The 57,671-nt window shown below is 33.0% G+C and carries 51 protein-coding genes (2 of these 51 running past the window's edge); 18 read left to right on the top strand and 33 right to left on the bottom strand.

Going from position 1 to position 57,671, the window contains the following annotated elements:
* The 4 genes from icmF to BED47_RS11065 form a co-directional block, all read right to left on the bottom strand.
* Positions 1-1,478: the 5' end (the start) of a fused isobutyryl-CoA mutase/GTPase IcmF gene (icmF, locus tag BED47_RS11080; RefSeq protein ID WP_069033718.1), read on the bottom strand. It extends 1,762 nt beyond the left edge of the window; only the first 1,478 of its 3,240 coding nucleotides appear in the window; the start codon lies at positions 1,476-1,478; the stop codon falls past the left edge of the window.
* A gap of 127 nt (positions 1,479-1,605) precedes the next feature.
* Positions 1,606-2,736 carry an acyl-CoA dehydrogenase gene (locus tag BED47_RS11075; RefSeq protein WP_069033717.1) on the bottom strand — a complete coding sequence of 377 codons (1,131 nt, stop codon included), beginning with the start codon at positions 2,734-2,736 and terminating at the stop codon, positions 1,606-1,608.
* A gap of 401 nt (positions 2,737-3,137) precedes the next feature.
* Positions 3,138-4,319 (bottom strand): acetyl-CoA C-acetyltransferase, encoded by a 1,182-nt coding sequence (locus tag BED47_RS11070; protein WP_069033716.1) that lies wholly within the window; start codon positions 4,317-4,319, stop codon positions 3,138-3,140.
* A 160-nt stretch (positions 4,320-4,479) separates the two neighbouring features.
* Positions 4,480-6,588 carry a heterodisulfide reductase-related iron-sulfur binding cluster gene (locus BED47_RS11065; protein WP_069033715.1) on the bottom strand — a complete coding sequence of 703 codons (2,109 nt, stop codon included), beginning with the start codon at positions 6,586-6,588 and terminating at the stop codon, positions 4,480-4,482.
* A 213-nt stretch (positions 6,589-6,801) separates the two neighbouring features.
* Between BED47_RS11065 and cls the strand changes: the two genes are divergently transcribed.
* From cls to BED47_RS11050, 3 genes are all read left to right on the top strand, one after another.
* Entirely contained in the window at positions 6,802-7,995 is a 1,194-nt protein-coding gene (gene cls / locus BED47_RS11060; RefSeq protein ID WP_069033714.1) for a cardiolipin synthase, read from the top strand.
* Between the two features lie 43 nt (positions 7,996-8,038).
* Positions 8,039-8,995: a UV DNA damage repair endonuclease UvsE gene (gene uvsE / locus BED47_RS11055; RefSeq protein ID WP_025569254.1), complete on the top strand. Its 957-nt coding sequence runs from the start codon at positions 8,039-8,041 to the stop codon at positions 8,993-8,995.
* Between the two features lie 212 nt (positions 8,996-9,207).
* Positions 9,208-9,576, top strand: a complete 369-nt coding sequence (locus tag BED47_RS11050; RefSeq protein ID WP_069033713.1) for a YybH family protein — start codon at positions 9,208-9,210, stop codon at positions 9,574-9,576.
* A gap of 519 nt (positions 9,577-10,095) precedes the next feature.
* Here BED47_RS11050 and BED47_RS11045 read toward each other — a convergent pair.
* From BED47_RS11045 to BED47_RS11025, 5 genes are all read right to left on the bottom strand, one after another.
* The gene (locus BED47_RS11045) at positions 10,096-11,154 is read right to left on the bottom strand and encodes an anti-sigma factor domain-containing protein (RefSeq protein WP_069033712.1); all 1,059 of its coding nucleotides are present in this window, start codon (positions 11,152-11,154) and stop codon (positions 10,096-10,098) included.
* Between the two features lie 2 nt (positions 11,155-11,156).
* Positions 11,157-11,885 (bottom strand): RNA polymerase sigma-I factor, encoded by a 729-nt coding sequence (gene sigI, locus BED47_RS11040; protein WP_069033711.1) that lies wholly within the window; start codon positions 11,883-11,885, stop codon positions 11,157-11,159.
* A gap of 183 nt (positions 11,886-12,068) precedes the next feature.
* Positions 12,069-13,409, bottom strand: a complete 1,341-nt coding sequence (locus tag BED47_RS11035) for a DUF5667 domain-containing protein (protein ID WP_069033710.1) — start codon at positions 13,407-13,409, stop codon at positions 12,069-12,071.
* Between the two features lie 263 nt (positions 13,410-13,672).
* A complete protein-coding gene (gene argS / locus BED47_RS11030) occupies positions 13,673-15,343 on the bottom strand; it encodes an arginine--tRNA ligase (protein ID WP_069033709.1) in 1,671 nt (556 codons plus the stop codon).
* Complete coding sequence (locus BED47_RS11025) at positions 15,340-15,777, bottom strand: DUF1934 domain-containing protein (RefSeq protein ID WP_165346951.1); 438 nt, start codon at positions 15,775-15,777, stop codon at positions 15,340-15,342. The genes argS and BED47_RS11025 overlap by 4 nt, the downstream gene beginning before the upstream one ends.
* A gap of 270 nt (positions 15,778-16,047) precedes the next feature.
* Between BED47_RS11025 and BED47_RS11020 the strand changes: the two genes are divergently transcribed.
* Positions 16,048-16,302, top strand: a complete 255-nt coding sequence (locus BED47_RS11020) for a hypothetical protein (RefSeq protein ID WP_069033707.1) — start codon at positions 16,048-16,050, stop codon at positions 16,300-16,302.
* 141 nt (positions 16,303-16,443) lie between these two features.
* Here BED47_RS11020 and BED47_RS11015 read toward each other — a convergent pair whose 3' ends face one another.
* From BED47_RS11015 to speE, 5 genes are all read right to left on the bottom strand, one after another.
* On the bottom strand, positions 16,444-17,670 hold the full coding sequence (locus BED47_RS11015) for an MFS transporter (protein ID WP_069033706.1): 1,227 nt from the start codon (positions 17,668-17,670) through the stop codon (positions 16,444-16,446).
* A 23-nt stretch (positions 17,671-17,693) separates the two neighbouring features.
* Complete coding sequence (locus tag BED47_RS11010; protein ID WP_175403484.1) at positions 17,694-18,116, bottom strand: MerR family transcriptional regulator; 423 nt, start codon at positions 18,114-18,116, stop codon at positions 17,694-17,696.
* A 777-nt stretch (positions 18,117-18,893) separates the two neighbouring features.
* Positions 18,894-20,015 (bottom strand): PepSY-associated TM helix domain-containing protein, encoded by a 1,122-nt coding sequence (locus tag BED47_RS11005; RefSeq protein ID WP_069033704.1) that lies wholly within the window; start codon positions 20,013-20,015, stop codon positions 18,894-18,896.
* Positions 20,016-20,205: 190 nt separating this feature from the next.
* A complete protein-coding gene (speB, locus tag BED47_RS11000) occupies positions 20,206-21,078 on the bottom strand; it encodes an agmatinase (protein ID WP_069033703.1) in 873 nt (290 codons plus the stop codon).
* A gap of 12 nt (positions 21,079-21,090) precedes the next feature.
* Positions 21,091-21,918, bottom strand: coding sequence for a spermidine synthase (speE, locus tag BED47_RS10995; RefSeq protein ID WP_025671010.1), 828 nt, complete (start codon positions 21,916-21,918; stop codon positions 21,091-21,093).
* Positions 21,919-22,231: 313 nt separating this feature from the next.
* Here speE and BED47_RS10990 point away from each other — a divergent pair, with 313 nt between their 5' ends.
* Positions 22,232-24,250 (top strand): transglycosylase domain-containing protein, encoded by a 2,019-nt coding sequence (locus BED47_RS10990; protein WP_069033702.1) that lies wholly within the window; start codon positions 22,232-22,234, stop codon positions 24,248-24,250.
* A gap of 155 nt (positions 24,251-24,405) precedes the next feature.
* Here BED47_RS10990 and BED47_RS10985 read toward each other — a convergent pair whose 3' ends face one another.
* Both BED47_RS10985 and BED47_RS10980 read right to left on the bottom strand, forming a co-directional pair.
* Positions 24,406-24,918, bottom strand: a complete 513-nt coding sequence (locus tag BED47_RS10985) for a YwhD family protein (RefSeq protein ID WP_069033701.1) — start codon at positions 24,916-24,918, stop codon at positions 24,406-24,408.
* 10 nt (positions 24,919-24,928) lie between these two features.
* The gene (locus BED47_RS10980) at positions 24,929-25,597 is read right to left on the bottom strand and encodes a site-2 protease family protein (protein ID WP_069033700.1); all 669 of its coding nucleotides are present in this window, start codon (positions 25,595-25,597) and stop codon (positions 24,929-24,931) included.
* Between the two features lie 163 nt (positions 25,598-25,760).
* On the opposite strand from BED47_RS10980, the gene BED47_RS10975 reads away from it, so the two are divergent.
* Positions 25,761-25,946, top strand: a complete 186-nt coding sequence (locus BED47_RS10975) for a 2-hydroxymuconate tautomerase (RefSeq protein ID WP_025671006.1) — start codon at positions 25,761-25,763, stop codon at positions 25,944-25,946.
* A gap of 50 nt (positions 25,947-25,996) precedes the next feature.
* On the opposite strand, the gene BED47_RS10970 is transcribed toward BED47_RS10975, so the two are convergent.
* Together BED47_RS10970 and BED47_RS10965 are read right to left on the bottom strand one after the other, a co-directional pair.
* Entirely contained in the window at positions 25,997-27,310 is a 1,314-nt protein-coding gene (locus tag BED47_RS10970) for an HD domain-containing protein (RefSeq protein WP_069033699.1), read from the bottom strand.
* 121 nt (positions 27,311-27,431) lie between these two features.
* On the bottom strand, positions 27,432-27,659 hold the full coding sequence (locus tag BED47_RS10965) for a DUF1450 domain-containing protein (protein ID WP_025671004.1): 228 nt from the start codon (positions 27,657-27,659) through the stop codon (positions 27,432-27,434).
* A 219-nt stretch (positions 27,660-27,878) separates the two neighbouring features.
* Here BED47_RS10965 and BED47_RS10960 point away from each other — a divergent pair, with 219 nt between their 5' ends.
* Together BED47_RS10960 and BED47_RS10955 are read left to right on the top strand one after the other, a co-directional pair.
* Positions 27,879-28,724: an RsfA family transcriptional regulator gene (locus BED47_RS10960; RefSeq protein ID WP_069033832.1), complete on the top strand. Its 846-nt coding sequence runs from the start codon at positions 27,879-27,881 to the stop codon at positions 28,722-28,724.
* 359 nt (positions 28,725-29,083) lie between these two features.
* Positions 29,084-29,929 (top strand): lipoate--protein ligase family protein, encoded by an 846-nt coding sequence (locus BED47_RS10955; RefSeq protein WP_069033698.1) that lies wholly within the window; start codon positions 29,084-29,086, stop codon positions 29,927-29,929.
* Positions 29,930-30,339: 410 nt separating this feature from the next.
* Here the strand turns inward: BED47_RS10955 and pta are convergent, their stop codons facing one another.
* Positions 30,340-31,311 carry a phosphate acetyltransferase gene (gene pta, locus BED47_RS10950; protein ID WP_025569115.1) on the bottom strand — a complete coding sequence of 324 codons (972 nt, stop codon included), beginning with the start codon at positions 31,309-31,311 and terminating at the stop codon, positions 30,340-30,342.
* 235 nt (positions 31,312-31,546) lie between these two features.
* On the opposite strand from pta, the gene hemQ reads away from it, so the two are divergent.
* From hemQ to gerQ, 3 genes are all read left to right on the top strand, one after another.
* Positions 31,547-32,293 carry a hydrogen peroxide-dependent heme synthase gene (gene hemQ / locus BED47_RS10945; RefSeq protein ID WP_025569114.1) on the top strand — a complete coding sequence of 249 codons (747 nt, stop codon included), beginning with the start codon at positions 31,547-31,549 and terminating at the stop codon, positions 32,291-32,293.
* A gap of 221 nt (positions 32,294-32,514) precedes the next feature.
* Positions 32,515-32,943, top strand: a complete 429-nt coding sequence (locus BED47_RS10940) for a cell wall hydrolase (protein WP_025569113.1) — start codon at positions 32,515-32,517, stop codon at positions 32,941-32,943.
* A gap of 28 nt (positions 32,944-32,971) precedes the next feature.
* Entirely contained in the window at positions 32,972-33,358 is a 387-nt protein-coding gene (gerQ, locus tag BED47_RS24575) for a spore coat protein GerQ (protein WP_025569112.1), read from the top strand.
* Between the two features lie 51 nt (positions 33,359-33,409).
* On the opposite strand, the gene BED47_RS10930 is transcribed toward gerQ, so the two are convergent.
* Both BED47_RS10930 and BED47_RS10925 read right to left on the bottom strand, forming a co-directional pair.
* Positions 33,410-33,775: a DUF423 domain-containing protein gene (locus tag BED47_RS10930; protein WP_025569111.1), complete on the bottom strand. Its 366-nt coding sequence runs from the start codon at positions 33,773-33,775 to the stop codon at positions 33,410-33,412.
* 18 nt (positions 33,776-33,793) lie between these two features.
* The gene (locus BED47_RS10925) at positions 33,794-34,084 is read right to left on the bottom strand and encodes a YwdI family protein (protein ID WP_254664593.1); all 291 of its coding nucleotides are present in this window, start codon (positions 34,082-34,084) and stop codon (positions 33,794-33,796) included.
* Positions 34,085-34,220: 136 nt separating this feature from the next.
* Between BED47_RS10925 and BED47_RS10920 the strand changes: the two genes are divergently transcribed.
* The gene (locus tag BED47_RS10920) at positions 34,221-35,033 is read left to right on the top strand and encodes a Cof-type HAD-IIB family hydrolase (protein ID WP_025569109.1); all 813 of its coding nucleotides are present in this window, start codon (positions 34,221-34,223) and stop codon (positions 35,031-35,033) included.
* Between the two features lie 54 nt (positions 35,034-35,087).
* Here the strand turns inward: BED47_RS10920 and BED47_RS10915 are convergent, their stop codons facing one another.
* From BED47_RS10915 to BED47_RS10890, 6 genes are all read right to left on the bottom strand, one after another.
* Positions 35,088-35,756 (bottom strand): uracil-DNA glycosylase, encoded by a 669-nt coding sequence (locus BED47_RS10915; protein WP_025569108.1) that lies wholly within the window; start codon positions 35,754-35,756, stop codon positions 35,088-35,090.
* Positions 35,757-35,833: 77 nt separating this feature from the next.
* Positions 35,834-36,817: a YeiH family protein gene (locus BED47_RS10910; RefSeq protein WP_069033697.1), complete on the bottom strand. Its 984-nt coding sequence runs from the start codon at positions 36,815-36,817 to the stop codon at positions 35,834-35,836.
* Between the two features lie 112 nt (positions 36,818-36,929).
* On the bottom strand, positions 36,930-37,856 hold the full coding sequence (locus BED47_RS10905; protein WP_025568353.1) for a glycosyltransferase family 2 protein: 927 nt from the start codon (positions 37,854-37,856) through the stop codon (positions 36,930-36,932).
* Positions 37,857-37,964: 108 nt separating this feature from the next.
* Positions 37,965-40,112, bottom strand: coding sequence for a YhgE/Pip domain-containing protein (locus BED47_RS10900; protein WP_069033696.1), 2,148 nt, complete (start codon positions 40,110-40,112; stop codon positions 37,965-37,967).
* Between the two features lie 246 nt (positions 40,113-40,358).
* Positions 40,359-41,456, bottom strand: coding sequence for an ABC transporter permease (locus tag BED47_RS10895; protein WP_069033695.1), 1,098 nt, complete (start codon positions 41,454-41,456; stop codon positions 40,359-40,361).
* A complete protein-coding gene (locus tag BED47_RS10890; RefSeq protein ID WP_069033694.1) occupies positions 41,453-42,373 on the bottom strand; it encodes an ABC transporter ATP-binding protein in 921 nt (306 codons plus the stop codon). Before BED47_RS10890 ends, BED47_RS10895 begins: the two co-directional genes overlap by 4 nt.
* A gap of 359 nt (positions 42,374-42,732) precedes the next feature.
* Here BED47_RS10890 and BED47_RS10885 point away from each other — a divergent pair, with 359 nt between their 5' ends.
* Positions 42,733-43,782, top strand: coding sequence for an acyltransferase family protein (locus BED47_RS10885; protein ID WP_025568349.1), 1,050 nt, complete (start codon positions 42,733-42,735; stop codon positions 43,780-43,782).
* Between the two features lie 27 nt (positions 43,783-43,809).
* Here the strand turns inward: BED47_RS10885 and BED47_RS10880 are convergent, their stop codons facing one another.
* Complete coding sequence (locus BED47_RS10880; RefSeq protein ID WP_439097780.1) at positions 43,810-44,349, bottom strand: PTS sugar transporter subunit IIA; 540 nt, start codon at positions 44,347-44,349, stop codon at positions 43,810-43,812.
* Between the two features lie 269 nt (positions 44,350-44,618).
* On the opposite strand from BED47_RS10880, the gene BED47_RS10875 reads away from it, so the two are divergent.
* Positions 44,619-45,116 (top strand): precorrin-2 dehydrogenase/sirohydrochlorin ferrochelatase family protein, encoded by a 498-nt coding sequence (locus BED47_RS10875; protein WP_069033693.1) that lies wholly within the window; start codon positions 44,619-44,621, stop codon positions 45,114-45,116.
* A gap of 37 nt (positions 45,117-45,153) precedes the next feature.
* Here BED47_RS10875 and BED47_RS10870 read toward each other — a convergent pair whose 3' ends face one another.
* Positions 45,154-47,334, bottom strand: a complete 2,181-nt coding sequence (locus BED47_RS10870; RefSeq protein ID WP_069033692.1) for a DNA topoisomerase III — start codon at positions 47,332-47,334, stop codon at positions 45,154-45,156.
* Between the two features lie 346 nt (positions 47,335-47,680).
* Here BED47_RS10870 and BED47_RS24380 point away from each other — a divergent pair, with 346 nt between their 5' ends.
* The 3 genes from BED47_RS24380 (at position 47,681) to pepT (ending at position 51,379) form a co-directional block, all read left to right on the top strand.
* The gene (locus tag BED47_RS24380; RefSeq protein ID WP_302622003.1) at positions 47,681-49,252 is read left to right on the top strand and encodes a L,D-transpeptidase; all 1,572 of its coding nucleotides are present in this window, start codon (positions 47,681-47,683) and stop codon (positions 49,250-49,252) included.
* A 132-nt stretch (positions 49,253-49,384) separates the two neighbouring features.
* On the top strand, positions 49,385-50,020 hold the full coding sequence (locus tag BED47_RS10860; RefSeq protein ID WP_084006863.1) for a lysoplasmalogenase: 636 nt from the start codon (positions 49,385-49,387) through the stop codon (positions 50,018-50,020).
* Between the two features lie 117 nt (positions 50,021-50,137).
* Entirely contained in the window at positions 50,138-51,379 is a 1,242-nt protein-coding gene (pepT, locus tag BED47_RS10855; protein ID WP_069033690.1) for a peptidase T, read from the top strand.
* Positions 51,380-51,415: 36 nt separating this feature from the next.
* On the opposite strand, the gene BED47_RS10850 is transcribed toward pepT, so the two are convergent.
* Positions 51,416-52,612, bottom strand: coding sequence for a class I SAM-dependent rRNA methyltransferase (locus BED47_RS10850; RefSeq protein ID WP_069033689.1), 1,197 nt, complete (start codon positions 52,610-52,612; stop codon positions 51,416-51,418).
* A 408-nt stretch (positions 52,613-53,020) separates the two neighbouring features.
* Here BED47_RS10850 and BED47_RS10845 point away from each other — a divergent pair, with 408 nt between their 5' ends.
* Positions 53,021-53,890, top strand: a complete 870-nt coding sequence (locus BED47_RS10845; RefSeq protein ID WP_025568341.1) for an acyltransferase — start codon at positions 53,021-53,023, stop codon at positions 53,888-53,890.
* A gap of 221 nt (positions 53,891-54,111) precedes the next feature.
* Here the strand turns inward: BED47_RS10845 and treR are convergent, their stop codons facing one another.
* The 3 genes from treR to treP form a co-directional block, all read right to left on the bottom strand.
* A complete protein-coding gene (gene treR / locus BED47_RS10840) occupies positions 54,112-54,837 on the bottom strand; it encodes a trehalose operon repressor (RefSeq protein ID WP_025568340.1) in 726 nt (241 codons plus the stop codon).
* A gap of 23 nt (positions 54,838-54,860) precedes the next feature.
* Complete coding sequence (gene treC / locus BED47_RS10835; RefSeq protein ID WP_069033688.1) at positions 54,861-56,537, bottom strand: alpha,alpha-phosphotrehalase; 1,677 nt, start codon at positions 56,535-56,537, stop codon at positions 54,861-54,863.
* A 69-nt stretch (positions 56,538-56,606) separates the two neighbouring features.
* On the bottom strand, positions 56,607-57,671 hold the 3' portion of the coding sequence (gene treP, locus BED47_RS10830) for a PTS system trehalose-specific EIIBC component (protein WP_025568338.1). The gene runs 354 nt beyond the window's last position; the window shows 1,065 of its 1,419 coding nt (coding positions 355-1,419); its start codon lies beyond the right edge, outside the window — the gene reads right to left on this strand; the stop codon is at positions 56,607-56,609.

Below are 57,671 nucleotides of genomic sequence, written 5' to 3'. Positions count from 1 at the left end.
GATGGAGCAAGAGATTCTTCAAATTTATTTTTCAAATCTACTAATGTATGTTTTGCATCTTCAATATTTTGTGACTCTATTTCAGACAGTGTTCCTTCAATTTGATAAAGCTTTGAAGCTTTTGCTGCCTCAACTTCAGTGTTTTCGTGATAGTTTCTTACAGTTTCTGCAATTTCTCTTAAATAAAAACGACGATTACTTGGAATAATGACATGTTGTTTCTCAACATTACCCGGCTTAATATATGTCGTATTCCACTCATTTGTAGTGTGTTTTTCAATTGATTTTGTTAAAGCTAAAAATAAATTATTAGTTCCTGCATCGTTGAACTGGCTAGCTATTGTTCCATATACAGGCATTGTAGCGATATCATCATGGAAAAGATGACGACTACGTTGATATTGTTTTTGAACAAGACGTAATGCATCTTCTGAGCCTTGACGTTCAAATTTATTAATTGCAATCAAGTCTGCAAAGTCAATCATATCAATTTTTTCTAATTGCGAAGGTGCTCCAAATTCACTTGTCATAACGTACAGATGAATATCACTGTACTGCGTAATTGCAGCATCACCTTGACCTATACCACTTGTCTCAACAAAAATAACGTCAAAGTCAGCTGATTTTAAGATTGAAATCGTATCCTCTAATGCATTTGAGATTTCAGATTGACTATCTCGAGTAGCTAAACTTCTCATATACACATTTGGATGATGGATTGAATTCATACGAATACGATCACCTAATAGTGCCCCACCTGTTTTACGTTTTGTTGGGTCAATTGAAACAATACCGATTGTTTTTTCTGGAAACTCTTGAATAAAACGGCGTACTAGCTCATCTGTTAATGAACTCTTACCCGCTCCACCAGTACCAGTCATACCAATTACTACACTTTTATCAGTTTCTGATTTTTCTAATGTTGCGGCCATCTCTAAGCTTGAATCTAGAGAACCTTTATTTTCAGCTAAAGTAATAAATCTAGCAATTTCTTTATGATTTGTAGCAGATAGTTTTTGAACGTTTTCTAAGTCCTTCAAAGGTGGAAGAAAATCTGTGCTTTGTAACATATGATTAATCATCCCTTGAAGACCCATTATACGGCCATCTTCAGGTGAATAGATTTTAGTGATTCCGTATGCTTCTAACTCCTCTTGCTCCTTAGGTAGAATTACGCCACCACCTCCACCAAATAACTTGATGTGAGAAGCGCCTCTTTCTTGAAGCAAATCGTACATATATTTAAAGTACTCCATATGTCCACCTTGGTAGGAAGAAATTGAAATACCTTGTACATCCTCTTGAATTGCTGCGTTAATAATTTCTTCAACAGAGCGGTTATGGCCTAAATGAATTACTTCAACTCCATTTTCTTGCAATAATCTTCTAATCATATTGATTGACACGTCATGGCCATCAAATAAGCTTGATGCAGTAACGAAACGAATCTTGTGCTTAGCTTGATACTTTTCTACCATACTAATCATCCCCCAGAAATATAATTGCCTTTTTTTGTAAAAGAAAACTTGGTAAAGGGCTATCCATATTCCTTGTACCAAGCGATCCTAATCTTTCGTAATGCGAAAAGAAGAATAATATTATTTTTTATAGCATTCTTGAGATTACTAGTCTTTGAATTTCTTGTGTTCCTTCATAGATTTGAGTTATTTTAGCATCTCTCATAAAGCGTTCCACTGGATAATCCTTTGTATATCCATAGCCACCGAAAACTTGTACTGCCTCTGTTGTAACCTTCATCGCAGTATCTCCTGCTAGTAATTTAGACATAGCAGATTCCTTACCATATGGAAGTCCATTAGATTCTAACCAAGCAGCTTGATAAGTTAATAGACGAGAAGCTTCGATACTTGTAGCCATATCAGCAAGTTTAAATGAGACACCTTGCTGAGCAATAATTGGTTTGCCAAATTGAACACGCTCTTTAGCGTAATCAACTGAAGCATCTAAAGCACCTTGTGCAATACCTACTGCTTGAGCAGCGATTCCATTTCTACCACCATCAAGCGTTTGCATCGCAACTTTAAATCCTTTACCTTCTTCACCTAATAAGTTTTCAGCTGGGATGCGGCATTCTTCAAAGATAATTTCAGTTGTCGGCGATGAACGAATACCTAATTTACTTTCTTTCTTACCAACTGAAAAACCTGGTGTATCACTTTCAACGATAAATGCAGAAACTCCGTGTTTATTTGTAGGATCTGTCACAGCAAATACTACGTAAATTTCCGCTTCTCCACCGTTTGTAATAAATATTTTTGAACCATTTAATATATATTCGTTTCCTTCTTTTCTAGCAGTCGTTCTCATACCACCAGCATCTGACCCAGATCCTGGTTCAGTTAATCCATAAGCACCGATTTTTGTTCCTTGTGCTAACGGTTTTAAGAATTTTTGTTTTTGTTCTTCAGTACCAAACTTATATATCGGCCAACTAGCTAATGAAGTGTGGGCTGATAACGTTACACCTGTTGAAGCACAAACCCGAGAAAGCTCTTCAACAGCGATAACGTAAGCTAAATAATCACTGCCGATTCCACCATATTCCTCTGGGAATGGAATTCCTGTTAATCCCAACTCAGCCATTTGATCAAAAATTGAACGATCAAATTTTTCATGCTCATCACGCTCAGCAGCTGACGGAGCAACCTCATTTCTAGCAAAATCTCTTACCATTTTACGAATCATTTCATGTTCTTCACTTAAACGAAATTGCATAGATCATTTCCCCCGATTTTTGCTAGGACAAGTATCACAATCAAATGAAAGGTTGTAATTAAAGATAATTATTTTATATCCTATTCCCCTTAACTTAATTGCTCCCTTATCACTGCCATGTTGTTTTTGTCGATTTTTGTAAGCGTTAACAAAATATTTTCTACTTTGACTAAAAAGATAGTCTACTTCGTATAATATTAGACAAAAATCTGAAAATTCCTGTTATTTTTTGTAGAAAAATTTTTAAGTCTGGAAGGAAGGAAAAACAGGGTCAAGTTAATACGCAAAAATAGAAAAGCAAAAAAATAACAGCTTAAGGGAGGCAGTACTTAGATAGAAGGAAACATTCCCCTCCACACCTTTCCTGCTCTTCCATACACTGCTATTCTTGCTTTCCCCTCTTATCGTACCTCTACTAAGACTGCGTCTCCTTGACCACCACCGCTACAAATTGCAGCAATTCCAAGGCCTCCGCCTCGTGCTTTTAATGCATTAATTAAGGTTACAATGATTCTTGCACCACTTGCTCCAATTGGATGTCCTAGAGCAATCGCTCCACCATTTACATTTATTTTTTCTAAAGGTATATCCGCAATTTTCGCACTTGCTAAAACTACTGCTGCGAATGCTTCGTTAATTTCAAATAAATCAATATCTGATATCTTTTTATTTGTTTTTTGTAATAATTTTTGAATGACATATCCCGGAGTTCTAGGAAAGTCTTTTGCTTCTACAGCCATTGATTCTGTTGCAACGATTGTAGCTAAAGGTACATAGCCATTTAGTTTTGCTTCTTCCTCACTCATTAATAAAAGTGCCGCACCTGCGTCATTTAATCCAGGTGCATTTCCAGCTGTGATTGTTCCGTCGCGATCAAATGCTGGAGATAGCTTAGCTAGTTTTTCAATAGTAGTATCTTCCCTTGGACACTCGTCTACTTCTATTTTTGTTACGACTCCTTTTTTGCCAACTGACTCAATCGTTACAATCTCTTCTTCAAATTTACCTGTTTTAATCGATTCAACCGCAAGTTGTTGACTACGAAGTGCCCACTCATCTTGTTGCTCACGAGATATGTCTTCAAGTTTAGCAACTTCACTTCCGTATGTGCCCATATGAACTCCAGTAAATGAACAAGTTAAGCCATCTACTAGAAGGCCATCCTTTAATTCTGTGTTCCCCATTTTATTTCCCCATCTTATAGAGGTTTGATAATAAGGTGTATTGCTCATTGATTCCATTCCACCTGCAACAATACGTTTACTTTCACCAGAACGAATCAATAAATCAGAAAGCATAACGCTACGCATACCAGATGCACATACTTTATTTATTGTCTCTGATCTTGTTTCCCAAGGTAATCCTGCATTACGAAGTGCTTGTCTTGAAGGTAATTGTCCTTGTCCACCTTGTAAAACTGTTCCCATTATTACATCATCAATCATTTCTAATGGATGGTTAACACGGTTCAATGTCTCTTTAATTGCGATACCACCTAACTGAGCAGCACTAAAGCCCTTTAAGGCGCCTCCAAAACGTCCGATTGGTGTACGAACTGCACTTACTATAACTGTTTTACTCATCCCATTTTCCCCCTTAAAATTTTATCTATTTCTCCTCTATAATAAAATTCTATAATCAATCAATTCACCAAATAAAAAAACGCTGACAGGCAGTCTGAAAGGTGTACAAGTTGCACACCTTTCATTGGTATTTTATGAAGATTGAAAAGTTATAGAACTTTTATGAAGCTTGGTTTTGTTTGTCACCAAAAATCGATAACTCTAAAAGCTCTGCTATATCTAGTGTTTTAACATTTTCTTCGACTTCTTTTGCTTTTGTTCCATCTGATAGCATTGTTAAGCAATAAGGGCAACCTGTTCCAATTACATTTGGACTAACTGCAAGTGCTTGTTCAGTACGTGTTACATTAATACGATTACCAACATGCTCTTCCATCCACATTAATCCTCCACCCGCTCCACAGCACATACCTGTTTCGCGCTTACGCTCCATTTCAACTAGTTTGACACCAGGAATTGCACGAAGAATATCCCTAGGAGCTTCATAAACTTCATTGTATCGACCTAAATAACATGAATCGTGGTAAGTAATCACTTCATTAACTTGATGAACCGGTTTTAACTTACCCTCTTTAACCAATTGAGATAATAATTCTGTATGATGATAAACTTCTATTGATAAACCAAAATCAGGATATTCATTTTTAAATGTGTTATAAGCATGCGGGTCAATTGTTACTAATTTGCTTACTCCCGATTTTTCAATTTCTGCGATATTATTACTTGCTAACTCTTGGAATAAGAATTCTTGACCTAATCGTCTAGGTGTATCACCAGAATTTTTCTCCTTATTACCTAAAATTGCAAACTTAATTCCAGCTTCATTCATTAGTTTCGCAAATGCTAATGCGATTTTCTGGCTACGGTTATCATATGAACCCATTGCACCAACCCAGAATAAGTACTCAATTTCTTCTCCAGCTTTCTGAGCTTCTTTTACTGTTGGGATATGGATACTTTCATCAAGTTCTCTCCAGTTTTCACGGTCTTTACGATTTAATCCCCATGGGTTTCCTTGACGTTCGATATTTGTCATTGCACGTTGAGCATCTGGTTGCATCTTACCTTCCGTTAAAACTAAATAACGACGTAAATCAATTACCTTTTCAACATGCTCATTCATTACAGGACATTGATCTTCACAATTACGACAAGTTGTACATGCCCAAATCTCTTCCTCAGTAATTACATCACCAATTAAACTTGGACTATATTCCAATGTTGCTGCTGATTCTTGTTTTCCTTGTGAAGCAAATGCTAATTGATTTCCTTTTGTTTTAGAAAATGCAACTGTTGGAACCCAAGGTGCACGAGATGTTACAACAGCCCCTGTTTCAGTTAAATGATCACGGAGTTTTAAAATTAAATCCATCGGTGACAGCATTTTTCCAGTTGCAGTAGCTGGACATACATTAGTACAACGACCACATTCTACACAAGCATATAAATCAATTAATTGTGATTGACGGAAGTCGCTGATTTTTCCAACACCAAATGTTTCTTGTGTTTCATCTTCAAAATCTATTTTTTCTAATTTTCCTGCTTTCGTTAAACGATTAAAATACACGTTTGCTGGACCAGCAAGTAAATGTGCGTGTTTTGATTGAGGTACATATACTAAGAACGTTAAAAGTGAAATTAAGTGAGTCCACCACGCAACATAAAATAATGAAATTGATAAAGGCTTACTAATACCGTTAAAAACTGTTGCAATTAATGATGCGATTGGTTCATGAAAGCTTGTTGCTTCACCATGCCAAATGATTCCCACACCATTACCAAAAAGCGTTGATAACATTAATAAACCAATAAAAATAAGAACTAAACCGCTTTTCCAACCTCTTTTTAGTCGAACTAACTTCTCAATATATCGTCTATGGAAGGCCCAAACAACTGCCACCAATATAAGTAACGCAATGATTTCTTCAAAAAATGTAAATGCACCATATAAAGGTCCAAGAGGTAAATGTGCGCTAGGAACAAGACCTCTTATAATAAAGTCTAAAGCTCCTGCTTGAACTAAAATGAATCCATAAAAGAATAACAAATGAATAAATCCACTTTTCTTATCCTTTAATAGCTTTTTTTGTCCAAAAACATTGACCCAAATTTTTTGAAAACGTTCTTTCAAATTTCTTTCAAATTCTTCTTTTTTACCTAATTTAATGTAGGCAAGTCTTGTTTGAATCAGGTAAACGAATAAATAAATTGCATAAACTGTAATTGCCACAAACCCTAGTGCGTTCAAATACAAAAGTGCATGATTCATGATGTATTCCTCCCCCAATTTTCCCGGTTATAAAGAAAACGCTTACTGTTTAAAAATTTATAACCATAATAATATTCAGAAAATATATAATTTAATTATATTATGAATGACTATTCAGTCAAATACTTTTTCATATTAAATTGGCTCTTTTTCATATTCTTCAATGGATATGGTCATACTATCAACACGTAAAAGGTAAAGGAGTTTAATTATATGATTCTTTTCATTTGCTTAATTGCTCTACTCTTTCTTATACTCCTTGCTAGCTTAGATCTTTATTTTGGCTATAAAGCATTTCATAAATATGATAAAACTTGTCCATTTAAAAAAAGATATAGTGAGACAATGTTAATAACAGATGGTAATGATTTGTACAAGCATCTTCTAGACGATATAACAGAAGCAAGTAGTAGTATTTCGATGCTTTTTTATATTGTTCGAAATGATGATACATCCGAAAAATTTTTATCATTACTTGAAAGAAAAGCTCAGGAAGGATTACAAGTACGCCTCCTTGTTGATTGGATCGGAAGCTTTAGGCTTAAGCGTAAAAGAATAAAAAAACTAATAGAAAATGGCGTAGAAGTACTTTTTAATCGGCGAACGGGATTTCCATTTACCCTTTATCGTTTTCAACATCGTAACCATCGAAAGATTACTGTAATAGATCAAAAAGTCGGTTATTTTGGTGGTTTTAATATTGGCAAAGAATATATTGGTTTTGATGAAGATTTAGGTTATTGGAGAGATTATCATATTCGAATGACAGGTGAAGGTGTAAAAGATTTACACATTCAATTTTTAATAGACTGGGTTAGAAGTGGCGGAGAATCCTTTACGTTAATTAATGACGATGAATTAGCAAAAGGGAAAATCGAGCATCACTTCTATTCTTCGGACTTTGTACGCATTGAGAATCTATATAAAGATTTAATAGATCAGGCAAAAAAACATATTTATATTGGTACACCTTACTTTATTCCGACAAAAAAACTGATGAACGCACTTCTTGCCGCTCTTAAACGAGGTGTCCACATATGCGTAATGGTGCCGGAAAAAGAAGACCACAGACTAGTTAAAGAGGCGAGTTTTCCACATCTCCTTTTAATTTTAGAAGGTGGTGGGGAAGTTTTTCATTATCAGAAAGGGTTCTTTCATGCCAAAGTACTACTCATCGATGATTGTTGTTGTGATGTAGGATCCGTTAACTTTGATCGTAGAAGTCTTTGCATAAATGATGAATGGAGCTGTATTTTTTCAAGTGAGTCTTTCATATTGAAGATTAAGGAAATATTTACAAAGGACTTAGAACGCTCAAAATCATATCCTATTGAACATTATAAAAATACAACATTCTTATGGAAATGTCGCAAGCTTTTATCTAAGCTTCTTTCTCCATTAATGTAAACATTTGTACATATACAAAAACCAAGGTAGAGGTGAACAAAATATGATCATTCGATTTGGATATGTATCACATGCATTATCTTTATATAATTGTTCACCTGCAAAAACTCTTACATTTACACGTTATAAAGCCCTTGACCTAGAAGAACGTTTAGAGAAATTAATTTCTGTTACATCGCAAAATATTGAAAATACGTATAGAGCACTTCATTATAATGTGGGACAACAAATTCCCTTATATAGAATGTCCTCTTCAATGGTCCCTTTAGCGACTCATCCAGATGTAGAATTCGATTATATAAATATTTTTCACAAACAGTTTAAAGAAATAGGTGATTTTATCAAGAAGCATGAATTAAGAGTTAGTTTTCACCCTAACCAATTCACGCTTTTTACAAGTGAAAAACCTCATATAACTGATAATGCTGTGATTGATATGGAGTATCATTATAAAGTTCTTGAAGCAATGGGTATTTCTGACCAAAGCGTCATTAATATACATATTGGAGGAGCGTATGGAAATAAAGAGCTTGCGATCCAACGTTTTTATGAAAATATAAAAAAGCTCCCTACTCACATAAAAAAACAAATGACGCTAGAAAATGACGATAAAACGTATAATACAGCTGAAACACTAATGGTTTGTAAAAACGAAGGTATTCCGCTCGTATTTGACTATCATCATCATATGGCAAACTTATGTGAAGAACCATTAGAGAAATTATTACCCATTATATTTTCTACTTGGGAGCATACATTTTTGAAGCCTAAAATTCATATTTCATCTCCGAAATCCGATAAAGAGTTCAGAGCACATTCAGATTTAATTGACATTGACTTTATTAAGCCCTTTTTTGACATCGTCAGATCAATTGGAAGTGATATCGATATAATGATTGAATCGAAAAAAAAGGATTTAGCTCTATTGCAATTAATGGAAGATATAGCGAAATGGAGAGGTTATAAGCGAATAAGTGGCGGTATGATTGAAGTTACTTAAGTTCAGTACCAAAGACATAACAGCAGGAAATAGATGAAGAAAGCAATTAATAGGTTCATTTATGCTTACCGCAGCCCTTAAGGAAGTTTAACTTACCTTGAGGGTTTCTTTTGCTTTAAACTAACTGATTACTTATGCAAAGAATACTATGATGTATTATAGATATTCACCTACAAGACTTACTTCAACTCTACTATAAAGGTGGTTTGTATATGAGCTATCAAAATGCGTTACAACAATACATAACTGCAACAAATACACATGATTTTAATCAAGTAAAAAAATATATACACAAGGACGCCATTTATTGGTTTTCAGACAAAACCTGTACTTCTTTACTAGAAATTCAGCAGTATTTTGAAAATGCTTGGAATGTAATTCAAAATGAAGTTTACAAAGCTACAAATGTAAAATGGTTAACTACCGATCACAATTCTGCAACATGTACTTATCAATTTCAATATGAAGGATATTTGAAAGGAAACTTTGTATCCGGTCATGGTAGAGCTACCAATGTATTTATAAAAAATGACCATGGTGTTTGGCTGGTTATTCATGAGCATTTGAGCGGTATTTCCTAAGCCTTTATTCTTTCATGGGATTAGTTAAAAAACAACCTTGTCAGTTAAATTACCAAATTTTCGTAAAAGGAGTAGAGTGATGTTGATTTCCACTACAGGATGCTCGCTTTCCATGGGGCGAGATTCTTTAGCCTCCTCGGCAAGCCTGCGGGGTCTCAGCCTTCCCGCTTATCCCATAGGAGCCGAGCACTATCCGCTCCAATCAACTTAATCATCCAAAAAAGTCTGAAATAAACCCTAATCAAATAGCCTTTACTTAGAGTAACCTAACTGTTATGTAGAAAAACTAATCAACTGAATTTGTTTTTCTAAACATTAGGTCATAATATTTTCAACTTCTGAAAAAAATCATTACTAGTGATTATTGGAGTCAATGAAATTACTCAAACATATTAACATTTAAAACTATTAATTGATCATCCAAAAAATGATAATTTCATCATTAAATAAATGTTCATTTAATGTCTGTTTTCCCTATTGACCATTTTATTTTTCAACACTCTGAAAACACTCAGATTATTAATCTGAGTGTTTTTCATTACCATTTTGCCAGCCATTATTTTTCTCGTTTTTATAACGGTTATTACAGCCATGGCAGCCTTCTTTATTTTCATTTCTTCCTTGATCATTATTACTTCTTCTTAATTCGTGGTCATCTTTATAGTCATTTTTTTTTTTGTCTTGCTGGTTTTCATAGTTATTATGTTGTTTCTTTTGATTTTGCTTCGATGATTCATGGTGTTCGCCTTGATTTTTATGATTCCATTGACGCTGCTTATTTCCCCAGTGCTCATCTTGATGTCTAACATTCTTAACTTCTTCTTTTGAATGACTATTATTAGTATTTTTTTCTTTTTCGATTATAGGTGACTTTAAACTAGAATTATTCTTGTAATTGGTTTCACCTTTTGTCACTTTTGTTGAATTAGAATTTATACTTTTTTCTTGTTTATTTTGATTTAGACTTTGATTTTGAGTTTTAACCTTTGGTTGATTTAATTCCTTAGAGTTTTGGATATTAAAATGATTATTACTATCCTGAATATCCTTCAATTCATGATTTAGCTCACTTTGTTTATTTCCAAATTCTTTTCTCATCTCACCAGTTAATTTAATTGTTTCATCTGGTTCAATTACTTTAGATTTCTCCATTTCATCAACTAAATCATCCATAACTAAATGTAGTGGCTCATTTTTCCAGTTATCCATTTTATCGATCAATTGTTTACCTTGGTTATTGTGACCTTTTAATGCAATAACCTTTAACTGTTTGTCCAATATTAAAGATACCTTTGCTTCTGAATCAATTGTAACCTTTCCTGCTGCCAATGCTTCATTGTTGTTCAAATTTACAAATATAAAAGAAAAAAGAATTAATCCACTCGCAATTACGACAGGTATCAATTTAGGGATGCTCAATTTCATTTTTTTATTTAAAATGATTGCATTGTTGGGGAACTGAATTTCTTCACCGATCGAATAAGATGACAATAATTTTTTACATTTTAAGTATTCTCCGTTAGCTGTTAGTACAACCACGGAAGAATGATTCACTTTTAATACAATACCATTGTTCATCTTCAGTTCCCCCTTTTTAAATAGTTTTTTAAATAAATATACTCATTGACGCTAATGATACTCATGGCAATTATATATTTTCTATGTTTTTCTAGCGATTTTCGACTTATATTAACTTTAGTTTCAAGTTTTTTCATCGGTAATTTTTTCTTTTTATATAGAAAAGTTAACATTTCTTCATCAGATGTAACAAGGTCTACAACTGAAAAAATATGCTCCCTTGTATCTTCATGTTTAGGCGAAACCTCTACTAAAGTTTCTAATGAAATTCCAAATTGTTTTAGCATCTCACTGAAATGAATAATTTCTTCTTTACGGTTTACTTCATCAAAGTTTTTTATATAAGAGCTATACACATGGTCATCATATTGTTTATGTATATCATCTGAACCGTTTTGTTCTGAGGTCAACGATTGGTATTTAGATTCCTTCCTAAAGAAATCGATTAATTCTCGTTTTATGATCAATTTAGCAAAAGATAGAAATGAAGCACCTTTTTTATATGAATATAGTTTAATGGCTTCATGAAATGCATTTAAACCGATACTAAATTCATCTTCTTGATTAGTAATATATCTTCCACAAATAGTGGAAACAGTTTTGTTAATAAAAGGAGTATATTGAACTATAAAATCATCTAGTTCTTTTGATGAAGACTGTTGTATTGTTAATACAATATCTTCAATTTTTTCTTTTCTTTTATAAAGCGTCTGAAAAATTGTAAGTAACAAGACCCGATCTCCTTTCAAAAGAGGATTGCTTAGCCATTAAAACTTAATGGCGCCTCCACTCATTATATAATCAAATGAATGTATGAGGCACCATTTTAATTTAATCAGTTAAACTTAAGCATATCGCATCTTATGAAATGTTTCATATGATTTTATTGAAAGGTCAATGGAAATAATTACTTATTAATGTTTACCATGTCCATTTCCATGGTTTTCACCTTGGTTATTTGAATTATCATTTTTTTTCCACTCTTGCTTTTCATTTCCCTTATGGTTTCCACGATTTTCATGTTCACCTTGATTTCTATGGCTTGTACCATTTTCGTGTTTTACTTCATGTCTTACTTCATGTTTTACTACATGTTTTTCTTCATGTTTTTCTTCTTTTTCAACTTTTACCTTTTTTACTTTAACTGGTTTTACTTCTTTTGACTTATGTTGATGTTCTTCCTTATGCTCTACTGTTACAGGTTTTGTAGCAACTTTTGCTGCATCATCTTTATCATCATTTTCACCTTGAACATCTTCATTAACATTTTTCACGTCTGTGTCATTTACGTCTTCAATTTTAGTCACTGTTGTAATAACTTCTGGTGTAGTTGACTGATCTGTAGTTGAATCAGGGTATTGAACTGTAATAACTGGTTTTAGAGCAGTTGAATCCTGTTCTGTATGCTTTAAGACTTTCTCTAATCTTTCAGAAATTTTGTTAAAGCTCTTTTCTATATTTTTAGCAATCGCAGCTTTTGCTTTTGGATTTTTAACTTGATCTAAAACATTTGCTAAAACAAGTAAATTGTTATTTAAATGGTGTTGAATTTTTGCAATTTCTTTTTGCTCTTTTGTTAATTTTTGTTTTTCATGTTTTTCAACATGTTCTTTTTCTGTTTCAGCTTTTTCTTGATCTTCTTTATCTGAATCTTGTTTGTCTGTCTCAGCTTTTTCTTGATCTTCTTTTTCTACTTCTTGTTTGTCAGTATCTTGTTTGTCTGTCTCAACTTTTTCTGTGTCTTCTTTTTCTACTTCTTGTTTGTCAGTATCTTGTTTGTCAGTCTCAACTTTTTCTGTATCTTCTTTTTCTACTTCAGTTGAATCTACTGCCGGGTTCGTAGTAACAGTACCTTCTGTTGTTGTTTCTGAAGTCGTTGGCTCAGAAACAGCTGGAAGTTTACCATCAAGTTGACCTTGAGCAGTATCCATTTGACTTAAAGCTTCTTTTAATGTTTCTTTTGCTAAATCTTCTTTGCCTTCTTTAATTAGTTCTCTTGCTTCATGAATGCGCTCTTGAGCAAATTGTGCTAAAAGTTCTGCTTCTTTCACTTTGTCTGTTGTTAGTAACAGTTGAATTTTTTCTACTGTTGTTTTTACAAAATAGAAGAAATCGCCCTTAACTAATGCAGGTGCTTCTTCCTTTTGGTCAGTAGGTGAAACTGTATCATTTTCTGCAGCAAGTACAGAACTAGAGAATCCTAACTGAGATAATAATAATGCTGTTGCTGTTGTATGTACTAATAATTTTTTCATGAATTTTTTCCCCTTTGTAAAAGTTTCTTTATTTATTCTCACTATAACTATTCGCAGAGAATTTCATTTTTTAGGGGGTCATTTTAAAAAAATTTTAAAAAATTTATAAAAAAATGGTGAAACTTGTTTTCTTTCCCTATTTACCGACAAAGTTGTGCAAAATAACTTACTAAAAAAATACAAAATAATACTTTAGAAATTTGATTAAGTTTTAAAAAAAGTACCATACCCTAAATTAGGGCATGGTACTTTTAATTTACTATTTACATTTTTTCTGGAGCAGAAACTCCAACTAAAGCTAATGCATTTTGTAGAGTAACTTGCACCGCCTTCATTAAAGCTAGTCTAGCTTTTGTCTTTTCAACATTTTCAGCATCTAAAACTTTTTCTGCATTATAGAAGCTGTGGAATGTACCCGCTAATTCAAATACATAGTTTGTAATATGATGAGGAGTACGTTTTGAAGCAGCTAATGAAACCGCTGCTGGGAATTCTCCTAATTTCTTTAATAACTCATATTCTTTTTCAGACGAAACAAGGCTGTAATCTGCTTCTCCATTGTAAACAATACCCATTTCTTCTCCTTGACGAAGAATACTACAAACACGAGCGTGAGCGTATTGTGAATAATACACAGGGTTTTCATTTGATTTAGAAACAGCTAAGTCCATATCAAAGTCTAAATGTGAGTCACAACCGCGCATTGCAAAGAAGTAACGAGTTGCATCAGTACCTACTTCTTCCATTAAATCACGTAATGTTACAGCTTTACCTGTACGTTTACTCATTTTAACTTTTTCACCATCTTGATATAACTGAACCATTTGGATAATTTCTACTTCAAGCGTATCAGCATTATATCCTAAAGCTTGAATTGCTGCTTTCATTCGAGGAATGTATCCGTGATGGTCAGCCCCAAGAATATCAATTAATTTATCAGCACCACGACTAAGCTTGTCTCGGTGGTAAGCGATATCCGGAGTTAAATAAGTATAAGAACCATCGCTTTTAATTAGTACACGGTTTTTGTCGTCACCATATGTTGTAGAACGGAACCAAGTCGCTCCTTCTTCTTCATATGTTTCACCACGTTGTTTTAAATCATCAAGAGCCTCTAAAACTTTGCCATTTTGATATAATGAAGTTTCTGAATACCATACATCAAAATCTACTCTGAAATTACGTAGATCTCGTTGTAGTTTTTCCATTTCTAATTTTAAACCGTACTCGCGGAAGAACTTGTAACGAGCCTCTTCTGGTTCATTCACATAACGGTCACCGAATTCAGCAGCTAAAGTTTTACCGATCTCAATAATGTCTGAGCCATGATAGCCATCTGCTGGCATTTCTTTATCCATTCCAAGTGCTTGCATATAACGAGCTTCAACCGAAAATGTTAAATTATTAATTTGGTTTCCAGCATCATTAATATAATATTCACGAGTTACTTCATAACCTGCTTTATCTAAAATATTGCATAATGAATCTCCAAATGCAGCCCCACGAGCATGACCTAAATGTAAATCTCCAGTCGGATTTGCTGAAACAAACTCAACTAAAATCTTTTCACCGTTACCAAAGTTTGTTTGGCCATATTCATTTCCCGATTTAATAATCGTTGGAATTAAATCAGTAAGATAACTATTATCCATATAAAAATTAATGAACCCTGGTCCAGCAATTTCTACTTTTTTAATGCTTGCTTTACTTTGGTCAAAAGAATTAATTAACTCCTCTGCAATCATTCTAGGAGCCTTTTTAGCAACACGTGCTAATTGCATTGCCATATTTGTTGAAAAATCTCCGTGGGCTTTATCTTTTGGTGATTCTAATACGACTTGTGGTAATTGTTCCTCCGTTGCTAATCCTGCTTTTAATACCGCAGCTTCGATTTCATTTTTCAAACGACTTTTCACTTGTTCTAATGTATTCATATCGTTGCCTCCTTAATTGATACTGTAATGTTATATGACCCAGCATTTTCATCTCCTACAAACAACTTATATCCTAATTGAAGTACCCCTTTTAAAGGTCCTTCAGATACTAGAAATTGCAGTTTTTTTGTATATGCCTTAGTTTGAAATACTCCTAATTCATTTGAGAAAGTACCTTCAGTGGTTTCATTTACTCTGTATTGATGACGCATCATAACTCCACCATTTCGAATAATTGTTACTTCCCCTTTACCTATTTTCATAGTAGCCTTTACTTTTCGGTCCTCGTGATTTTCATCAAATAATAAATATGAAACATCATCTTTTTTATAATATAGGCCATTAGCTTGAAAACTGATTTTATCACGCCCGTGCGGATCTTTTATCAAAGTCTCAAAGTCAATTGAGACAGGTATGCCTTGTTGTCCTTTCACTTTTACACGTCCTTTTCTCCCCATGAACGTAACGAATCACATCCAAAAATCATCTTTTCCCATTTTAGCATAATCTAATAAAAAAAATAAAATAGGTAACAAAAAAAATGTGAAAAATATTCATTAAAATGAACGAAATAATAAGATTATCTCAAAAGGCGATATACTTTAACAAAACATTCTATACACGAAAATGAAGAGGATTTTTGTTTTCAATTGAAAACCATTTGTGAGACAATTAAGAACATACAATCAATAGAAGGAGACTTTATGAAAACAATCGCTCAAAAATCATCAAGTAAATTATTTTTCATCGGACTAGGCATTGGAATCATTTCGTTATCGAGCATTTTTCTCGTTTATTTGTACGCCTTTTTTGTGCCAATCGTAGTGGGACTCATATTATGGTTCATTTTCAAACGAAAAGCGATCATGTTCGGTAGTTTTACATCAGTAATAATTGGATTACTTGCACTCATCGGTTTCATCGTTTATTTAGCAATGTTCGGTCATTTCGGACCATGACAAACAGCTTGTATAGGCTGTTTTTTTGTATTCTCCATAAAACTGATCAATTACATACCACAATTTAAAAAAGCAAAAAACCCGCCAAGAATACATATTCCTAGCGGGCTTTCGCCATATTTCGAGACAACCTCAAAATAATTAATGTGCAGATTCTGCTTTATCAATATGAATTAAATGCTTTCTATTAATAAATAAGAAAAGAACCGATAGTAATACAAAACATCCACCTACATAGAAAGGTACATGTGGATTATACCATTCAGCAAGTTTACCTGCTAAATATGGTGCAATTGCTCCACCAAGGAAACGTAAAAAGCTATATGCAGCTGATGCTGTTGAACGTTCAACTGGAGCTGCTTGCATTACTGCTGTTGTAATTAATGTATTGTTATTTCCTAAAAATGCACCAGCAATTATTACACAAACAATAATTACACTATTCGTATCTGTTCCAATTCCCATAACGATAAGTGTTATAGCAAAAAGTGTTAACATAGCATACATCGATTTAAGTGTACCGAATTTTTTTTGTAATTTTGGCGCCATAAATACAGATGTAATTGCTAATAAAAGTCCCCATCCTAAGAATACAAATCCTAAACCATGTTCCTTTAATCCCATAAAGAATGGTGAGAATGCTAATAATGTAAAGAATCCAAAGTTATATAAAAATGCTGTAATACCTAATGTTAATAATGATCTATGTTTAAGCGCACGGAATGGATCAAGGAACGATGTTTTTTTCGTATTTTGTGTAATAGGTGTTTTTGGCATCATAAAGGATAGAGATAAAAATGCAATTACCATTAAGCAAGCCACACCAAAAAATGGACCTCTCCAAGAAATCGAACCTAATTCTCCACCTAAAAGTGGACCAACTGATATACCTAGACCAATCGCAGTTTCGTATAAAATAATTGATTGCGCAACACCTGATCTAGATAATGAAACAATTGCAGATAATGCAGTCGCAACGAATAACGCGTTACCTAGACCCCAACCTCCACGTAACCATACTAATTCCCATATACTGCTTGAATTTCCTCCAAGACCAGAGAAGACTGCAATAATTAGAATACCTAAAAGTAGTGTCCACTTAATTCCAATACGTGAGGAGATAAAACCTGTTATTAACATCGCGAATGCCATTACTAAATTATAACTTGTAAAAAGAAGCGTTACGTCACTTTTAGAAGCATGCATCTTTTCAGCAATTGCTGGTAAGATTGGATCAACTAATCCAATTCCCATGAATGCGATAATACAAGCAAAACCAACAGCCCATATAGCTTTTGGCTGATTCAAAAGACCTGACTTTTGATTTACATTTGTCTTTTGTTTTTTACTATCTGCCAAGTTTGACATATTTCATCCATCTCCCATATTATTTATTGTTCTAATGCTTTTTTCACCCTTTGATACATCTCATTCATTTCATCTCGAATATCGTTCATTTTTTTAAGCTTTTCATCGATCATTTGTAATTGTTGAGCAAGTATTGCTTCCGCTCCTAAAAGTTTTTCTTTTCTTTCATCTTCATTCATCTTTTCCTTATTTTCTCTATATTGCAATCGGAATTCTTCAAACGCCTCACTAATTGCCATATATTCCTGAACCTCCTGCAATGAAAAACCAAGAACATCACGGACATTCATGATTTTCTTTAGACGTTCAATATGCAAATCTGAATAAAGTCGAAATCCTCCTTCACTTCTCTCAGGTGGGGAGATTAAACCAATTTCTTCATAATAACGAATCGATCGCTTTGTTAATCCACATTCTTTTGCCACTTCATCTATCTTATAGAGCAACTCATTACCTCCTTTCGATTTGGATTTAACTTTTATATATCACTAATCTATCTTACTCCTAATGTATCGTTAACGTCAACGTTAACTTTGTACATTTTTCTATTTTTATCTTTCTACAAAATAGTTGTTTTACTACACATAATCATATTTGTTACTGTTGAAAAATGCGTTTGTTAATTAGTTGAGTTTGATTTCTACAAAAGCCTGTTATGAGTAAGTACTTCTTTGATTTTTGCTATTTTACTTACTCATGAGCCTGTTATGAGTAAGTACTTCTCTGATTTTTGCTGTTTTACTTACTCATGAGCCTGTTATGAGTAAGTATTTCTCTGATTTTTGCTGTTTTACTTACTCATGGGCCTGTTATGAGTAAGTATTTCTCTGATTTTTACTGTTTTACTTACTCATGAGCCTGTTATGAGTAAGTACTTCTCTAATTTTTGCTGTTTTACTTACTCATGAGCCTGTTATGAGTAAGTATTTCTCTGATTTTTATTGTTTTACTTACTCATGAGCCTGTTATGAGTAAGTACTTCTCTGATTTTGCTGTTTTACTTATCCATGAGCCTGTTATGAGTAAGTACTTTTCTGATTTTTGCGGTTTTACTTACTCATGAGCCTGTGATAATTTTTTATATCAAAACGCTGAAACAATAATATTTGTGCCCGAACAAAAAACCCGAAAGAGATAAATACGTCTTTTGCGCATTTTCTTTCGAGTTCTAACAAATAATTCAACTGAGATCGTTAAATCATACTTCCTTATAAAATTATATCTTAAGCCGTTTGCTGTAATTTACTCATTTTTTTAACTTTATTCTTTCGCTTTAATGCCCACATTGTAATCCCAGTTATTCCTAAACCGAGTGGAGCTATTCCAACTAAGGCATAAATTATTTTTACGAACACACCACCAAAAGTTCCTCTATGCAAACTTTCTCTCCAAATAAAGAATTTATCATAGACTGTTTCAGTATTTTTTGAAAAAGTTCCTAAATGCTTTCCAGAAAATTGATCGAAAAATTCGCTTGTATTTCCTTTACCTTCAGGGTCATAACTGCCATCACTTAATTGGGCTTCTATAACACCTTCTTTATCTGCTGGAAGTCTTAACTTGTATAACTCACCTTCCGGGTGTAATTTATTAATTTGGGCAACTATCGTATCTAACCCTATTTGTTGTTTACCATTATCAACTGATTTAAGTTCCTCTGGATAATTCGAGGTAAATTTCAATTTCAAAGATTCTTCAATCTTTTCTTGGAATGGAAATAGCATTCCTGTTATTGCTACTACAAGTAAAAATGGTAAAGTAATAACCCCTATAAAATTATGTAATGATAGATTTTTTGCCATTTGACTTTTATTCCATTTAATTTTTAAGCTTTTAAACATCCGTTTAATACCTGGATACCATAAATATATACCTGTAATAAGAATGATAATAAATGCAATTGCAACGATACCAATAATTGTTTCACCAATTTCATCTAATAATAAATGTGTGTGTAATTCTTTAACAAAAGAAACGATTGATTTCTCCCTATCAAAATTGCCTAATAATTTGCCATTGCTAGGATCAACATATGCTTCAATTTCATTATGTCCTTTTGACATACTTGCGTGATATACATCTGTTAACTTTGAAGGTACATCCATCCTTGAAATTTGAAAACCTTTATAATGTTCAAGGAAAATCTTTTCTGCTTCTTTCACTCCAATATTTCTTTCACTACTTGCAGGCTTAAAATACTGCGGATTTAATATATGTTCAATCTGGTTCCCAAACACTAATACACTACCCGTTGCACAAACAGCAATAATAAAAAGTCCAAAAACTAAGCTGCATACTAAATGTAGAGTTAAAATAAATTTTCTTACCCCTTTTTTCTTTTTCATCTTCTCTTCTCCTATATTTTGATAATAATAATCGTTCTCAATTATAAAGGTAATGATTATCATTATCAATAAGGATTTTACATTTTTTAGTAAATTTTATTTAAGTGGCCTCAATTGTTTCAATTTCAAATTCAATATAAAAAGGCGATTCTCGTCCTGATGAACGAAAAATCGCCTTTTACAAATCTAATTATTTTACCCAACCTAATAAGATTTCACGAATAAATTTACTTGCCGCAACTTGAGTTTGCTCTGCATGATCGTAAACTGGAGCTACTTCTACTAAGTCTGCCCCAACAACGTTAATATCACTGTTTGCGATTGCTAAGATGCTATCAAGCATTTCTTTTGATGTAATACCACCTGCTTCAAGAGTTCCTGTTCCAGGAGCATGTGCAGGATCTAATACATCGATATCAATCGTTACATAAACTGGACGTCCAGCAAGTGTTGGAAGTACTTTCTTTAATGGCTCAAGCACTTCGAATTTGAATAAATTCATTCCAACTTCTTTAGCCCATTCAAATTCTTCCTTCATACCAGAACGGATTCCAAATGAATAAACATTTTTTGGTCCAATTAAATCACAAACTTTTTTAATTGGCGTTGAGTGAGATAATGGCTCACCTTCATATGAATCACGTAAATCAGTGTGAGCATCAAAGTGAATAATAGCTAAATCTGGGTATTTCTTGTACATAGCTTTCATTACTGGCCATGATACAAGATGCTCTCCACCCATTCCTAGAGGAAACTTGCCTTCAGCTAATAAGCCGTCAATATAATCTTCAATCATATCAAGGCTTCTTTGAGCATTACCAAATGGTAATGGAATATCTCCTGCGTCAAAATACTTAACTTCTTCTAGTTCTTTATCTTGATATGGACTATATTCCTCTAATCCAATTGATACTTCACGAATACGCGCAGGACCAAAACGAGAGCCTGGTCTGAAACTTACAGTCCAATCCATAGGCATACCATAAATAACTGCTTTGCTTTCTTCAAAACTTGGATGACTCTTTATAAATACATTTCCAGAATAAGCTTCATCAAAACGCATAATAAAGCCCCCTTATTTAGTAAGATCAGCTACAAATTTTGGTAATACGAACGCTGCTTTGTGTAGCTCTTTAGTATAATATTTTGTCTCAATATCGAAGAAACGATTCTCTTCTACTTCAAGTGGATCATGTTTTTTCGAACCGATTGTAAATGTCCACATTCCACTTGGATATGTTGGAATGTTTGCAATGTATAAACGAGTGATTGGGAAGATTTCTCTTACATCACGTTGAACTTGTGTAATTAACTCAGGAGTAAACCATGGGTTGTCCGTTTGAGCTACAAAAATACCATCTTCTTTTAATGCTTTAGAGATGCCAGCATAGAAGCCTTTTGTAAATAAATTAACTGCAGGACCAACTGGTTCAGTTGAGTCTACCATAATTACATCGTATACATTTTCACTATTTGCAATATGCATAAATCCATCGTCTACTTTTACTTCTACACGTGGGTCTTCTAATTTTCCTGCAATTTCAGGTAAGTATATTTTAGAGTACTCAATTACTTTTCCATCGATTTCAACTAGAGTTGCTTTCTTTACGCTTGGGTGTTTTAATACTTCGCGAATAACACCGCCGTCACCGCCACCTACAACTAATACATTTTCAGGATTTGGGTGTGTGAATAAAGGTACATGTGCAACCATTTCGTGGTAAACGAACTCATCTTTTTGAGTTGTCATAACCATACCATCTAAAATAAGCATGTTTCCGAACTCTTCTGTCTCTACCATGTCAAGCTTTTGAAACTCAGTTTGCTCTGTATGTAAAGTTTTATTAATTTTAGCAGTAATTCCAAAGTTTTTTGTTTGTTTTTCAGTAAACCATAATTCCATTTAATGCATCTACCCTTCTTTATCAAGATTTAGTTTGAAACATAAGTATCGTTTTGTCGGGGCTGACTAAGGAGCCTCCACTCTTTCGATTATGTTTCGTATTATCCCCACTCTTCCTAATTCCTATCGGATTTGTGTTGTTACGACAATTTTTTGCCGTACAAAAGAAAAGTATAGAGTAATTTTTGTGAAATGCAAGATTTTTAAAGCTAAATTATTTGATATTTTTTACTACAGTAATTTGAATAAAATTTCTCTTAATCTACCATACTAGTATTAAATTAGAGAAATGAATCGAGAGGAGGATACATTTTTGTATAATATCAACTACTCTTACCATTGGCGTACACTTCAAAAGGTCGGTATTTTGCTTACGATTATTTCAATTTCAGGTACACTATTTTTATCTTGTGTCTATTTATTTGCTATGACGTCTACAAAACCTTCATTATTTATTGAGTCAAATTCCAGTTATTATGATCACAATCAAAAACTGATTAGTAAAACTAAGCTACTTCAAAATCGTAAAACACTTAAAATTGCAGATGTGCCTCCGATTGCGATCAATAGTATTTTAGTTTCTGAGGATCGTAATTTTTTTCATCATCATGGCTTCGACTTAAAAAGGATGGGTTCTGCTATTTTAATTAATATAACGAAGGGACAATACGCTCAAGGCGGAAGTACAATAACTCAGCAACTTGCAAAAAATTTATATCTTTCACAACAAAAAACGCTTAATCGTAAATTAAAAGAGGCTTATTTAACGATGAGACTTGAATCAGCTTACAGTAAAAATAAAATATTAGAAGCATATTTAAACACCATCTATTTTGGACATGGTATTTATGGTCTAGAAACTGCGGCAAATACCTTCTTAGGTAAAGAGACGAACGAGCTGACAATTGGTGAATCTACATTTTTATTAAGTATTCCGGCCAATCCTTCAAAATATGATCCTTATGTTCATTTTTCATCTATAAAGAAAAGGCAACAACGAATTTTATCAGCACTTGAACAGAATAAATTAATCAATTCAAAAAGTGTTAAAAATGCAATTGATGAAACGATTAAGTTAAAACCGATTAAACATAATTCAAATTCTTCATTTACGTCCTATTTTCAACAAAGCGTTCAAAAAGAAATTACAGCCTCTATTGGACAATCAATCAATAACAATGGTAGCCAAATTTATACAACATTTAATCCTGCTATTCAAAAGCACATTGATCAAGCATTTGATCAGTATATTAGACCAAAACCTGATTTACAGGCTAGTGTAGTTGTATTAAATAGTCAAACTGGTGAAGTATTAGGGATGACTGGAGGCCGTGAGAAAGGACAGTTTTTATTTAATCGAGCAATAGCATCGAAAAGGCAGGTAGGAAGTACAATAAAACCAATTCTTTATTATAGTGCACTTGAAAATGGATATACCCCATCAACAAGACTTCAAAGTAAGCCTACTATATTTCACTTTGAAAATGGAGATTCATATAGTCCCAAAAATAGTGGCAATCTATACGCACATGGTTCAATTACACTAGCTAAAGCTATTGCTGTTTCAGACAATATATATGCTGTAAAAACCCAGCAGGCAGTTGGTGCTGATGAATTTATTAAAGCACAGAAGTTATTCCATTTAAACACACCAAATAATAAACTACCTTCAATGGCACTCGGCACTCAAGATGCTTCATTGCTCGATATGACAAGAGCTTATGCTTTAATTGCAAATAATGGTAAAGAAGTTATTCCTCATTTCGTAAAAGAGATTAAAACTCAAACCGGAAAGACGCTCTATAAAGAAAAGTTTGATGAAAAACAAAGATTAGATAAAGATCAAACCATTATTCTTAAACAACTAATGAATGGCATGTTCAATACAAGTTTTTCAAGCTACTTGCCAGTAACAGGTACTAGTATTATTCCTGAACTATCAAAAGATTATTATGGTAAAACTGGCACTACAAAAACGGACAGCTGGATGATTGGATTCCATTCAAATCTTATTGTTGGAGTATGGGTAGGTTATGATCATTCAAAAAATTTAACCGTAGAGGAAAGTTCACTGTCGAAGAAGGTATGGGCATCAGTTATGACAAATTTATTGGATAAAAATATAGACACTAAACTACCTAATGACCTAGTTAAAGTTGCTGTAGATGAAAAGACTGGTCTTTTGTTTAAGGAAGGCTGCGGCGATAAGGTTTCACTTTATTTTCGTAAAGGGACACAACCAACAAAGCCTTGTATGAATAAAAAAATAAACCAAAAACATAAAAAGGAAAATAAAGACAGTAAGCCTTGGTATTCACAATATTTACTTTAAAAACAAAAGACCTCACCAAATTGGTAAGGTCTTTTGTTTGTCCTAGTCCTAGCTTTGTCCAAGCTATTATTAGTTTACTTTATTTAGTCTTAAATGTAAAAAGATTATTCGACGATTTCTTCAAATTTTTTATATAATTTACCAGAAAAAGTATACTATCCTAAAAGTTCAGTTTTTAATTGTTCAGATGAATTATTCCACATCTCTTCATTGTGCGATTTTAAGAAATTGGCTAATAATTTACGAGACTTTTCATCCATCTGTTCAACAATTATTTTACGTTTCATCGCTCTATCCATTTTATTTACATGGTCAGGAAGAAGCTTATATCCCCTTCTAGCTTCGCGATCAACAGTCATGTAGCAACCTGTTACCCCAGCATAATAAGGACCGTTTTCAGTTCGCTCAGTTGCGACCCATACTAACCAATAAGGTTTTCCATTAGGAACTTCATCCTCATTCGTTAAAAACTTGATCCCCTTTTCAACTGAACTTCTTGCGTGCATTGCACCGATATCTACAAAAACATCATTCTCTTGTATATCAATAAAGACTGGAGAAATATTTTCTAAACTAATTGCTCCAACACCAAATCCGCCATGCCCACTTGTTGAATCATTTTTTAATATATTAAAACCTAGTGATTTCTTTTTTGGTTGATCAGACATTGTGCCCCTCCTAAAAAATTAATGGTGTAACGATTGAATTAATCCAGTGGAAAACTGAAGGTATAGCAACCTGGAAAATTGGTTGAATTGTATAGTTATCTAATGGAGTTAATACTAAAACTAAAAATACAAATGCTCCATATTGCTCATATTGTGACATTTTTGCACGAAGATCATTAGGAGCTAAATCCTCTAAAATTCGATATCCATCTAGTGGTGGAAGAGGAATTAAGTTAAATACAAATAATACTATATTCATTTGAATGAAAATATTAAAAAAAGAATCTAAAGTAAGTGATAGTGCTTGTGGGAAAGAATGAAAAAATCCGTACTTATATAATAGTGAATAAGCGATTAAACCTAGCGTCGCCAGAATTAGATTACTAATCGGCCCCGCTGCAGTGGTTAAGATTCCTGCTAATCTCGGATGTTTAAAGTTATGGCGATTTACAGGAACTGGTCTTGCCCAACCAAAGCCTAAAATAATTATCGCAATTGTACCGAAAATATCTAAATGTCTAAATGGAGAAAGCGTTAATCTGCCTTGTCTTTTTGCCGTGTCATCTCCAAATTTATAAGCTACATAAGCGTGCGCGAATTCGTGAACTGATAACGAAATTGCAACAACTAATAATATTAATGGTATATCTTTTAATGGATATTGAAAAAATGATCCCATTCTTTGCTCCTTTCGAGAAAAATTGCTTTTTATATAATTTAACGGTTAATTTATTAATAGTTTAATTTATTCTTTATGATTTCTTCAATGTTAATCGATTTAATCGTTATTATTCTGACTTCCTGAGTTATAATAAAAATGATAAAACGAAGGAGGTCATAATATGCCATACGTTACAGTAAAAATGCTCGAAGGTCGCACTGAAGAACAAAAGAAAGCATTAGTTGAAAAAGTTACTGATGCTGTAAGTGAAACAACAGGTGCTCCAACTGAAAAGATTGTTGTTTTCATTGAAGAAATGACAAAAAACCATTATGCAGTTGCAGGTAAACGCCTTAGTGACGAATAGAATTCCTTACATACATCAACAGTAAACGGAATAACTTCCGTTTACTGTTTTTATCTTCTTTTAGCCCCTGCTATTTCTTCAATCATTTCGATTACTTTCTTTTTCTTTTCATCAGGATTATTATAAATTAAATCATGAGGAAAATATAACTTAGAATCGAATAACTTTTTACCAGTTATTCCATCTACTAGCTCTGATTTACGCGAAATTTCTTTCAAATCACCGTTCGTTTGCAATAGTAAAATCGGCTTCTTTCCACCTTCTTCACCATATCTAAAATAATCATAAGCTTCGTCAGAAATTGTATCGATGACTAAATAGTATTCCGGGTCTATCTCTATTTCTAAAAATAACTCTTTTAATTCAGCAAACTTTTCAGTATGTTTTTGTGTATCAAAGTCTACATATTGAAATAATTTCCTATTTAAGAACCGTTGACATAGATCACTCAAGATTTGGTCAGATTCCTCCTTCCATACTTGGAAATAATACAAAAGAACTGATTCATCTAATTTGATATATTCATCTAAATCAACTTTTCCCTCAAATAAATGACCAAAATGCACTGGTACATAATTAAAATGGTAACCTGTTTCATGCAAATATTTAGCCCTTTGTAATATTTTTTGTAAAATGGCTTCCGCGCTCCTAGACACTGGATGAAAATAAACTTGCCAGTACATCTGGAATCGACTAATTAAGTAGTGCTCAACAGCATGCATACCTGATTGTTTAATAACGACACCATCAGGTCGAGGACGCATAATTCTCAAAATTCGTTCCATATCAAAATTGCCGTAACTTACGCCAGTGTAGTAAGCATCTCTAAGGAGATAATCCATTCGATCTGCATCGATTTGGCTTGAAATCATACTTGTAACTAACTTATTCACCGATGTTTTCTCAATCACTTCTGATACTTTCTTAGGAAAGTCATCCCCAACTTTTCTTAGGATTTCATTAATTTCTGTTGAACCCTCTATAATTTCTCTCGTTAATTCTTCATGATCTAAATTAAATATCTTCTCAAATGTATGCGAAAAAGGACCATGACCAACATCATGTAATAATCCAGCACAAAGAGCTAATAAGCGATCATCATCATTCCATTCAGGACGACCAGAAAAAACATCATCTACCATACGTCTTATAATTTCATAAACGCCAAGCGAGTGAGTAAATCGACTATGCTCAGCTCCATGAAACGTCAGATATGTAGTACCCAGCTGTTTAATTCTGCGTAGTCTCTGAAATTCTTTCGTACCTATTAAATCCCAAATAACTTGATCTCTTACGTGAATATAACGATGTACAGGATCTTTAAATACTTTTTCCTCATAAAGCTTTTGGAAACGATATGACATATCTTGGCCCCCTTTCAATATGTATACTAATTCTTTATATGCTAATGGGTTTACTTTCTGAACAGGACTCTTCTATCTTTACTATTATATCAAAAAAACGCTCCTAAAGATGAAGGAGCGTTTAATTCTTACCTAGTTTTGACTTTATCTTTACAAGTAGATCATCTTCGTTTGGTGCAGATAAGGGACGATTGTTTACGAAACAAAATGATTTTTTACGTCCTGGCCCACAGTAAGATTGACAACCAATTTTAATCTCTGCTTCATCATCTATTCTTTTTAAGCGAGGGACTAATGTTTTAATATTTGTCGCCTGGCAGTCATCACATATTCTAAATTCATTTGACATTTTTTTACAATCCTTTCTGTTCTAAATTGAACATACTCAGCAGTAATTTTACTCGTTCCAAAAAGGACATGCAAGTTTTCCAATTAAATCACTCCAAATAGTATTCTACTATTTTCTACTTTTTGTATAGTTTTCTATTTTTTTGTCCAAACTTCTATTAATCAGCTAGTTATTAAATCGATTAATTGAATAAAAGAAAGTTGAGGGGAAATTCCTATGATGAAATTAAGACAGGATGCTTGGACTGAAGAAAATGATTTACTTTTAGCGGAAACCGTTTTACGTCATGTACGAGAAGGTAGTACCCAATTAAATGCCTTTGAAGAAGTAGGCGATGTTTTAGAACGCACTTCGGCCGCATGTGGTTTTCGTTGGAATGCCGTTGTTCGCTATAATTATGAAAAAGCACTTCAATTAGCAAAGAAATTCCGTAAAGAAAAGCTTCGACACGCTAAAGGTGAAGATGCTAAGAAAAAATTATTATATACACCTTCTGAATCTAGTTATATACAAACAGATGTATCTAGTAATTTTGATCGTTATTTAAATGATGAACAAGATTTAGAGTATGGTGTTGAACTCGATCAAGAATTTGCATCCTTTGTGGAAACTGATAATGAAAATGATGCAAGCGTAGAAGTAACGCATAACGAGGAACCAACGACTGAGATATTTTCAAGTATACCTTCCGTTCAAAATCAGTATCAATCACAGACTCCACCACCAGCACCACCAATGAATACAAGAAAAAGTTCAATTACAATGTTTGATGTCATCCAGTTCTTACAAGGTCTCTCAAGCAGTCAGATTGGTAGCGATCGTTTAGTCCGTGAAAATGATCAACTAAAAAGAGAGCTTATGCAATTACAGGAACGAAATTCACAATTACAGAGACAAGTAGAAAAGCTTGAAAAAGATGCTACTACTGTTCAAGAAGACTATGAAACAATGATGAAAATAATGAACCGTGCTAGAAAATTAGTATTATTTGAAGAGGAAGAGAAACCAGCGGCAACATCCTTTAGAATGGATAAAAACGGAAATTTAGAAAAAATTGCAGAATAACATTGTCATTTATAAGATAGAGGAACTAAATCTTAATATTGATTTGGTTCCTCTATTTTAATGCATACTAAATTTGATAATCCCGCTACAATCTATTAATTTCCTAAAAATGATTTTTTAAAGAATGCTAGCTGTTTTTCAAGTGTAACTGGTTCACTGAACGAAGCGCCATTGCCAAGCATTTCATATACACGATTATTTTTTACAGCTGGGATAGATTTATATGTACTTGTTTTCTGGAATAATATATCTGCGTATTTACTTTAAATAATGAAATCTCCTGAATATGAAGTTTTTTTATTTAGTTTAAAATCATGCTAAAATAGGAAAACAAACGCAAAACGCAAGGGGCTTATTTAATGAATCAACATTTGAATCGGTTACAAACAGATGAAATACGTTTTATAGACGGCTCTACTTTAGGGCCATCCTTTGAGGCGATCCAATCTTTTGCACTAGATGACACATTATGTACAAAAATTGGGAAAATGGAGTCTCCTACAACAATTCGAACTTGGGTACACCACAACACAATAGTTCTAGGAATACAAGATACTAGACTACCGAATCTAACAAATGGGGTTAAATTTCTTAATGACCATGGATACAAAGCAATCGTACGAAATTCAGGTGGGCTAGCTGTTGTTTTAGATGAAGGTGTTCTAAATATATCGATCCTCTTTCCAGAGGCTGAACATAAACTGCAAATTAATGATGGTTATGAAACGATGTATGCACTAATTCAAGATATGTTTAAGGATTTAACAGATAAAATAGTGGCAAAAGAAATAGTAGGATCATATTGTCCAGGAGATTTTGATTTAAGTATTGATGACAAGAAATTTGCGGGTATCTCTCAACGTAGGATACGTAAAGGGGTTGCTGTTCAAATTTATTTATGCATTAACGAAAGTGGTTCAAAACGTGCTTCTATTATTAAAGATTTTTATGAAATTGCGATTGATCACAAAGAAACTTCATTTAAATATCCTACAATTATATCTGATACAATGGCATCTCTTTCCGAACTACTATCATTAAATCTAACAGTGACGGATGTAATGACAAGACTACTTCAATCATTAATTAAATTAACTCCAAAATTAACACCTAACTCCTTACTTGATGATGAAATAGAATTATATAATTATCATTTGCAACGAATGATTGATCGTAATTCGGATATAAGTTCTATGCAAGACTGATAAGAACAAAAGAACTCTTTAAAATGAAAAACCAAAAGGGAATTGAATCTTCCTTTTGGTTCATGCTGCTGAAAAAGGACTTTGTCAATTAATTTTATCACTGATAAATAAGTTGTGTGGTATGATTTCCACTACAGTTTGCTCGCTTTCCATGGGGCGAGATTCTTTAGCCTCCTCGGCCAGCCTGTGGGGTCTTTAGCCTTCCCGCTAATCCCATAGGAGTCGTGCACCCTTTCGTTCCAATCAACTTCTTAATAAAAAAGGATTATCCATCACTGAATATTCCTTTTGGTTTTTTGTTAAAATCAGGTTGCATCAATAAGTAAACCAATTTCTCAAGGTGTTCCATAAAAAAGAGTGCTCATAAGTTCATTGACTTAAGAGCACTCTTTTTACTTAATCTGCCCTAATTATAGTGCTTGAGCAGCTGTGATGATTGATAATTTATAAACGTCTTCACTGTTACAACCACGAGATAAGTCATTAACAGGCATATTTAAGCCTTGTAGGATTGGTCCGATTGCTTCAAAGTTACCTAAACGTTGAGCAATTTTGTAACCAATGTTACCTGCTTCTAAGCTTGGGAATACGAATGTATTCGCATCACCTTGAATAACTGAATCAGGAGCTTTGCTTTTTGCAACAGATGGTACAAATGCTGCATCAAATTGGAACTCGCCATCTAAAGTTAATTCAGGCGCAAGCTCTTTTGCAATTTTAACTGCTTCTGCAACCTTTTCAGTTTCAGGCGATTTTGCAGATCCTTTAGTTGAAAAGCTTAACATTGCGATTTTAGGTTCAATGTCAAATAGTTTAGCTGTTTTTGCACTTTCAATAGCAATTTCAGCTAAATCTTGGCTATTTGGAGCAATATTAATCGCGCAATCTGCGAATACGTATTTCTCATCCTCACGAACCATGATAAATACTCCAGATGTTTTTGTAACGCCTGGTTTTGTTTTAATGATTTGAAGCGCTGGTCGTACTGTATCTGCAGTTGAATGTGTAGCACCACTAACTAATCCTTGAGCTTTGTTTGCATATACTAACATTGTTCCAAAGTAGTTTGGATCTAATAATGCTTTACGAGCTTGCTCTTCAGTTGCTTTTCCTTTACGGCGTTCAACAAATGATGCAACTAGTTGCTCCATTTCTCCATAAGTAGATGGGTCTAAAATTTCTACTCCTTGAAGTTCTAAACCTAAGCTATTTGCTTTTTCTTTTACGTTTTCTACGTTACCTATTAAAATCGGTTTTAATACATCTTCTTTCGCAAGTCTGTCAGCAGCTGTTAAAATTCTCTCATCTGTACCTTCTGGTAAAACGATTGAAATACCTTTACCTGATACTTTTTGTTTAATGCTTTCAAATAAGTTGCTCATAATTGCCTCCAAAATCTTTAAAATTATTTTATTTGTACATAATTAGAATAAAACCTTTTTAGAGTAATGAAAAATATAATATATTTAATAAAGCGCTATCATTTAAAGTAAATTAATTCCTAATTTTCTAACTAAATTTGGATATTGTATAATTTTGTATGTTTTTACAAAATACTTTTATTTGTAGTATGCTATATAAATGAAAATCAATACGATAACGTTTGGGGGATTTAAAATGAGTGAAGCTGCAAAAACTTTAGATGGCTGGTATTGTTTACATGATTTTAGAAGTATGGATTGGCATGCTTTTAAACAATTAAGTAGTGATGAGCGTCAACTGGCGATTACAGAGTTCCAACAAGTTTTCTCAAAATGGAATCAAGTTGCTGATTCTGGTGAAGGTAGCCATGCTATTTACAATATTTTAGGTCAAAAAGCAGACATTATGTTTATGGTTTTAAGACCTACAATGGATGAGTTATTACATATTGAAACAGAAATTAATAAAACTACATTATCTCAGTATATGATTCCAACTTATTCATACGTTTCTGTAGTTGAATTAAGTAATTACTTAAGCGAAGAAGATGGCGATCCATATCAAAATCCGCATGTTCGCGCTAGACTTTACCCTGCTTTACCAAAATCTCAATACGTATGCTTCTATCCAATGGATAAAAAGCGTGAAGGCGAAGATAATTGGTATATGCTTCCTTCAGCTGCTCGTAAAGAAATGATGTACAGCCACGGAAAAATTGGTCGTGGTTACGCTGGTAAAGTTAAACAAATTATTACTGGTTCTGTAGGATTTGATGATTATGAATGGGGCGTTACTTTATTCGCAGAAGACGTACTTCAATTCAAAAAATTAATTTATGAAATGCGTTTTGATGAAGTAAGTGCTCGTTACGGAGTATTTGGTTCATTCTTTGTTGGAACAATCCTAAAAGAAGATGCATTCTCAAAATATCTTTACGTTTAATTGAATACTTAAGGGTATCCACTTAATACAAAAAATCATAGTATATAAATTAAAAGACTTCTCTTTTTTGAGAAGTTTTTTTATTTTCCTGTTGGAAAAGATGTCATATGTTTCTTTCAATTTTAATATAGTTACAGTAGTGAACGAACTAATTAGTCCTCGCTTTCCGATCACCAATGGGATTCATGCAGAATATTTAATTCGGATGAGGAGGCTTTTTTATGGCTGTAATTCGTTATACTGACGCTGAGGTTGCTTTGCTTGCTAGATTAATGCGTGCTGAAGCTGAAGGCGAAGGTGTAGAAGGTATGTTAATGGTTGGAAATGTATGTGTTAATAGGGTTTTATGTGATTGCTTAGATTTTAGAGACATTCGAAGTATAAAAGATATGGTTTATCAGAATCCAGGTGGATTCGAAGCTGTTCAAAAATCTTACTTTTATCAACGTGCCAGAGACCAAGATATTGAGTTATCTAGAAAAGTAATAGCTGGACAGCGTTTTTGGCCAGCAACTTATGGCCTATGGTTCTTCAGACCTGCAGGTTCATGCCCAGGAACTTGGTTTAACCAAAAACTAGCAGGGAGATTTAAGTCGCATTGCTTTTATCAACCAACTGCTCAAGATTGTCCGAAAGTTTACAGTGTTTAATTTGATTTAACTAAGGGAGGTTTTTTCTTTGAGTAATCCTTACGAATATTATCCAAATCTTTATCGTGCGGCGCAACCTGCCCAAGGTCAAGGACAACAAACAGGACAGGGGCAAGGATTTGCAGCTCCATCAGGGGGGATGATTACCCAACAAGGTCAAGTTACCGCCTCAGCTAGTATGTTTGAACAATCCTATGTAGAAAATATACTTAGAGCCAATCGTGGGAAAATTGCTACGGTTTATATGACGTTCACTGGTCACCAACAACAAGTATTTGTAGGGTATATTATGGGAGCTGGACGTGATCATATTGTACTCAGAGATGTAAATACAACTAAAACTTTCATATTGTTAACAATTTACTTAGATTACGTCACATTTGACGAAGAAATAGCTTTACCTTATCAACTTTAAAAAAAAGTGTTCAATATAGTGCAATAATTGCACTTTTATTGAACACTTTTTTTATTTCATTACTGATATTCCTACTAATATCCAAGCTACTAAAAATGCTAAACCACCTAATGGAGTAATTGCACCTAGTATTTTAATTCCAGATACACTTAATATGTACAAGCTACCTGAGAATAAGATGATCCCTATTACAGATAACCATCCCGCCCACATTAATTGTGTCGTTGAACCAAATTTATCAATTAAAAATGCAATAATAAATAGTCCACCAGTTTGGAACATTTGATATTGAACAGCCTTTTGCCAAATTTGAAGTGATCTTTCAGAGATTTTCCCCTCAAGTCCATGTGCTCCAAATGCACCTAATGCGATTACTAAAAATGCAAAAATACTACCTAGTAAGAAAAATAGCTTCACATCTTCTCCCCCTTTATCTTAAAAATCTAATAATGATCCACTTTGTTCCGAATCGTCCAATTTAGGCATAACAGAAGGTCTAGACATAATAGGCTGACTTGGTATTGATTGAACAATACTACTAGTTACTATATTCTTTGGAACCTCTACACCGCTCTCGTCTTCAAGAAGTAACTCACATAAAGAACGAATACTGGCAATTCTTTCCCGAAACTGTCCAGGTTTTTGTGTACTTACTTTTGCCTTATGTAACTCATTTTCAATTTGCTGGATTACTTTTTCTACACTGATATTCAGATAAATCACCACCAAACTTTATTAACACCATCCAATAAACCCTATTATACTATGGCTTTTTTCTGAAAGCGAATACCAACCAAATTAAGCACTATTTTATTCGAACGGTGGTATACTAAAAAAGTTAATTTTTAGGAGGTATTGTAATTTGAACTATAAAATGATCGTTTTGGATATCGATGACACGCTTTTAACGGACCAACATGTTATTTCTCAAAAAACGAAGGAAGCTTTACTCAAAGCTCAAGATATGGGTGTAAAAGTAGTGTTAGCTTCTGGCAGACCAACCTTTGCTATGCATAAGTTAGCTGAGGAACTATTACTTCATGATTATGGTAGCTATGTCCTATCATTTAATGGAGGAATCATTACTGATTATCAAACAAAAAATAATGTTTATGAATGTACACTAACAAAAGAGCAAGCACATGAACTTTATGAGCTTAGTAAGAAACATAACGTCTTCGTTCATACATATGTTGAAAATGATATTATTACAGAAAAAGGGAATCAATATACTGATATTGAAGGCCAGCTCACAGGCATGCCTATTAAAGAAGTAAGCAGCTTTACCGAGCATGTGCAAAATGATGTTGTAAAACTCTTAATGTTGGAGGATCCAGAAAAATTAGCTCAAGTTGAAAAAATACTTCAAAAAGAGCTTGAAGGTAAAATTAGTGTCATGCGCTCAAAGCCATTCTTTTTAGAATTAACGAACAGTGAAGTAGATAAAGGTAAAAGTCTAAATCACTTAATTCAAATTTTAGGAATTCGACAGGACGAAGTAATCGCAGTAGGAGATGGATATAATGACCTACCGATGATTAAGTTTGCGGGACTAGGCGTTGCGATGGGAAATGCTCCTGAAGAAATAAAGCAACAAGCAGATTATGTCACTGCTACAAATAACGAAGATGGCGTCGCTAAAGTTGTTGAAAAGTTTATATTAAGTAATAAGTAATAAATACAAGAAAGGGTTGATCACAACAACCCTTCTTTAAATCTCATTTATAGACTACTCTACTGTCCAGTCAATCGGTTCTAGTTGAAGTTCTACTAGTTTTTGGTTAATTTGTGAAAATGGTTTACTTCCAAAGAATCCTCTACTAGCTGACAATGGACTTGGATGATGTGATTTTAATATTACATGGTGGTTACTCGTAATCAATTCTTCTTTAGCTTGAGCATGTTTACCCCATAGAACAAAAATAATTGGACGATCTTGCTTATTTAACTCGGATAAGATTGTATTAGTAAATAGTTCCCATCCTTTATTTTTATGCGAATTTGGTTCCCCTTCACGAACAGTTAAAACAGTATTTAATAATAAAATCCCCTGCTTCGCCCACTTAATTAAGTAACCGCTCGTTGGTATTTCTATCCCTAAATCGCTATTTAATTCCTTATAAATATTTCTTAAAGAAGGCGGTATTTTCACTCCCGGTAATACAGAAAAACTTAACCCATGCGCTTGACCTGGCTGATGATAAGGATCTTGTCCAATAATCACTACTTTACAATCTTCGTATGAACACTCGTTTAAAGCCTGAAATAAATGCTCTTTGGCAGGGTATATTGTTTGTTCCTTGTATTCTTTTTCAAGAAATTGCAATAAATCTTTAAAATACGATTTTTCAAATTCTAGTTTTAATTTTTCTCTCCAATTTGATGATAGTTGAAGCAATGAAATACCACCTTTCCTGACGAAATTTCCCGAGAAATAGATATGATTTGTTGTTTCTTGTCGTTGTTTCACGATTATTAATAGATTACTTGAATAAGCAAAATTGCGATGATGATTTGAAAACCTACAATGCTTAATGCATAAAGTGAAAGTGACTTCCCTTGTTTAATGATCATTTTTAAATTTACATTTAAACCTATTGCAGCGAGTGCAATAATTTCAAATAAGTGACTAGTCTTATTTGAAAAATTCGCAGCCCAACTCGGTAGTAATCCTAAACTATAAAAAACACAAAGGATCACAAATCCAATTACATACCAAGGAAATTGAATTTTTACTTTTTCAATAGATTCCTCTGCTATGTGCCTTCTTTTTATAGTAGATAGGCTAAAAACTACAAAAACTAAAAAAACTACTCGAATCAGTTTAAATAAAGTGGCATAATTCTTTACTTCATCATTCACTAAACTACCACTCGCAACTACTTGTCCCACTGATTGTAATGTACTTCCGATTAGTGCGGAGGTAGGCAATGTTTCTGAGTGATATAATACAGATGCTATTAAAGGCAGAATAAACATTAAGACTGTTCCCATCATATTTACAAGTGTGACAGCCAGTCCCTTTTCTTCTTGCGTGGCTTGTATAGCTGGGGCTGTTGCGCCAATTGCTGATGAACCGCAAACTGCATTTCCACTTGCCATTAGATAGCTAAAATTTAAACCAAAACCTAATTTTTCACCAAACCAAATCGTAAAAATGATGACTAAACACATTTGTGTCACGATTAACAAAATTCCTTTTAATCCTAGTAAGCTAATCATTTGAATGCTGATCGTTGCCCCTAATAAAAATATTGAGACCTCTAATAATTTACTTTCAGCAAACTTTCTACCACCTTCAAAATAAGACTTTAAGTGTACTGTATTACCGACAATCAATCCAATTATTATTGAAAATGTAGCTGCTCCAACAGGCAATAGATAAGAAAGTGTTTCACTAGTAAGTGCAATAATAAGGCAAAGAACTACCCCCGGAATAGCTTTATAAATACTCCCCATTTTATTCTCCAAGCTTTCATTAAAATATTATTCTATCTTTAAATATTATGTAACGAAAAAAGAAATTCGACAAGATTCTTGCCGAATTTCCAAATTTATCATATCGTAATATTTATTTTTCATCATAGCTTGAAGCCTCAACGATATATTGGGGTCTTCTCTTTGTTTCGTAATAAATCTTACCTAAATATTCGCCTAATACTCCAATCATCAAGATTTGAACTCCGCCAAATAACATAATGAAGTTTGAGATCGTATATAAACCAGGAATTCTAATCCCAACAAAAAGAACTTTAAAGCTCATCATAATAAAGATTACAATACTTATTCCAATTAATAATAACCCGACTTTCGTTAACAACCTCAATGGCCTTGTATTAAAGCACAATATATATTCAATGGCTCTTTTTATTGAATCTAGTCTTTTGACCTCTGTCTCTTTGTTAATGATTCTTGATGTTATTTCATACTCAATCGTTTTTATTTTATAACCAACCCAGTTAAAAATACCTTTTGAATAGCGGTTTGATTCTGGCATGCTTAAAATAGCATTTACTACTTTTCTGCTTAACAAACGAAAATCTGATTCGTTTTGCAAAATATCAGGGTCCACAAATTTTTTAACAACCTTCTCAAAAATGCCTTTTTTTGCTTTTTTTAGAACTGAATTCTCTATTTTTTTCGATGCAACTACATGGTTATGTCCTTTTTTGTATTCATCCATCATCTCTAAAATAACATTGGGTGGATGTACAAAGTTTCCATCCATTAGGATGACTACCTCGCCTTTTGCATGTTCAAGCCCAGCACTAATTGCTCCCTCTCTTCCAAAGCGGCGAGTAAACGAGATATATTTCAAATGACTGCTATGATTTGCAACAACTTGAAGTGCTAGTAGTGTATCATCATCACTTCCGTCGTTTATATAAATAATTTCATAATCTTCTTTAAGTAACTTTACTGTATTTGATAAATTAACGTGAAATCTCTCAAAATTTTCTCCATTGTTATAGCAATACACAACAACTGATAATTTCATACAAAACACCTACTTCTCCTAAAAGCTATAAAGATATAACTTTTATCTATGTTATAGCACTTGGTAAAACAGTTCAATGATTTTTATATGAATTTATTTTTCAAACGATTAATGAATAAGTCTGCTCTTCTTGGAAAGATCAGCAACTTTACTTGCTCTTTTATTAATAGTTGCTTTAAGACCTACCCCCAATATAATTGCAATGACGACAAAAAGAACTAGTATTGGAAGGTCCTTATAAATGGTATCCCAAACGATTCCACCAGTCGCCTCCCTTAACAAGCTTAATGCATAGGTAAAAGGTAGAAACGGATTTATTTTTTGGAAAAATGGCGGAGTTACTTGAATCGGATAAACTCCTCCCGCTCCAGATATTTGGAGAACCAGAAAGATAATACCGATGCCTTTCCCAATATTTCCGAAAACCGAAACAAGCGTATAGACAATAATCGTAAATACAATGCTAATCAATAGTGCAAATAAGATAAAATAACCTTTATTTGCTGCATAAGTCCCTAATATCAGGAAGTTACCCGTTGTCACTACTAATGTCTGTAATACCCCTATAGTTATAAAGGTCAATAGTCTTCCGAAATAAACTTCTCTACTTTTATATGGCTTTTCTTCATGAACTTCAGTTGTTAATAACGATACCATTAATAAAGCTCCTACCCATAACGACAATGTTGTATAAAAAGGGGTCAAACCTGTACCATAATTCGGTATTGGAAACATTCGCTCCTTTTTTATTACGATTGGGTTCGAATAAAAATCGCTAACCTTTTCTATATCTGTTCGTAGAAAATTAATTAAATCCTCGATGTTTCCTTTTGCATTAGCCTTTCTAATTTCATTAGCAATTTTTTTTATTTTCGCTTCAATTATTGGTAATTCATTTACTAATTGTTGTATATCACCTTTTTTGGTTGCTAATAAATTTGATGTGTCCTGGAGAACACCTTTTATTATAGGTATACTTGTTTTTGCATCAGCTAAAACAGTCTGAGTATTTTTTAATGATTCATTCACTAATCTTGAAGCTTCACTTATTTTTGGAGCTAAATCTTGATCAAAATTTCCAGTTAAACTGTTTATTTTGTTATTTATACTTGTCGCGCTCTCATTCATTTTTTGAAGTAAATCATTCGGTAGACCGTTTCCGCTTTGTATTGCACTTTTTAATTGAGAATTTTCATTTTGAATCATCATTAAGTCTGCTTCTAGATCTTTTAATGAACTAATATCTTTACTAAAATCTGCTGTAGTACCTAAGCTATTAAACGATTGAAGCACTTGATTTAAAGAAGTAACCATATTTTTTGAATTCGGTAGTACTTTTCCGATTTCATTTGATAGCCTCATGGACTCGTCTTTACTAATCGTTTGATTCTGTAATTGTGATAATGTACTTTGTATAACAACAGACTGGTTTTGAAGTAGGTTAAGTGTCTCTTTAATAAATGGAGTTGAATCTTGAATTGCTTTGTTAATTTGATTAAAAAACCCACTTAAACTTGCCATTAATTTCTCACTATTTGCTACGATGTTATTAATCAATTCCATGTCTTTTTTTGTAGTTTGAATAACGCTTTGTACTTTTTTATAGTCATTTAAGGCTGTATTCACAGTTTTCTTTATTTCCGGTAAATCTTTTTCAAGCTTAAAAACCATTTGCTCAAATTTTTTTATTTCAGGTAAATTTGCTTGTAAGTCAATTCCTATTTTATTAAACTCCTGCAATACTTCCTTACTTACGGTCTTTTCAAATTTCTTTGTAATCTCATCCGCAATACTGGTTGCACCTTTTTCAGTATATTTCGGAGCAACTATATTCAGCTTTTCATTAACTTGATAAACTAGTTCAGGTTTTTGTGGATGATCTGTTAAAACCGTGCTAATTTTATTTGAAAAATCATTTGGAATTAAAATACTAGCGTAATATTTTCCTTGTTTAACCCCTTCATTTGCGACTTGCTTACTTGTAAACCTCCAGCCTAAAGAAGGATTTTGTTTTAAAGAATGTATTACTTCGTTGCCGATATTAATTTTATTATTTAAGACCGTAGCACCACGATCTTCATTTACTATTGCGATCTTTAAGCCCTTTGTATTGCCGTACGGATCCCAAGAAGACTTTATATTAAACCATGCATACATTGAGGGCATGATAATTAAACCAATGATAATCATCAATGCTGCCCAATTTGTTATAACCCGCTTTACATCACGAAAATAGATTTCGAATATTGAACTCACCTATAACTCACCTAATCTTAATTTTTAAATAGTATGCAATAAATACTGCATAACTATTCTTAAAGACAAGAATGGGAGTAGTCGGGAAAAAAAAGGTAAAATAAAAAGACTTTCACTAAAATTAGCGAAAGTCTTCATGCTGTTGAAAAAAGAAGTTGTCAATTACATAAGTAATGTGATGTTGTTTTCCACTACAGGGTGCTCGCTTTCAAAGGGGCGATATTCTTGAGCCTCCTTGTTCTGCCCTTACTCCCATCTAAATGTACGAGCAGCGATTAAGAAGCTTACGACCATCCAGACGCATAACCAGCCGAAATCTGGGAGTAAATCTCCAAATGATGCTCCGACATTCATGATGTCACGCATTGCAGTTGATAAGTGCGTAATAGGAATTGTCTTTATAATCGGTTGTAAATATTCGGGCATGTTATTTACAGGGAAAAATACTCCACCTAAAAACATAAGTGGGAACGAAATAAAGCCTGCAATTGGTCCAGCACTTTCTGGACTTTTTGCTAAACTTGCTATAATAAATCCGATGCTCATAAATGTTAATGTACCTAATACAACTAACAATACTACTAATAAGAATGATCCTCGAATACTAACGTCGAATCCAAAGTAGCCAATTAGAATTGTTAAGATGGCTTGTAAACTATTTAATATTAGCCTTGCTGTGATTTGAGCAGCAATAAACGTTGAGGCTCTTAATGTGGTGCCTTGCATTCGTCTTAGCACGCCTCGTTCCCTCCAAGAGGCAATTTGTCCTGCGACACCATTCATATTATTATTCATGATTTGCATTGCAATAATTCCGGGCACTAAAAAGTCTAAATATGAAAGGGTAATTCCAGCTACTCCTTTAAAGTCTGTTACAATTTTAGGTGTATAACCTGCCATTTGTTTACTAGCAGCATCAACATATGCAGTAATCGTTGCTATTCCACCTTGAAGCTGGCCTGCATTACTTTCATTATATAGTACTTTTATTTTAGCAGGAGCAGATTGTTGTTTAGTTGTAACTTGATTTTGAAAACCTTTGTTAATGACGATTACAAAGTCAGTTTTACCATCAGATAATAATTTCCTAGACTTTAATTCATTTGTTTTTTTATGAATTTTAAGTGACTTTTGTTTCTCTAAAACAGTTGTAATTTGTTTACTTACTTGTGTGTTGTCATAATCAATTAGGTTCACTGAATAACTAGTTGTATTCCCATCGTTAAACATTAATCCAAAAATAATCATAAAGAAAAATGGGAATAAAAGTGTCCAAATTAGTGCTTGACGATTACGTACATAAATCCGAAGTTGGGCTAAAGTTAATTGATAATAAGCCTTCATTCTTCACGTAACCCCCTTCCAGTCATATGTAAAAATACGTCCTCAAGAGTCGCAGTTCTTGTCGATAAATCCGAAATTATCATATCCTGTTCTTTTGTATACTCAAGCAAGGCCATTAATGAAGCTTGTAGATTACGAGTATACAATGTTACGAAATCATGATTGATCACGACATTCATTACATTGTCTAAATGTGCGAACTTTTCTTCTTGCTCTGGTAGCTTTGTCTTAAATTCAATCGCACTCTCTGCAGAAATTGAACTAACTAAATTGTTTGGTGTATCTAACGCAATTAATTTACCTTTATCCATAATTCCAATGCGATCTGCTAGTACATGAGCCTCATCCATATAGTGGGTTGATAAAACTACTGTTTTACCTCGTTCTTTTAGTTTTAAAATGATATCCCACAACGTTCTACGAGCCTGTGGATCAAGTCCTGTAGTTGGCTCATCTAAAAATATAATTTGAGGATCATGAATTAATGCTAATGCAATCGCTAATCGCTGTTTTTGTCCTCCTGATAATCCTTTTACTAGACTATTTTGTTTTTCAGATAAAAGCATTTCATCGATCAACGGTTGAATCGGGATATGACTTGGATAAAAGCTTGCATACATTTCAATGATTTCTTTTACTTTTAACAGTTCAAATAATGAAGTTGATTGGAGTTGAATTCCAATCTCTTGTTTGATTTTATATGAGTCTTTGCCGATTACATGCCCTGCAATAGTAGCCGTACCTTCATCTGGTTTTCTTAATCCTACAAGCATCTCCATTGTCGTCGATTTACCAGCTCCATTTGGACCGAGTAATCCAAATACTTCACCTTTTTCAACCTCAAAACTAATTCCATTTACAGCGTAAAAATCTCCATATTTCTTTTTAAGATTTTCAACTTTAATAATTGAGCCCATTATTATTCCTTCACCTCGACTAATGAAATGATTATTTAAAAAGTGCACGATCTTTTATAATTCAGCCTGCTAAGTATATAATGCAAAACAGAATATATTTGTCGAAAGAACTGATTATTAATAATTTTTAATAAAAATTTACATTTTTTACCAGTGTGTATCATCCCGTGCTACACTTAATATCCAAATTTGTTTGTATCATTTATGAAATATTCATTTACATTTTATAACTTGATTGTAACGTCCATGTTGTCACTTTGTAATACTCATCGGTTACAATATGTTGGACATTATTTAAAAAAATTGGCTATGATTTGAAGTTTTTTACTTTAAGCGAGCCATAAAAACAAGGTGATAAAATGAAAATAGAACGTGAAAAATGGTTGGATGTTGCCAAAATGATCGGTATCTTTTTGGTTGTTTATGGTCATTCTACAGAAGGTCCGAATTCTATTACATTTATTTACTGGTTCCATATGCCGCTCTTTTTTATTATTAGTGGGTATTTATTTAAACCGGTCAATTCAATTAATGAACTCAAATTTTTTATAAAAAAACTAACATTTAGATTGCTTGTACCTTACTGTACGTATTTGGTTTTATTTAGTTTATATAACATGACAATTGAAGTAATAGACGGAACTATTAACCAATCGAATTTATCAAAAGAAGTCCTTTCATTGTTAATCGGTGGAAGATTTATTACTGGAGTCCATGGCGTATTTTGGTATGTGACATGTTTATTTATTACACAAATATTATTTGCGTTAATCTGTTTATACTTTAAAAAGAATAGTACACGTCTATTCATTGTAATTGCCTGCTATTTGCTTGCACATTTTGAGACAATTAAATTGATTCCACAAATTGGTAAAAATACCTTTAATCAAATTTCGATTCCGTGGAATATGGATGTTGCTCTACTAGCAATTTTCTTTTTAGGATTAGGCTTCTTTACGAAAAAATTGATAGCATCAATTTCTAACGTCCTTGGAATATCATGTATTACGCTTAGTATCGTTTATATGACCTTATATGAATTGAATAAATTAGACTACCATCTAAGTCTTAAATATTTAAGATATAACCATTTATTTTTAGATGCTTTAATTCCAATAACAATGACGATTGCCGTACTATATTTATGTCAAAAGCTAGCAAAACTACAATTTATCCAGCCTTGCACAATATTTGGTAAAGAATCATTAACAATAATGTACATCCATATTTTTGCAAATGCTGTTTTTTCACAGTTTTTCGATTATGGACCGTTATTGTATACATTGATTGGTTTAGCTGTGCCTATGATTGCAAAGAAATTTATTATTGAGTCACAACCTACTATAAAACCGTTGTTCATTGGTTTAAATGTAAAACGAAAACAACATTTAAAAGTTAGAACAGCATAAAAAAAAATAGCCCCAGGGCTATTTTTTTTATTTTAATGTAGCAACAGCTGCATCTGAACCTCTTTGAATTGAGCCAGTTGCTGTAACTTTAATATTTTCTAGCACATCTCCATTTGTAAAAATAACTGGAGTAATTGTGCTTTTTGCATTTTCTTTTATATAGTCCATGTTGAATGTTAATAAATGATCTCCGGCATTAACTTTTTGTCCTTCTGTTATATGAGCATCGAAACCTTCACCATTTAGTTTAACTGTTTCTAGTCCAACATGAATTAAGATTTCAACACCTTCATATGAACGAATTCCAATAGCGTGTTTCGTATGGAATACTTGTACGATTTCTCCATCAAAAGGAGCTACAACAACACCTTCTGAAGGTGTAATAGCAAATCCATCACCCATCATTTTTTCTGCAAATACAGGATCTGGTACTTCAGATAGTGGATGTATTTCTCCAGTTAATGGCGCTTTAATGACAACTTCCTTAGTTGCTTCTTTCGTTACAAGAGCAGATCCTTGTTGTTGTTCTTCCTCTAAACCGAACATTTTTTTTAATTTGTTAAACATATTACTCACCTTTTCTTTAATTTAGATTCCAGTCTTATCATTATCTTTTCAGAAAAAATAATACTAATTATCCTAACAGAAAAAATACTTTTATGCTAAAGAAAAGATGAACTTTTATTGAATTATTAACCAAACTGTATCATTTTTACAATAAAAGACATAAAAATCCTCTCTTTAATATAAATTAGCTAGTTCTAAAAATTGGTTACACATATGATAAAATTAGCTAAATAAATATTTGTCCATAATTAATAGATAGGAGCGATTAGATGACTGAAATGGTTCCATTAGTTTTTTCACTTCAAAATAAAAAGATAGCGATCATCGGTGGAGGTAAAATTGCATTTCGAAAAGCAAAAGCATTTATAAAAAGTGGTGCTTCAATTACGATTATTAGCCCTCAACTATGTGATGAATTTAAACAGTTACCTACAATAAAATGGCTAAATAAGTATTTTGAAAAAGCCGATCTAATTGGAGCTCATATTGTTATTGCAGCAACAGACGATAAAAATATAAATAAATTCGTTAAAGATTGTACATCAGACTTCCAATGGTTTAATGATGTAAGTGATCAAAATAATAGTGATTTCCACACACCAGCAGTGGTTCGTAGAGGAGACCTTATTGTATCAGTCTCAACTTCAGGTAAAAGTCCAGTCTTATCTAAAAAGATAAAAAAGGAACTGGACACTTATTTTGACTATCATTATAGTGAAGTCGTGGATGAATATGCAATTGAACGAAAAAAACCAGTCATAGAGTAAACTCATATGACTGGTTAGAAGTGCAGGGACTATGCTTTTATTTTTTTTTCAGCTTTGCTAAGGCTTCTGCAAATGGGTTATTAAATGGTTCGTCCTCTTGTTTGTTCTGTTGCTTTAAATATTTTTGAACATCTCGTTTAGAAACTTTACTATTTTTTTCTTTCGAACGTCGATCTTTAAAAGTAGAAAGTTTTTCTCTATGTCCACATGCACATACAAAAATTTGACCCTCACCTTCACCTCTTAGCTCTAAACGTTTGAAGCAATTAGGGCATCTCGCGTTAGTGGACTGAGAGATTGTTTTACGGTGACCACATTCCCTATCCTGGCAAACTAACATTTTTCCACGTTTACCGTTTACTTCTAACATAAGCTTTCCACAGTCGGGACATTTAGTGCTAGTCATGTTATCATGCTTAAATTTTTGTTCAGTTTGTTTTATTTCTTTCACAGCATCTGAAGAAAAACGGATCATTTCACCCATAAATTTTGATTTAGCTAATTTACCTTTGGAGATGGCTTGAAGCTTCTGCTCCCACTCGGCAGTTAGGGCTGGTGACTTCAAGGCTTCTGGAACAAGGTTTAATAATTGTTTGCCTTTATTAGTGATGAAAATATCTTTTCCCTTTTTTTCAATTAAAAAGCTACTAAAAAGCTTTTCAATAATATCCGCTCTAGTTGCAACTGTTCCCAATCCGCCTGTTTCGCCTATTGTTTTCTTTAAATCAGTACTATTACCTGACATAAAATGGACCGGATTTTCCATTGCACTCAAAAGTGTGGCTTCATTAAAGTATGCCGGTGGTTTCGTATGCCCTTTAGTTTCAATAACTTTAGCTACTTCAATACTCTCATTTTCATTCATTATTGGTAATCGTTGATCCTCTGTACTATCAAGATCATCTTCGTCTTTAAAGACTTCTTTCCATCCCAGTGAAATAACCCTTTTACCTTTCGTAACAAATAGCTCATTATCAATTTCTGCGATAACTTTTTCTTGTTCATATACATATGGAGGTAGTAAGACTGCTAAAAATCTTCTTACGATTAAATCATATATCTTAAATTCTTTTGAAGAAAGTTCACTTAATATAGGTGCCTGCTCTGTTGGTATAATCGCATGGTGATCTGAAACCTTATTGTCATCTACAAATGACTTATTTACCTTAATCGGTTGATTCGTTAACTTCATAATGATTTTTCCATAAGGTTTTATGTTACATGCTAATAAACGTTCCTTTAATGTATCAACTAAATCCGATGATAAGTATCTAGAATCAGTTCGTGGATACGTAACAACTTTATGGTGTTCATATAGCTTTTGCATGATTGACAATGTTTCTTTAGGTGAAAAGTTAAATCTTTTATTCGCTTCTCTTTGGAGCTCAGTTAAATCATAAAGCTGAGGAGCAAAAGATTTTTTTTCAGCAGTCGAAACTTCCTTAATCTTTAGCTGTTTTCCTTTTATCGCTCCAATAATTTTTTGTAATTCATCGGTCGTTTTAATTTTCTGGTCATTCGACTTACGATTTTGCCACGTAAAGGTTACATTATTTGCTAATACTTGTAACCCATAATAAGTTTGTTGCTTAAATTCTTTTATTTCCTTTTCACGCTCTAAAATCATCGAAAGTGTCGGAGTTTGAACCCTACCACATGAAAGTTGAGCATTATGCTTACAAGTAAGGGCTCTTGTTGCATTAATCCCTACGATCCAATCTGCCTCGGCTCTTGCTACAGCAGAAAGATATAAATTTTCATATTCCTTGCCACTACGTAAATTTTCAAAGCCCTTTTTTACCGCCTGATCTGTTGCAGATGATATCCACAGTCTTTTAATAGGTTTATTAACCTTTGCCAATTGAAGAATCCATCTTGCAACAAGCTCACCTTCTCGCCCCGCATCCGTTGCGATAACGATATCTGAAACATCTTTTCTTAATAATTGGGTTTTCACAGCTTGAAACTGCTTGCCTGTCTTTTTAATAACAACAAGCTTTAATTTATCTGGAATCATTGGTAAATCTTCTAAATTCCATGACTTATATTTATTATCATACCCTTCAGGATCAGCCAAAGTCACAAGATGCCCCAATGCCCAGGTCACAATATACTTTTTCCCTTCTAAAAAACCATTACCTTTTTGATTGCATCCAAGTACTTTAGCTATATCTCTAGCAACTGAAGGCTTTTCCGCTAATACTACTGTTTTGCTCATATCATGCTCCTTAGTTTATTTACAATTTTCTTATTAACTAACTTTAACACTTAGTACAGGGGAAAGGGAAGTGAACGGAATATAATCAAAGAAAAGCTGAATTATATGATTAAAGAAAGCGTGGAAGTTATGACAATATAAGATTTTAAAAATACATTAATTCTACAAAATTTCTATTTTCTCTTTTATTCTACCTAATTTTACTATATTCCCTGTTCTTCCTGTTTTTTCAACAAATGTTCTTTTTTTGCTGAAAAATGACGTTTTATTTTATTAGAAAAACAAAGGAATTCACTCTCTATATGGCAAATTTAGTAATTAAATTCCATATATAAGGAGAGAGAAAATGATAAATAAGATTGTATCTGTACTTTTGGGGGTATTTTTATTCCTTTTACCTACTGCTAATGCAACTTCTTTTTCTCAAGGTTTTAGTGATGGTGAGTTATCGAAATATATAGATAATCTAAATTTAAACACTACTGAAGCCACTTTTGGACAATCGATTGAAGTTGGTTTAACAACTAAAGAACATTTCGACAATGTATCTTTAACATTTAAAAATGGAACTAATTTGACAGAAGTTTTATTAAAAAACCCTTCGTCTTCAGATCTTTACTATGCTGGGAAAATTGGGATTACAGCTTCTTTTATAAAAGGAACTTATCAACTAAGTTCAATTACACTTGATGATCAAACTCTAACTGTTTCAGACCAGAATATTAAATTTATGGTTAAAGATTTACCAACCCCAAAAATCAATCCAATTACTAATAAATCTACTTCCGTGTCAGGAGCATTTTTAGAAAAAAGCAGTGTCCAAATTCTCATCAACAATAAGCTGGTCAGCACTGTACAAACGGATACAAAAGGCAATTTTCAATTCAATACTAAACCTCTAAAAGAATTTACTAAAATAAATGCAGTTGGTGTTTCAATTGGATTAAAAAGTAAAACTGCTACATCATATGTTTCAGATGTAATCGCACCTTCTATCACTTCCATACCATCAATTTCAGATCAATCTCAAAGTATATCAGGTAAATCAGAACCAAATGCTGATGTTCTTATTTACTTAAACAAGAAAGTATTAGCAAAAGGTAAAGTTAACTCGGCAGGTAAGTTTACTATTAAAATGGCGAAGCAAAAGGCAAACACAGTTCTTCAAGTCGTTGCAGTTGATAAGAGTAAAAATCAAAGTAAACCCGTTTCAATTCGTGTATTAGATCGTACTGCTCCTTCAGTACCTACAATTCAAACCGTTAAAGAAAATGCCACTGTCATTAGTGGGAAAACAGAACCAAATGCTTCTGTTAAACTGTTTCTAAACGGTAAATATACAGCTAAAACGGCTGCAACAAAGAATGGTAGTTATAGTTTTAAGGTCAGTAAATTAAAAGTATTTACTCCTATAAAAGTACAGTCAATTGACGCTGCTGGAAATCAAAGTAAGTTTTCATATACTGAGGCAAAGAGCTCTTACCCACTTTCGAATGGGCAGCTAATTATTATTAATACAAATACAAATAAACTTTCTTATTATAACAAGGGAAAACTAGTTAAAACATTTAGAGTAGCAACAGGAAAAGCTTCGAGTCCTACACCTACTGGAAAGTTTAAAGTCGTAAATAAAATTAAAAATAGACCTTGGTATAAAGAAAATATTCCTGGAGGAGCTCCAAATAATCCTCTAGGTAAAAGATGGATGGGCTTAAGTGTCGGTAGCGCATACGGAATACACGGAAATGCTAATGAAAGCTCAATCGGTAAATCAGTTAGTCACGGTTGTATCCGAATGCATAACAGTGAGATCGAATGGTTATTCGATCAAATAAATGTTGGAACAACAGTTATTATTGCAAAATCTTCTAGTACTAATGGGCAGATTGCTCACTCATATGGAATAGCAATCGCGTAAAAAGCAAACCTTTCCGGTTTGCTTTTTTTTATAGTTTAATAGACTGCTATCTTTATTTCTAATAGCATTCTTTTCACTTTTCACTGATAATATTTAGTAAAAAGGAAATAGTTAGAAAGGGGTAATTTTATTTTGAAGAGGTATCTACCTATACTTATTTTATTTTTTGGTATTCTCTATATCTTTTTTATTCCTCCAGAGCCTGTTAGCATAAAAATACTATTTAAGGTAATTCCAATGGTGTTGATTATCAGTTATGCCTTTTCACAAATTCCAAGTCAATCAACTAAATATCGCGCTCTTATACTTTTAGGTCTTATTTTTTGTATGATTGGGGACGGAACGTTAATATGGTTTGTTGTCGGTTTAAGTGCTTTTCTAATTGGGCATTTGTTTTACGCTGCCGGTTTTATATCAGGATGGAAATTTTCTATTTATCGCGTATTATCGATTATCCCAATTGCAATTTATGCATTTTTTCTATGCTCTAATTTAGTAGGCTCTTTAAACGAAAGTGGACAGGAGAATTTAGTTATTCCGGTAATTACCTATTCAGTAGCAATTTCAATGATGGTATTTACAGCTATAATGACTGGAAACAAATGGGCCATTTTGGGGAGCCTCTTATTTATCATTTCAGATTCTATATTATCATGGGACCTATTTGTAGAAAGCGTTAAATATGGTCATGAATTAATTATGATCACCTACTACACAGCACAGTTTTTAATTGCTAAAAGCATTTTAAATAGAAAGAGCGTTGCGTAATATTTTACTTTCAAATAAAGAAAGAACTACAATATAACTGTAGCCTCTTTTCACTAAAAACAAGAAATGAAAGCGTATTACATACGAATTATGAAATGTAAAAAAGGAGATTTTCATATGAAAAATGAGTTAATTAATCGTTTAATTAGTTATGCAAAAGTTGATACACAATCAAATGCAAGTAGTGAAACGTGCCCTTCTACACCTGGCCAATTAACTTTGGGCCGCATGCTAGTAGAAGAATTAAACAAAATTGGATTAGTTGACGTAACAATGGATGACAATGGCTATGTAATGGCTACACTTCCTTCAAATTCCGACAAACATATTCCGACAATTGGATTTTTAGCACATTTAGACACAGCGACAGACTTTACGGGAAAAAATGTTAACCCTCAGCTAGTTGAAAACTATGATGGAAATGACATTGTTTTAAATGAAAGTTTAAATGTTGTATTATCTCCGAGTCATTCACCAGAGTTAAGTAAGTATATAGGTCACACATTAATGACTACTGATGGGACAACATTACTTGGTGCTGATAATAAGGCTGGTATCGCTGAAATTATGACTGCGATGGAGTATTTAGTTCAACATCCTGAAATCAAACACGGCAAAATAAGAGTCGCATTTACACCAGATGAAGAAATCGGTAGAGGCCCACATAAATTTGATGTAAAGGCATTTGATGCTAAATATGCTTACACAATGGACGGTGGTCCACTAGGAGAGCTTCAATACGAGAGCTTTAATGCTGCAGGTGCAATGATTACAGTAAAAGGTAAAAATGTGCACCCAGGTACGGCCAAAGGTAAAATGATAAATTCTATGAAAATTGCCATGGAAATAAATAATTTATTACCTGTAGAAGAAGCGCCTGAATCAACTGAAGGTTACGAAGGCTTTTATCATCTAGTATCAATTGAAGGTGATGTAGAGTTAACAAAAATGCACTACATTATTAGAGATCATGATAAAACAAAATTTGCTAATCGAAAAGAGACATTGTCGAATATTGTAAATCAATTAAAAGAAAAACATGGTGAAAACAGCATTATTTTAGAGTTAAAAGACCAGTACTATAATATGGGTGAGAAAATCTTACCTGTTAAAGAGGTTGTTGATATTGCTCATGAGGCAATGACAAATTTAGAAATTACACCAATTGTAGAACCAATTCGTGGTGGTACAGATGGTTCACAACTTTCATATATGGGACTACCTACTCCAAATATTTTTACTGGAGGAGAAAACTATCACGGCAAATTTGAATACATTTCAATCGACAATATGGTTAAAGCAACGAATGTTATGATTGAAGTGATCAAATTATATGAACAAAAAGCAACTTCAAAGTAAAAAGTAGGACTGACATGTATCTGTCAGTCCATTTTTTTACTTAATTTTACGAATAAATACGACTTTTAAATAGTTACCTTCTTTAAACTGTTTAGTTGTTTTAAAATCATTAGGTAGGCTGAATTCTTCCATTAATTTATATTGCCCGCCTAATTCTTTAAAGGCTGTGTCAATAAACCCTTTAAATTTATTCATTCCAAAAGTACTACAATTCGTTGAAGCAACAATTACACCATCATTTTCTGTAATCGTAATCGCTTCTTTCAACAGGTTCTTATAGTCCTTTTCGGCGCTAAAGGTATGTTTTTTAGATCTTGCAAAGCTTGGTGGATCTAAAATAACCATATCAAATGTAAGGTTTTTTTTAACTGCATATTTAAAGTAATGAAATACATCCTCAACGACGATGCTCTCGGTAGCAGGGTCAATTCCATTAATTTTAAATTGTTCTTTTGTTTTATCTAGGCTCCGATTTGCTAAGTCAACACTAGTAGTCTTACTCGCCCCTCCAACTGCTGCAAAAACCGAGAATGCCCCTGTATAAGAGAAAGTATTTAATACTGTTTTATCGTAAGCATATTTATCTCTAATTAGTTTTCTAACTTCACGTTGATCCAAAAATACGCCTACCATTGCGCCATCATTTAAATAAATGGCGAAATTAACTCCATTTTCCTTTACGATAATAGGAAATTGACCTCTTTCTCCCATTACAAAATCATCTTCTTCAATATACTGACCTTTTGTATCAAAGCGCTTTTTCTGATAAATCCCTTTGAATTCGACAATATTCTTTATTGCTTGAATAACCCAATCTTTGAATTGATAGATTCCTTCGCTATACCAACTAATCAAATAAAATCCATCGAAAAAATCAATTGTTAATCCACCAATTCCATCGCCTTCTCCATTAAATACTCTAAATGCTGTCGTATCAGAGCTATTATAATATTGTTGGCGGTTTTCGATCGCTTGTTTAATTTTATCTTCAAAGAACTTAGGATCTAGCTTTTCATGCTCCTTCAGGCTTAGAATCCAGCCTAAACCTTTATTTTGCTTTCCGTAGTAGCCCTTTCCAATAAAACCATTACGTTCATCTACTAGATTAATAATTGTTCCTTCATTAATGAAATTTTTACTATTCACGATTGATTCTTTTGAAATTAGTGGATACCCGTTTTTATAATCTTTTACAAATTTTTGTTTAATTTTTAAATTCATTTCTTTATCCATAAGCCCATCCATTCATTGTCTTTTTTACTCATTATTTCCATAATCAATTATTATAGTGTGGTCTGTTAGACAAAACTGCAAACTTTGCTAATATATAATTTTTTTCTATGAACTAACCGCTAAAAACCATTTTGCGTACAACGCGCTATCAAGTCTTTTATTATAACATGACGAACAAACAAATTAATCGATCTCGCTTTTTTCTAAGCAAGAATAATAGTAGTCTTTTTTTTTAGAAACTAAAAATAAATTCTTTCACATAAAAGACCATGGATTTTCTCCTACTAGTCATTGTAATATTAATATCAAAAAATACCTTTTGATGTAATGGTAAAAGTGGCAATACTAAAATAAGCGCCAAATTATTTAGGCCAGAACATTCTTGTTCAAAGTGAAAGGGATTATAATATGGAAATTATTAATGAAACAATACAAATAGAGGACTTAAAAGAGAATAAGATAATTGGGAAACCTAAACTAACAAATTCAAAAATAATTTTTAGAGGAAAAGGAAATCTTCTATATTGTGATAATGAAAATGTTCATTTAGTAAATAGTAATATAGAGTTTAATGGAAATGACACAATTATTTTTCTTTGTAATAACAGGTTTAACTATATACTTAATGCAATTGTTTACAATAATTCTGTATTATTTTTTGGAAAGGATAATTATTTTAACAACAAATTAAATTTAATTATTTCAGAACAAAAAAATATAATTGTAGGTGAAGGTTGTTTATTTTCATTCGACTGTTGGTTTAGAACAGCGGACCCTCATCTCATTTATGATTCTTTCACAAAGAAAAGAGTTAATCCAAGTAAAAGTATATATATTGGCGATCATGTTTGGATTGGTCAACATGCATTTATTTTAAAAGGAACTCAAATTGGTTCAGGCAGCATTATCGGAGGCATGTCATTAGTTAGTGGGAAAAAAATTGAATCTAATTCTTCATATGCCGGCAATCCAGTGAGAAAAGTTGGCGAATCGATTTTTTATACTAGTGACAGTGTACATGCGTTTACAGAATTAGAAACAGGAAGTCATGAAATTTTTGAGAGTGACGAATTTATTTATTCATATACTCAGAATGAGGCGCTCCCATTTCCTTCAATTGAAAAATCATTAACAGAATTTAAGTTGGTTTCAGAAAAACTAGATTTTATAATAGAGAATTTACAGATGAACCGAAAGAAGAACCGTTTTTTCATTGGAAAACCTATTGTAAACCAGAGTTTTATAGAAAAAATTAAAAAAATGTTCAAAAGTATTTAATGTTAAAAAAAATAAATGAACGCCGCTTTAGTTCAGTAATAGGCAAGATCTCTAGAAATGTAAAAACCAGAGTTATTTTCTTTTGGAAATAGTTCTGGTTTTATTCATTTGAGCTATTAACTAGTTTTTCCGTATTTCTTAAAATATTAAAACACCCCTTAAAACCAATGTTATCCGACAGAGGTTTTAAGGGGTGCAGTCGAACTAAGTAAGATTTTATATCATTCATTAACCTGTTGAATTCTTCTAGCAAAATCAACAAATTTAAACTTATCCGGGCGATGTCTAGATTGCCCATATTGTAATAGAGAACCATCGTCTAAATAGACGAAAGTATTTACAACTACTACCATATCATAGCCATCTAAATCTAAATATTTTTGGTCATCTTCTGTGCAAGCTTGGACTACAATTTCTTTTTTCGCAAAGCCAATATTTAAGTGTAGAGTATTTTCTATATAGTCAAAAATTGATCCTTCGCAGATTGACCTTGAAAGTTTTTCGACATATGAACTATTGTAATACTCTTTGTCTAAAATTATTTTTTTCCCGTCGATTTTTCGAGCTCTAACTACTTTCCAAATCGCTGTTTGGTCGTCTATTTCTAGTTGTTCTCTTATAAATTTACTAGGCCACTTCTTTTCAAGAATTTCTACAATCGTTTCTGCTTCTCTACCGATTTGGTTTGATAATTCTTTAAAACTAATTAAACCTGTTACCGGGAAATTTAATTTTGCAGTGTCTAAAATAAACGAACCTTTACCTTTAACTTTATTTATATATCCGTTTTGCTCAAGCATTTGTAATGATTTTCTAATTGTATCTCTAGAAACATCAAATTGCTCCATTAATAACTTTTCAGAGGGTATTTTACTCCCAACAGTAAAAGCCCCTTTTTCAATCTGTTCAATTAACTTATGATAGATCGAAATATACTTTGCGTTCATTTTCATCACCTAGAAAAATTTTATTATATTCTCACATTTTTCTCAAGAAGGTAACAAATAGACTCATATGGGCGCAACGTAAATTCGGTTAAATCCTGACTAGAATCATTATAATTTGAAATTAATATCTGCTTGTTATACTCTCCAATAGCAATATCTTCTGGTAATTTAAAAAGAGTATCTTCGCCATAAAAATTATTAACGACTAACAGCATTTGGTCATCCAGCTTACGAGTGTATGCAAAGATTTGTTCATGATTTAGTAATAAAGAATCATACGTACCTGTCGAAATAATGTCGAACTTTTTTCTTAAATTAATTAGTTTTTTATAATGATGAAACACTGAATCTTCATCAGCTAGAGACTTTTCGACATTTATTTCTTCGTAATCTTTTCCTGTTGAGATCCAAGGTGTTCCAGTTGTGAATCCTGCATGTATTGAATCATTCCATTGCATAGGCGTGCGAGAATTATCCCTTGATTTGCTTTTTAAAATGGCTAATATTTCCCTTTCTGGAACCCCATTTTCTTTTAATATTTTATAATAATTTAAGCTTTCTACATCTCGATAGTCTTCAATTGCGTCAAATTTAGGATTAGGCATACCAATTTCTTCACCTTGGTAAATATATGGAGTTCCCCTTAATAAATGCATTGAAGTAGCAAGCATCTTGGCTGATTCTTTATGATACTTTTGATCGTTTCCAATTCGTGAAACAATACGCGGTTGGTCATGGTTACACCAAAATAAGGCGTTCCATCCATTTCCTGATTGCATACCTTTTTGCCACTGATCCAGAATTGACTTAAGTGACATAAAATCAAAATCCATTAATGACCATTTTTGGCCATCTTTATAGTCAATTTTTAAATGATGAAAGCTAAAAACCATCGATAACTCATTCTCTGACGGATTTGAGTATTGAATACAATGGTCGATTGAAGTTGAAGACATTTCACCAACAGTAATGATTTCTTCCCTCTTACCAAAAGTCTCATTATTTAACTTCTTTAAAAACTCATGAATTCGAGGTCCGTCTGTATAGTATTTTCTGCCATCACCTGTTTCGTCATCAACCATAACTTCTGGCTTAGAAATCAGATTAATGACATCCAAACGAAATCCTTTTACTCCTTTATCAATCCAGAAATTAACGATATCGAATATTTCGTTTTGTACCTCATCATTTTCCCAGTTTAAATCTGGTTGAGTTTTATCAAAAAGATGCAGATAATATTCATTTGAATTCTCAACTTTTTCCCAAGTTGAACCACCAAATTTGGAAATCCAATTCGTTGGCTCTTTTCCGTCCATTTCTTCTCTAAAAATATAATAATTTTTATATTTTTCATCTCCATCAAGGGCTCTCTCAAACCACTCATGTTTTGACGAAGTATGATTAAATACCATATCCAGCATTATTTCTATATCACAACGTTTCGCAGCTTTCACCAATTCATCAAAATCTTCCATTGTTCCGTATGCTGGATCAATATTTCGATAATCCGCGACATCATAACCATTATCATTTTGAGGAGATACATAAAATGGAGTAAGCCAAATGTAGTCAACACCTAATTCTTTTAAATAATCAAGCTTTTTTGTAACTCCTCTTAAGTCTCCAAAACCATCTCCATTCGAATCATAAAAAGACTTAGGATAAATTTGGTATACGACACTGTTCTTAAAATCCTTCATTTTGATAATCTCCTTGATTAATAAATAAATTCGAAAGGAAGGAAAATAAATTTCCTTCCCCTTAAATAATTATGAGTTTTTCACTAGCAGTTTTTTCTTGTTAAAGATAATCGTTAAAGTGAATGGGACAACGACTGCAACTAGCATAGCGATTGAAAACATTCCAATATGTTTTGGCTGAATAGATAAAATTGCTGGAAGACCTCCAACACCAATTGAATTCGCCATTACACCTGTACCAACTGAAACAATAGCAGCAATACCCGAGCCAATCATGGCAGCTAAGAATGGATAAGCATACTTTAAGTTAATACCAAACATTGCTGGTTCTGTTACCCCTAAGAAACAAGAGATAGCAGCAGGAATTGATACTTGCTTTTCTTCTTCATTCTTTCTATTTAAGTAAAGGATTGCTAAAACAGCTGAGCCTTGTGCGATATTTGATAAAGCAATCATCGGCCAAAGATTCGTCCCGTGAAGCTGACTCATTAGTTGAAGATCGATTGCGTTAGTCATATGATGCAATCCAGTTATAACTAGTGGTGCATAGAAGAATCCAAAAACTAAGGCAAATAACCATCCAAATGAAGAAGTTAATCCTGAATAAACTACATGTGAGATAGCTGAACCGATTTTCCAACCAATTGGACCTAATACTACATGTGCAATTAACACTGTTGGTACTAGCGCAAAGAACGGTACTACAATCATTGAAATTGCACTTGGAACGATTTTTCGAATGTTTGTCTCTAAAATCGCTAAAGTGAAACCGGCTAAAATAGCTGGAATAACTTGCGCTTGATAACCAATCATATCGATTTTAGCAAAACCAAAGTCCCAAACTGGTGGTACAGCACCACCTGCTACTGCGTATGCATTTAGTAGCTGTGGTGAAACAAGTGTAATACCTAAAACAATCCCCAGAATTTGAGTAGTACCCATTTTCTTTGTAATTGACCATGTAATACCAACTGGTAAGAAATGAAAAATGGCTTCACCGATCAACCATAAAAAAGAATGTGTACCTGCCCAAAATTGAGAGGTTTCAACAAGTGTTTTTGTACCATGATCTAGTAGTTTAATATCGCCAATTATGTTACGGAATCCTAAGATTAGACCCCCTACAACAATGGC

The sequence above is a fragment of the Gottfriedia luciferensis genome, assembly GCF_001712755.1.
In the GTDB taxonomy this organism is placed as follows: Bacteria; Bacillota; Bacilli; order Bacillales; family Bacillaceae_G; genus Gottfriedia; species Gottfriedia luciferensis_B.
This window is presented reverse-complemented; position numbering and strand designations above follow the sequence as displayed.

What these genes read in the sequence shown, in the direction of transcription:
- BED47_RS10910 (WP_069033697.1), bottom strand. Translation starts at nt 36,817, where the DNA reads ATGGGGAGTATTTATAAAGCTATTCCGGGGGTAGTTCTTTGCCTTATT.
- BED47_RS10955 (WP_069033698.1), top strand. Translation starts at nt 29,084, where the DNA reads ATGAATCAACATTTGAATCGGTTACAAACAGATGAAATACGTTTTATA.
- argS (WP_069033709.1), bottom strand. Translation starts at nt 15,343, where the DNA reads ATGAATACATTAGAACAAGTGAAAAGTCGTTTGAAAAATGAAATCGAA.
- uvsE (WP_025569254.1), top strand. Translation starts at nt 8,039, where the DNA reads ATGATCATTCGATTTGGATATGTATCACATGCATTATCTTTATATAAT.
- BED47_RS10880 (WP_439097780.1), bottom strand. Translation starts at nt 44,349, where the DNA reads ATGTTTAACAAATTAAAAAAAATGTTCGGTTTAGAGGAAGAACAACAA.
- cls (WP_069033714.1), top strand. Translation starts at nt 6,802, where the DNA reads ATGATTCTTTTCATTTGCTTAATTGCTCTACTCTTTCTTATACTCCTT.
- BED47_RS10870 (WP_069033692.1), bottom strand. Translation starts at nt 47,334, where the DNA reads ATGAGCAAAACAGTAGTATTAGCGGAAAAGCCTTCAGTTGCTAGAGAT.
- BED47_RS11015 (WP_069033706.1), bottom strand. Translation starts at nt 17,670, where the DNA reads ATGTCAAACTTGGCAGATAGTAAAAAACAAAAGACAAATGTAAATCAA.
- BED47_RS10975 (WP_025671006.1), top strand. Translation starts at nt 25,761, where the DNA reads ATGCCATACGTTACAGTAAAAATGCTCGAAGGTCGCACTGAAGAACAA.
- BED47_RS11005 (WP_069033704.1), bottom strand. Translation starts at nt 20,015, where the DNA reads ATGAAAAAGAAAAAAGGGGTAAGAAAATTTATTTTAACTCTACATTTA.
- BED47_RS10940 (WP_025569113.1), top strand. Translation starts at nt 32,515, where the DNA reads ATGGCTGTAATTCGTTATACTGACGCTGAGGTTGCTTTGCTTGCTAGA.
- treR (WP_025568340.1), bottom strand. Translation starts at nt 54,837, where the DNA reads ATGAACGCAAAGTATATTTCGATCTATCATAAGTTAATTGAACAGATT.
- BED47_RS11045 (WP_069033712.1), bottom strand. Translation starts at nt 11,154, where the DNA reads ATGAACAATGGTATTGTATTAAAAGTGAATCATTCTTCCGTGGTTGTA.
- BED47_RS10845 (WP_025568341.1), top strand. Translation starts at nt 53,021, where the DNA reads ATGGAAATTATTAATGAAACAATACAAATAGAGGACTTAAAAGAGAAT.
- pepT (WP_069033690.1), top strand. Translation starts at nt 50,138, where the DNA reads ATGAAAAATGAGTTAATTAATCGTTTAATTAGTTATGCAAAAGTTGAT.
- BED47_RS10885 (WP_025568349.1), top strand. Translation starts at nt 42,733, where the DNA reads ATGAAAATAGAACGTGAAAAATGGTTGGATGTTGCCAAAATGATCGGT.
- BED47_RS10965 (WP_025671004.1), bottom strand. Translation starts at nt 27,659, where the DNA reads ATGTCAAATGAATTTAGAATATGTGATGACTGCCAGGCGACAAATATT.
- BED47_RS10985 (WP_069033701.1), bottom strand. Translation starts at nt 24,918, where the DNA reads ATGTCTGATCAACCAAAAAAGAAATCACTAGGTTTTAATATATTAAAA.
- BED47_RS11065 (WP_069033715.1), bottom strand. Translation starts at nt 6,588, where the DNA reads ATGAATCATGCACTTTTGTATTTGAACGCACTAGGGTTTGTGGCAATT.
- BED47_RS10850 (WP_069033689.1), bottom strand. Translation starts at nt 52,612, where the DNA reads ATGGATAAAGAAATGAATTTAAAAATTAAACAAAAATTTGTAAAAGAT.
- speE (WP_025671010.1), bottom strand. Translation starts at nt 21,918, where the DNA reads ATGGAATTATGGTTTACTGAAAAACAAACAAAAAACTTTGGAATTACT.
- BED47_RS10980 (WP_069033700.1), bottom strand. Translation starts at nt 25,597, where the DNA reads ATGGGATCATTTTTTCAATATCCATTAAAAGATATACCATTAATATTA.
- BED47_RS11075 (WP_069033717.1), bottom strand. Translation starts at nt 2,736, where the DNA reads ATGCAATTTCGTTTAAGTGAAGAACATGAAATGATTCGTAAAATGGTA.
- speB (WP_069033703.1), bottom strand. Translation starts at nt 21,078, where the DNA reads ATGCGTTTTGATGAAGCTTATTCTGGAAATGTATTTATAAAGAGTCAT.
- BED47_RS10895 (WP_069033695.1), bottom strand. Translation starts at nt 41,456, where the DNA reads ATGAAGGCTTATTATCAATTAACTTTAGCCCAACTTCGGATTTATGTA.
- BED47_RS24380 (WP_302622003.1), top strand. Translation starts at nt 47,681, where the DNA reads ATGATAAATAAGATTGTATCTGTACTTTTGGGGGTATTTTTATTCCTT.
- BED47_RS11070 (WP_069033716.1), bottom strand. Translation starts at nt 4,319, where the DNA reads ATGAGTAAAACAGTTATAGTAAGTGCAGTTCGTACACCAATCGGACGT.
- BED47_RS10960 (WP_069033832.1), top strand. Translation starts at nt 27,879, where the DNA reads ATGAAATTAAGACAGGATGCTTGGACTGAAGAAAATGATTTACTTTTA.
- BED47_RS10875 (WP_069033693.1), top strand. Translation starts at nt 44,619, where the DNA reads ATGACTGAAATGGTTCCATTAGTTTTTTCACTTCAAAATAAAAAGATA.
- BED47_RS10905 (WP_025568353.1), bottom strand. Translation starts at nt 37,856, where the DNA reads ATGAAATTATCAGTTGTTGTGTATTGCTATAACAATGGAGAAAATTTT.
- BED47_RS11050 (WP_069033713.1), top strand. Translation starts at nt 9,208, where the DNA reads ATGAGCTATCAAAATGCGTTACAACAATACATAACTGCAACAAATACA.
- BED47_RS10890 (WP_069033694.1), bottom strand. Translation starts at nt 42,373, where the DNA reads ATGGGCTCAATTATTAAAGTTGAAAATCTTAAAAAGAAATATGGAGAT.
- pta (WP_025569115.1), bottom strand. Translation starts at nt 31,311, where the DNA reads ATGAGCAACTTATTTGAAAGCATTAAACAAAAAGTATCAGGTAAAGGT.
- treC (WP_069033688.1), bottom strand. Translation starts at nt 56,537, where the DNA reads ATGAAGGATTTTAAGAACAGTGTCGTATACCAAATTTATCCTAAGTCT.
- BED47_RS11035 (WP_069033710.1), bottom strand. Translation starts at nt 13,409, where the DNA reads ATGAAAAAATTATTAGTACATACAACAGCAACAGCATTATTATTATCT.
- BED47_RS11020 (WP_069033707.1), top strand. Translation starts at nt 16,048, where the DNA reads ATGAAAACAATCGCTCAAAAATCATCAAGTAAATTATTTTTCATCGGA.
- hemQ (WP_025569114.1), top strand. Translation starts at nt 31,547, where the DNA reads ATGAGTGAAGCTGCAAAAACTTTAGATGGCTGGTATTGTTTACATGAT.
- BED47_RS10970 (WP_069033699.1), bottom strand. Translation starts at nt 27,310, where the DNA reads ATGTCATATCGTTTCCAAAAGCTTTATGAGGAAAAAGTATTTAAAGAT.